Source organism: Terrabacter sp. RAF57 (genome assembly GCF_052113925.1).
GTDB lineage: Bacteria > Actinomycetota > Actinomycetes > Actinomycetales > Dermatophilaceae > Terrabacter.
In genome coordinates this window covers 283,979-340,757 of the sequence record NZ_JBFRDT010000002.1, presented here as the reverse complement: position 1 = coordinate 340,757, position 56,779 = coordinate 283,979, and the positions used below count along the sequence as shown (strand labels likewise).

General features: G+C 72.2%; 50 protein-coding genes (2 of these 50 cut by a window edge). 34 read left to right on the top strand and 16 right to left on the bottom strand.

All coding sequences use genetic code 11. The features are described from left to right. Together AB4Y83_RS03385 and AB4Y83_RS03380 are read left to right on the top strand one after the other, a co-directional pair. Positions 1-1,692: the 3' portion of an ABC transporter ATP-binding protein gene (locus AB4Y83_RS03385; protein ID WP_442275123.1), read on the top strand. It extends 123 nt beyond the left edge of the window; only the last 1,692 of its 1,815 coding nucleotides appear in the window; its start codon lies off the left edge, out of view; the stop codon is at positions 1,690-1,692. Continuing rightward, positions 1,689-3,518, top strand: coding sequence for an ABC transporter ATP-binding protein (locus AB4Y83_RS03380; protein ID WP_442296027.1), 1,830 nt, complete (start codon positions 1,689-1,691; stop codon positions 3,516-3,518). The genes AB4Y83_RS03385 and AB4Y83_RS03380 overlap by 4 nt, the downstream gene beginning before the upstream one ends. 75 nt (positions 3,519-3,593) lie before the next feature. On the opposite strand, the gene AB4Y83_RS03375 is transcribed toward AB4Y83_RS03380, so the two are convergent. Genes AB4Y83_RS03375 through AB4Y83_RS03360 form a run of 4 tightly spaced genes read right to left on the bottom strand, consistent with a single transcriptional unit; the run spans position 3,594 to position 7,416 of the window. Further along, positions 3,594-4,736: an Mrp/NBP35 family ATP-binding protein gene (locus tag AB4Y83_RS03375; RefSeq protein WP_442275121.1), complete on the bottom strand. Its 1,143-nt coding sequence runs from the start codon at positions 4,734-4,736 to the stop codon at positions 3,594-3,596. Positions 4,737-4,793: 57 nt separating this feature from the next. Beyond that, the gene (locus tag AB4Y83_RS03370; RefSeq protein ID WP_442275120.1) at positions 4,794-5,354 is read right to left on the bottom strand and encodes a DUF1003 domain-containing protein; all 561 of its coding nucleotides are present in this window, start codon (positions 5,352-5,354) and stop codon (positions 4,794-4,796) included. Further along, on the bottom strand, positions 5,351-6,658 hold the full coding sequence (locus AB4Y83_RS03365; protein ID WP_020143111.1) for a magnesium transporter MgtE N-terminal domain-containing protein: 1,308 nt from the start codon (positions 6,656-6,658) through the stop codon (positions 5,351-5,353). Before AB4Y83_RS03365 ends, AB4Y83_RS03370 begins: the two co-directional genes overlap by 4 nt. Before the next feature lie 17 nt (positions 6,659-6,675). Beyond that, positions 6,676-7,416, bottom strand: coding sequence for a hypothetical protein (locus AB4Y83_RS03360; protein ID WP_442275119.1), 741 nt, complete (start codon positions 7,414-7,416; stop codon positions 6,676-6,678). 89 nt (positions 7,417-7,505) lie between these two features. On the opposite strand from AB4Y83_RS03360, the gene AB4Y83_RS03355 reads away from it, so the two are divergent. From AB4Y83_RS03355 to AB4Y83_RS03345, 3 genes are all read left to right on the top strand, one after another. Continuing rightward, positions 7,506-8,579 carry an HpcH/HpaI aldolase/citrate lyase family protein gene (locus AB4Y83_RS03355; RefSeq protein WP_442275118.1) on the top strand — a complete coding sequence of 358 codons (1,074 nt, stop codon included), beginning with the start codon at positions 7,506-7,508 and terminating at the stop codon, positions 8,577-8,579. A 5-nt stretch (positions 8,580-8,584) separates the two neighbouring features. Beyond that, a complete protein-coding gene (locus AB4Y83_RS03350; RefSeq protein ID WP_442296026.1) occupies positions 8,585-9,466 on the top strand; it encodes an HpcH/HpaI aldolase/citrate lyase family protein in 882 nt (293 codons plus the stop codon). An 88-nt stretch (positions 9,467-9,554) separates the two neighbouring features. Next, a complete protein-coding gene (locus AB4Y83_RS03345) occupies positions 9,555-10,433 on the top strand; it encodes a GNAT family N-acetyltransferase (protein ID WP_442296025.1) in 879 nt (292 codons plus the stop codon). 9 nt (positions 10,434-10,442) lie between these two features. On the opposite strand, the gene AB4Y83_RS03340 is transcribed toward AB4Y83_RS03345, so the two are convergent. Further along, positions 10,443-11,228 carry an alpha/beta hydrolase-fold protein gene (locus AB4Y83_RS03340; RefSeq protein ID WP_442296024.1) on the bottom strand — a complete coding sequence of 262 codons (786 nt, stop codon included), beginning with the start codon at positions 11,226-11,228 and terminating at the stop codon, positions 10,443-10,445. A gap of 202 nt (positions 11,229-11,430) precedes the next feature. On the opposite strand from AB4Y83_RS03340, the gene AB4Y83_RS03335 reads away from it, so the two are divergent. The 3 genes from AB4Y83_RS03335 to AB4Y83_RS03325 all read left to right on the top strand — a co-directional run bounded on the left by AB4Y83_RS03335 (position 11,431) and on the right by AB4Y83_RS03325 (position 14,570). Continuing rightward, positions 11,431-12,333 (top strand): extensin family protein, encoded by a 903-nt coding sequence (locus AB4Y83_RS03335; RefSeq protein WP_442296023.1) that lies wholly within the window; start codon positions 11,431-11,433, stop codon positions 12,331-12,333. A 50-nt stretch (positions 12,334-12,383) separates the two neighbouring features. Further along, positions 12,384-13,793: a proline--tRNA ligase gene (gene proS / locus AB4Y83_RS03330; protein ID WP_442296022.1), complete on the top strand. Its 1,410-nt coding sequence runs from the start codon at positions 12,384-12,386 to the stop codon at positions 13,791-13,793. A 111-nt stretch (positions 13,794-13,904) separates the two neighbouring features. Beyond that, complete coding sequence (locus AB4Y83_RS03325; RefSeq protein WP_442296021.1) at positions 13,905-14,570, top strand: nitroreductase family protein; 666 nt, start codon at positions 13,905-13,907, stop codon at positions 14,568-14,570. A gap of 90 nt (positions 14,571-14,660) precedes the next feature. Here AB4Y83_RS03325 and AB4Y83_RS03320 read toward each other — a convergent pair whose 3' ends face one another. Next, positions 14,661-15,569 carry a serine protein kinase RIO gene (locus AB4Y83_RS03320; RefSeq protein WP_442296020.1) on the bottom strand — a complete coding sequence of 303 codons (909 nt, stop codon included), beginning with the start codon at positions 15,567-15,569 and terminating at the stop codon, positions 14,661-14,663. Between the two features lie 250 nt (positions 15,570-15,819). Between AB4Y83_RS03320 and AB4Y83_RS03315 the strand changes: the two genes are divergently transcribed. The 5 genes from AB4Y83_RS03315 to AB4Y83_RS03295 all read left to right on the top strand — a co-directional run bounded on the left by AB4Y83_RS03315 (position 15,820) and on the right by AB4Y83_RS03295 (position 23,318). Continuing rightward, positions 15,820-19,272, top strand: a complete 3,453-nt coding sequence (locus AB4Y83_RS03315; protein ID WP_442296019.1) for a DUF7379 domain-containing protein — start codon at positions 15,820-15,822, stop codon at positions 19,270-19,272. Between the two features lie 61 nt (positions 19,273-19,333). After that, positions 19,334-20,209 carry a caspase family protein gene (locus AB4Y83_RS03310; protein ID WP_442275109.1) on the top strand — a complete coding sequence of 292 codons (876 nt, stop codon included), beginning with the start codon at positions 19,334-19,336 and terminating at the stop codon, positions 20,207-20,209. A gap of 139 nt (positions 20,210-20,348) precedes the next feature. Continuing rightward, positions 20,349-21,548 carry an acyl-CoA dehydrogenase family protein gene (locus tag AB4Y83_RS03305; protein ID WP_442275108.1) on the top strand — a complete coding sequence of 400 codons (1,200 nt, stop codon included), beginning with the start codon at positions 20,349-20,351 and terminating at the stop codon, positions 21,546-21,548. Positions 21,549-21,588: 40 nt separating this feature from the next. Beyond that, a complete protein-coding gene (locus AB4Y83_RS03300; RefSeq protein ID WP_442296018.1) occupies positions 21,589-22,191 on the top strand; it encodes a general stress protein in 603 nt (200 codons plus the stop codon). A gap of 53 nt (positions 22,192-22,244) precedes the next feature. Continuing rightward, complete coding sequence (locus tag AB4Y83_RS03295) at positions 22,245-23,318, top strand: hypothetical protein (RefSeq protein ID WP_442296017.1); 1,074 nt, start codon at positions 22,245-22,247, stop codon at positions 23,316-23,318. Positions 23,319-23,417: 99 nt separating this feature from the next. Here AB4Y83_RS03295 and AB4Y83_RS03290 read toward each other — a convergent pair whose 3' ends face one another. Continuing rightward, the gene (locus AB4Y83_RS03290; RefSeq protein WP_442296016.1) at positions 23,418-24,962 is read right to left on the bottom strand and encodes an aminopeptidase P family protein; all 1,545 of its coding nucleotides are present in this window, start codon (positions 24,960-24,962) and stop codon (positions 23,418-23,420) included. A 135-nt stretch (positions 24,963-25,097) separates the two neighbouring features. Here AB4Y83_RS03290 and AB4Y83_RS03285 point away from each other — a divergent pair, with 135 nt between their 5' ends. Together AB4Y83_RS03285 and AB4Y83_RS03280 are read left to right on the top strand one after the other, a co-directional pair. Continuing rightward, positions 25,098-26,642 (top strand): threonine/serine ThrE exporter family protein, encoded by a 1,545-nt coding sequence (locus AB4Y83_RS03285; protein ID WP_442296015.1) that lies wholly within the window; start codon positions 25,098-25,100, stop codon positions 26,640-26,642. A gap of 29 nt (positions 26,643-26,671) precedes the next feature. Further along, entirely contained in the window at positions 26,672-27,301 is a 630-nt protein-coding gene (locus tag AB4Y83_RS03280) for a MaoC family dehydratase (RefSeq protein WP_442275380.1), read from the top strand. A 65-nt stretch (positions 27,302-27,366) separates the two neighbouring features. Here the strand turns inward: AB4Y83_RS03280 and AB4Y83_RS03275 are convergent, their stop codons facing one another. Both AB4Y83_RS03275 and AB4Y83_RS03270 read right to left on the bottom strand, forming a co-directional pair. Further along, positions 27,367-28,509, bottom strand: coding sequence for a hypothetical protein (locus AB4Y83_RS03275; RefSeq protein ID WP_442275103.1), 1,143 nt, complete (start codon positions 28,507-28,509; stop codon positions 27,367-27,369). Beyond that, positions 28,506-29,084 (bottom strand): SigE family RNA polymerase sigma factor, encoded by a 579-nt coding sequence (locus tag AB4Y83_RS03270; protein ID WP_442275102.1) that lies wholly within the window; start codon positions 29,082-29,084, stop codon positions 28,506-28,508. The genes AB4Y83_RS03275 and AB4Y83_RS03270 overlap by 4 nt, the downstream gene beginning before the upstream one ends. A gap of 139 nt (positions 29,085-29,223) precedes the next feature. On the opposite strand from AB4Y83_RS03270, the gene AB4Y83_RS03265 reads away from it, so the two are divergent. Together AB4Y83_RS03265 and AB4Y83_RS03260 are read left to right on the top strand one after the other, a co-directional pair. Next, positions 29,224-30,114: a PHP domain-containing protein gene (locus tag AB4Y83_RS03265; RefSeq protein WP_442296014.1), complete on the top strand. Its 891-nt coding sequence runs from the start codon at positions 29,224-29,226 to the stop codon at positions 30,112-30,114. Next, positions 30,111-30,725, top strand: a complete 615-nt coding sequence (locus AB4Y83_RS03260) for a MarC family protein (protein WP_442275100.1) — start codon at positions 30,111-30,113, stop codon at positions 30,723-30,725. The genes AB4Y83_RS03265 and AB4Y83_RS03260 overlap by 4 nt, the downstream gene beginning before the upstream one ends. Positions 30,726-30,745: 20 nt before the next feature. Here the strand turns inward: AB4Y83_RS03260 and AB4Y83_RS03255 are convergent, their stop codons facing one another. After that, positions 30,746-31,975, bottom strand: a complete 1,230-nt coding sequence (locus AB4Y83_RS03255) for an acetyl-CoA C-acyltransferase (RefSeq protein ID WP_442275099.1) — start codon at positions 31,973-31,975, stop codon at positions 30,746-30,748. A gap of 170 nt (positions 31,976-32,145) precedes the next feature. On the opposite strand from AB4Y83_RS03255, the gene AB4Y83_RS03250 reads away from it, so the two are divergent. From AB4Y83_RS03250 to AB4Y83_RS03205, 10 genes are all read left to right on the top strand, one after another. Continuing rightward, positions 32,146-33,396, top strand: a complete 1,251-nt coding sequence (locus tag AB4Y83_RS03250; RefSeq protein WP_442296013.1) for an acetyl-CoA acetyltransferase — start codon at positions 32,146-32,148, stop codon at positions 33,394-33,396. A 49-nt stretch (positions 33,397-33,445) separates the two neighbouring features. Then, positions 33,446-34,963 carry a carotenoid oxygenase family protein gene (locus AB4Y83_RS03245; RefSeq protein ID WP_442275097.1) on the top strand — a complete coding sequence of 506 codons (1,518 nt, stop codon included), beginning with the start codon at positions 33,446-33,448 and terminating at the stop codon, positions 34,961-34,963. Then, positions 34,947-35,951: a winged helix-turn-helix transcriptional regulator gene (locus AB4Y83_RS03240; RefSeq protein WP_442296012.1), complete on the top strand. Its 1,005-nt coding sequence runs from the start codon at positions 34,947-34,949 to the stop codon at positions 35,949-35,951. Before AB4Y83_RS03245 ends, AB4Y83_RS03240 begins: the two co-directional genes overlap by 17 nt. A gap of 125 nt (positions 35,952-36,076) precedes the next feature. Continuing rightward, positions 36,077-37,852, top strand: coding sequence for a class I adenylate-forming enzyme family protein (locus AB4Y83_RS03235; RefSeq protein ID WP_442296011.1), 1,776 nt, complete (start codon positions 36,077-36,079; stop codon positions 37,850-37,852). Beyond that, positions 37,849-38,787, top strand: coding sequence for an NAD(P)H-dependent flavin oxidoreductase (locus AB4Y83_RS03230; RefSeq protein WP_442296010.1), 939 nt, complete (start codon positions 37,849-37,851; stop codon positions 38,785-38,787). Before AB4Y83_RS03235 ends, AB4Y83_RS03230 begins: the two co-directional genes overlap by 4 nt. Before the next feature lie 55 nt (positions 38,788-38,842). Then, the gene (locus AB4Y83_RS03225; protein ID WP_442296009.1) at positions 38,843-39,727 is read left to right on the top strand and encodes a RecB family exonuclease; all 885 of its coding nucleotides are present in this window, start codon (positions 38,843-38,845) and stop codon (positions 39,725-39,727) included. Next, a complete protein-coding gene (locus AB4Y83_RS03220) occupies positions 39,720-39,914 on the top strand; it encodes a hypothetical protein (RefSeq protein WP_442275092.1) in 195 nt (64 codons plus the stop codon). Before AB4Y83_RS03225 ends, AB4Y83_RS03220 begins: the two co-directional genes overlap by 8 nt. Beyond that, positions 39,911-40,237 (top strand): FkbM family methyltransferase, encoded by a 327-nt coding sequence (locus AB4Y83_RS03215; RefSeq protein WP_442296008.1) that lies wholly within the window; start codon positions 39,911-39,913, stop codon positions 40,235-40,237. The genes AB4Y83_RS03220 and AB4Y83_RS03215 overlap by 4 nt, the downstream gene beginning before the upstream one ends. A 13-nt stretch (positions 40,238-40,250) precedes the next feature. Next, a complete protein-coding gene (locus AB4Y83_RS03210) occupies positions 40,251-41,045 on the top strand; it encodes a ParA family protein (protein WP_442296007.1) in 795 nt (264 codons plus the stop codon). Between the two features lie 103 nt (positions 41,046-41,148). Beyond that, positions 41,149-42,195, top strand: coding sequence for an NAD(P)-dependent alcohol dehydrogenase (locus tag AB4Y83_RS03205; RefSeq protein WP_442296006.1), 1,047 nt, complete (start codon positions 41,149-41,151; stop codon positions 42,193-42,195). A 108-nt stretch (positions 42,196-42,303) separates the two neighbouring features. Here AB4Y83_RS03205 and AB4Y83_RS03200 read toward each other — a convergent pair whose 3' ends face one another. Together AB4Y83_RS03200 and AB4Y83_RS03195 are read right to left on the bottom strand one after the other, a co-directional pair. Continuing rightward, entirely contained in the window at positions 42,304-42,876 is a 573-nt protein-coding gene (locus AB4Y83_RS03200; protein ID WP_442275088.1) for a pyridoxamine 5'-phosphate oxidase family protein, read from the bottom strand. Positions 42,877-43,081: 205 nt separating this feature from the next. Continuing rightward, the gene (locus AB4Y83_RS03195; protein ID WP_442275087.1) at positions 43,082-44,956 is read right to left on the bottom strand and encodes a DEAD/DEAH box helicase; all 1,875 of its coding nucleotides are present in this window, start codon (positions 44,954-44,956) and stop codon (positions 43,082-43,084) included. A gap of 250 nt (positions 44,957-45,206) precedes the next feature. Here AB4Y83_RS03195 and AB4Y83_RS03190 point away from each other — a divergent pair, with 250 nt between their 5' ends. Beyond that, entirely contained in the window at positions 45,207-45,935 is a 729-nt protein-coding gene (locus tag AB4Y83_RS03190; RefSeq protein WP_442296005.1) for a ferritin-like fold-containing protein, read from the top strand. A 138-nt stretch (positions 45,936-46,073) separates the two neighbouring features. On the opposite strand, the gene AB4Y83_RS03185 is transcribed toward AB4Y83_RS03190, so the two are convergent. The 4 genes from AB4Y83_RS03185 to AB4Y83_RS03170 all read right to left on the bottom strand — a co-directional run bounded on the left by AB4Y83_RS03185 (position 46,074) and on the right by AB4Y83_RS03170 (position 48,055). Continuing rightward, positions 46,074-46,337, bottom strand: a complete 264-nt coding sequence (locus AB4Y83_RS03185; RefSeq protein ID WP_056770758.1) for a GlsB/YeaQ/YmgE family stress response membrane protein — start codon at positions 46,335-46,337, stop codon at positions 46,074-46,076. A 191-nt stretch (positions 46,338-46,528) separates the two neighbouring features. Next, positions 46,529-46,801 (bottom strand): GlsB/YeaQ/YmgE family stress response membrane protein, encoded by a 273-nt coding sequence (locus tag AB4Y83_RS03180; RefSeq protein WP_056770754.1) that lies wholly within the window; start codon positions 46,799-46,801, stop codon positions 46,529-46,531. A gap of 283 nt (positions 46,802-47,084) precedes the next feature. Continuing rightward, a complete protein-coding gene (locus tag AB4Y83_RS03175) occupies positions 47,085-47,306 on the bottom strand; it encodes a DUF3107 domain-containing protein (protein ID WP_026864027.1) in 222 nt (73 codons plus the stop codon). Between the two features lie 56 nt (positions 47,307-47,362). Further along, positions 47,363-48,055 (bottom strand): TetR/AcrR family transcriptional regulator, encoded by a 693-nt coding sequence (locus AB4Y83_RS03170; RefSeq protein ID WP_442296004.1) that lies wholly within the window; start codon positions 48,053-48,055, stop codon positions 47,363-47,365. Positions 48,056-48,157: 102 nt separating this feature from the next. Between AB4Y83_RS03170 and moeB the strand changes: the two genes are divergently transcribed. The 6 genes from moeB to AB4Y83_RS03140 form a co-directional block, all read left to right on the top strand. Continuing rightward, the gene (moeB, locus tag AB4Y83_RS03165) at positions 48,158-49,336 is read left to right on the top strand and encodes a molybdopterin-synthase adenylyltransferase MoeB (protein ID WP_442296003.1); all 1,179 of its coding nucleotides are present in this window, start codon (positions 48,158-48,160) and stop codon (positions 49,334-49,336) included. Positions 49,337-49,346: 10 nt separating this feature from the next. Continuing rightward, positions 49,347-50,087 carry an MGMT family protein gene (locus AB4Y83_RS03160; RefSeq protein WP_442296002.1) on the top strand — a complete coding sequence of 247 codons (741 nt, stop codon included), beginning with the start codon at positions 49,347-49,349 and terminating at the stop codon, positions 50,085-50,087. 506 nt (positions 50,088-50,593) lie between these two features. Next, positions 50,594-51,022: a Fur family transcriptional regulator gene (locus tag AB4Y83_RS03155; protein ID WP_442275082.1), complete on the top strand. Its 429-nt coding sequence runs from the start codon at positions 50,594-50,596 to the stop codon at positions 51,020-51,022. Between the two features lie 72 nt (positions 51,023-51,094). Beyond that, entirely contained in the window at positions 51,095-53,278 is a 2,184-nt protein-coding gene (gene katG, locus AB4Y83_RS03150; protein WP_442296188.1) for a catalase/peroxidase HPI, read from the top strand. Between the two features lie 213 nt (positions 53,279-53,491). Continuing rightward, positions 53,492-56,728, top strand: coding sequence for an ATP-dependent helicase (locus AB4Y83_RS03145; RefSeq protein WP_442296001.1), 3,237 nt, complete (start codon positions 53,492-53,494; stop codon positions 56,726-56,728). Next, a protein-coding gene (locus AB4Y83_RS03140) for an ATP-dependent helicase (RefSeq protein ID WP_442296000.1) crosses the window boundary here: on the top strand, positions 56,725-56,779 show its beginning. It continues 3,446 nt past the right edge of the window; only the first 55 of its 3,501 coding nucleotides appear in the window; it begins with the start codon at positions 56,725-56,727; its stop codon lies off the right edge, out of view. The genes AB4Y83_RS03145 and AB4Y83_RS03140 overlap by 4 nt, the downstream gene beginning before the upstream one ends.

Here is a 56,779-nt window from a genome sequence, read left to right as displayed (position 1 = left end):
GGCCTCTCCATCGCGGTCCCCCTCGTGACACGGGCCGTCATCGACGGGCCGATCACCGAGCACGAGCTCGGGCCGGTCCTCCCGCTCGGCCTGCTCGCCCTGGCCCTCGGCGTGCTCGAGGCCGTCCTCATCTTCGTGCGCCGGTGGGTGCAGTCCAACGCCGTGCTGGGGCTCGAGACGCAGCTGCGCCGCGACCTCTACGAACGCCTCCAGGCCCTTCCGATGAGCTTCCACACCCGGTGGCAGTCGGGGCAGCTGCTCTCCCGCGCGACGACCGACCTCTCGGCCATCCGCCGGTTCAGCGGTTTCGGCCTGCTCTTCCTCGTCGTCAACGTCCTGCAGGTCACGGCCGTCACGATCGTGCTCCTGACGATGTACTGGCCGCTCGGGCTCGTCGTCGCGGCGACGGCGGTTCCCATCACCTGGCTCTCGATGCGCTTCGAGAAGGCTTATGTCGTGATGTCCCGGCGCGTCCAGGACCAGCAGGGCGACCTCGCGACCCAGGCGGAGGAGGGCGCGGTCGGCATTCGCGTCATCAAGTCGTTCGGACGCAGCGACCACATGGCCCGTCGCTACGACGAGGCGGCGCTCGAGCTGCGGGCGACGAGCCTCGACAAGGTCCGCCTCTCGGCGAAGTTCTGGACCTTCCTCGAGGTCATCCCCAACCTCGCCGTCGTCGTCGTGCTCCTGCTCGGCGCCATCGGCGTCGGCCAGGGTGACCTGACGCCCGGCGAGCTCGTCGCCTTCATCACCCTGATGCTCTCGCTCGTGTGGCCCGTGTCCTCCCTCGGCGTCATCCTCGCGATGGCGCAGGAGGCCATGACCGCGGCCGCGCGTGTGCTCGAGATCTTCGACACCGAGCCCGACATCGTCTCCGGCGCGCACGAGGTCGGTGCGCGCCGCGGCCACCTGCGCTTCGAGCACGTCGACTTCGCCTTCCCCGACGCGCCCGACCAGCCGGTGCTGCGCGACGTCAACCTCGACGTCGCTCCCGGCGAGACCCTCGCGCTCGTCGGCGCGACCGGCTCGGGCAAGACCGCCCTCACCGCGCTCGTCCCGCGCCTCTTCGATGTCACCGCTGGCCGCATCACCATCGACGGCGTCGACGTGCGCGACTTCGAGCTCGCCGCGTTGCGCAGTGTCGTCGCGACGGCCTTCGAGGAGCCGACGCTCTTCTCCATGAGCGCCCGCGAGAACGTCACCCTCGGACGCGCCGACGCCTCGGAGGACGACGTGCTCGCCGCCCTCGAGATCGCCCAGGCCGGCTTCGTCCTCGACCTCCCCTGGGGTCTCGACACCCGCATCGGCGAGCAGGGCCTGTCACTCTCAGGTGGTCAGCGCCAGCGCCTCGCCCTGGCCCGAGCCGTCCTCGCCCGTCCGGCCGTCCTCGTCCTCGACGACACCCTCTCGGCCCTCGACGTGCACACCGAGAAGCTCGTCGAGGAGGCCCTGTCGAGAGTCCTTTCGGAGACCACCGGCCTCGTCGTGGCGCACCGCGCCTCGACGGTGATGCTCGCCGACCGGGTCGCGCTCCTCGAGCACGGCACCATCACCCACGTCGGCACCCACCGCGAGCTGCTCGACGGCGTCCCGGCCTACCGCGAGCTGCTCGCGGCCGACGCCGTGGAGGAGGCGGAGGCCTCCGCGACGGGCGGCCGCGCCACCGACGCGACCCAGGAGGTGCCGGCGTGACGGCCTCGGCCCAGCAGTGGCGCGGCGTCGCCGCCGACGACATCGACGGCGACCTGACGGCCGAGACCTCGGCCCGGCTCGCCGGCCGCTCCAGGCGGCTGCTGCGCGACGTGCTCCGGCCGTGGCGCCAGGCGCTCTGGTGGCTCATGGTCGTCGTCGTCATCGAGAACGCCGCTCGGCTGTCCATCCCGTACCTCGTCAAGGTGGGCATCGACACCGGCATCCCGCCGATCCGGGAGTCGGGCGACCTCGGCCCGCTCCTGCTCGTCGTCGGGCTCGTCCTCGTCGCCACGCTGACGCAGGCAGTCTCGCGCAACCTCTTCCTCGTGCGCTCCGGCCTGATCGGCCAGGACATCCTGCTGTCGATCCGGCGACGCGTCTTCCGCCACTTCCAGCACCTGAGCCCGGCTTTCCACGACCGCTACACGTCCGGGCGCGTCATCTCCCGGCAGACCTCCGACGTCGACGCCATCTACGAGATGCTCGAGACCGGGTTCGACGGGCTCGTCACGGCCGCGCTGACCCTCGTGGGCACCTCCGTGCTGCTGCTCGTCCTCGACGTCAAGCTCGGCCTCGTGGCGCTCCTCTGTGGTCCCGCTCTCGCGCTGCTGACCAACTGGTTCCGCAAGGCGTCGGCCAAGAGCTACCGCGCCACCCGAGAGAAGGTCGCCCTCGTCATCGTCCACTTCGTGGAGTCGATGAACGGCATCCGGGCCGTGCAGGCCTTTCGCCGCGAGCCGCGCAACCAGGCGATCTTCGAGGACGTCAACGACCAGTACCGCCGGGCCAACCTCGTCGCGTTCCGGCTCGTGGCGTGGTTCATGCCGGGCATCCGGCTCATCGGCAGCGTCACGATCGCCGTCGTCCTCGTCTACGGCGGCTACCTCGCTTATCAGGGCGAGGTCACCGTCGGGGTGCTCGCGGCCTTCCTGCTCTACCTGCGGCAGTTCTTCGAGCCGATGATGGAGATCTCGCAGTTCTACAACACCTTCCAGTCGGCCTCGGCCGCGCTCGAGAAGCTCTCCGGCGTGCTCGAGGAGGTGCCCGACGTCCCCCTGCCGATCGACCCGATGCCTCTCGGGGCGCCCCGCGGTGAGGTCCGCTTCGACGACGTCCGCTTCGAGTACGTCGCGGGCACCGCGGTGCTACCCGGCCTCGACCTGACCGTGCCGGCCGGGCAGACGCTCGCGCTCGTCGGCACGACCGGTGCGGGCAAGACCACCATCGCCAAGCTCGCGACCCGCTTCTACGACCCGACCGCCGGGACGGTGAGCCTCGACGGGGTCGACCTGACCCGGCTGGCGTCCGACGACCTGCACCGCGCCGTCGTCATGGTGACGCAGGAGAACTACCTCTTCAGCGGCACCGTCGCCGACAACATCCGTTTCGGCCGGCCCGATGCCACCGACGACGAGGTCAAGGCGGCGGCCCGCTCGCTCGGCGCGCACGACTTCATCGTGGAGCTGCCGCAGGGGTATGCCACGCCAGTGTCCAACCGGGGTGGGCTGCTGAGCGCCGGTCAGCGTCAGCTCGTCGCCTTCGCGCGGGCCTTCCTCGCCGATCCGGCGGTGCTCATCCTCGACGAGGCGACGTCGTCGCTCGACGTGCCCTCCGAGCGGCTCGTGCAGCAGGCCCTCGGGACGATCCTCGCCGGGCGCACCGCCATCGTCATCGCGCACCGCCTCTCGACGGTCGAGATCGCCGACCGGGTGCTCGTGCTCGAGCACGGCCGCATCGTCGAGGACGGCGCGCCGAGCGATCTCGTCGCGGCCGGCGACGGCCGCTACTCGGACCTCCACCGAGCCTGGGTCGACTCGCTCGCCTGACCTCTCACCACCGAACGCGGCGTCCGGTGGTGAGGCGGTGGGCGGGAGAATGCGTCAGAGGGCCCTCCCGCTGGGTCAGCGGCCGGCTGGGGTGAGGCCGAGCGAACGGCCGGCGAGGCCGCGGGCGCGAGAGCCGAGGTTGCGGGCGATGCCGCGCAGAGCGACGGCAGCAGCGGTGTCGGGATCGCCGAGCACGACCGGCGTGCCGTTGTCGCCGCCCTCGCGCAGGCGCGTGTCGAGGGGGATCTGGCCGAGCAGCTCGACCGGGGCACCGATGCTCTTCGTCAGCGAGTCGGCGACCGCCTGCCCGCCGCCGGAGCCGAAGATCTCCTGGCGGGTGCCGTCCGGCAGCTCGAGCCAGCTCATGTTCTCGATGACGCCGACGACCCGCTGGTGGGTCTGCAGGGCGATCGAGCCGGCCCGCTCGGCCACCTCGGCGGCGGCCTGCTGCGGGGTCGTCACGACGAGGATCTCGGCGGTCGGGATGAGCTGTGCGACGGAGATCGCGATGTCGCCGGTGCCGGGCGGCAGGTCGAGCAGGAGGACGTCGAGGTCGCCCCAGAAGACGTCGCCGAGGAACTGCTGGAGCGCGCGGTGCAGCATCGGGCCACGCCACACGACGGGCTGGTTGCCGGGCACGAACATGCCGATCGAGATGACCTTCACGTCGTGGCTGATGGGCGGCAGGATCATGTCGTCGACCTGCGTGGGCCGCTGCTCGACGCCGAGCATGCGCGGCACCGAGAAGCCGTAGACGTCGGCGTCGACGACGCCCACCCGCAGGCCCTGCGCGGCCATCGCGGCGGCGAGGTTGACGGTCACCGACGACTTGCCGACACCGCCCTTGCCGGAGGCCACGGCATACACCCGCGTCAGGCTGTTGGGCTTGGCAAAGGGGATCTCCTTCTCCGGGGCGCCGCCACGCAGCTGCGAGCGCAGCTCGGCGCGCTGCTCGTCGCTCATGACGTCGAGCTCGACCTCGACCGAGGTCACGCCGTCGAGGGCGAGGAGCGCGTTGCTCGAGTCCTTGGTGAGCGTCTCCTTCATGGGGCAGCCGGAGACGGTCAGGAAGATCGCGAGGTCGACCTTGCCGGCGTCGTCGATCTCGACCGACTTGACCATGCCGAGCTCGGTGATCGGCTTGCGGATCTCGGGGTCGTTGACCTTCGACAGCGCCGTGAGCATGGCGTCACGGCTGGGCAGTGCGGCGACAGACATGTGTTCCATCGTATGCCGACGTGCCGGGCCTCCCGACCACGGCCGGGGTGCGCTCGCTCACGGTCGGTGCCGGTTGTCCTTGGGCTCGTCGTCGGCGCCGTGGACGATCCCGCGGTCCTCCATCTCCTCGAGCAGCGAACGCAGCTCGGAGCGCACGAAGTCACGCGTGGCCTGCTCACGCAGGGCGAGACGCAGGGAGGCCACCTCGCGGGTCAGGAACTCGGTGTCGGCGAGGTTGCGCTCGTCGCGGGCCCGGTCCTGCTCGAGGGCCACCCGGTCGCGGTCGGCCTGGCGGTTCTGCGCGAGGAGGATGAGCGGTGCGGCATACGACGCCTGGAGGCTCAGCATGAGCGTCAGGAAGATGAACGGGAACTCGTCGAAGACGAGCCCCGGGGGCGCGAGGACGTTCCAGGCGATCCAGGCGGCGACGAAGACCGTCATCCCGATGAGGAACTGGGCCGTGCCCATGAAGCGGGCGAACTGCTCGGACAGGACGCCGAAGGCCTCCTGGGTCAGGGTGATCCGGGGCAGGACCCGGGCACGCTTCTCCTGCGGCTGGTCGAGCTTGTCCCCGCGGACCGCCCGGGCGCCAGGACGACGCTCGGCGCGCTCGCTCACGGCTTCACCCCCAGCTCGTGCCGCTCCTCACGCCAGTCCTCCGGGAGGATGTGGTCGAGCACGTCGTCGACGGTGACCGCTCCGATGAGGCGTCCGTCGTCGTCGACGACGGGCAGCGAGACGAGGTTGTAGGTCGCGAGGGTGCGCGTCACGGTCTCGAGCGACGCGGTGGCCACGACGGGCTCGATCTCCTTGTCGATGATCGACCCGACGGCGCCGTGCGGCGGCTCGCGCAGCAGGCGCTGGATGTGGACGAGGCCGAGGTAGCGGCCGGTCGGGGCCTCGAGCGGCGGGCGGCAGACGTAGACCATCGACGCCAGCGCCGGGGCGAGCTCCTCGCGGCGCACCGTCGCGAGGGCCTCGGCGATGGTCGCCTCGGGTCCGAGGATGACGGGTTCGGTCGTCATCATGCCGCCGGCGGTCTTCTCGTCGTAGGCGAGCAGACGACGCAGGGGAGCGGCCTCGTCGGGCTCCATGAGCTGGAGCAGCTCCTCGGCCTGCTCGGGCGGCAGGTCGGCGAGCAGATCGGCCGCGTCGTCGGGCTCCATCGCCTCGAGGACGTCGGCCGCGCGTTCGTTGGCCAGGCCGGCGAGGATCTCGACCTGGTCGTCCTCCGGCAGCTCCTCGAGCACGTCGGCGAGGCGCTCGTCGTCGAGCGCGGCGGCCACCTCGGCCCGGCGCTTGGGGTTGAGGTCGTGGATGACCTCGGCGAGGTCGGCGACCTTGAGGTCGTCGTAGGTCTCGAGGAGGCGCTCGGCGCTCTGGGCGCCGGCCTGCTCGTGGAGGCCGACGACGTCGCGGATGTCGACGAGCATCGTCTTGCCCGAGCGGCGACGCGTGAGCCGGGACATCGCCTTCGAGGCCGACGAGACCCCCGCCGGCGCCTGCCGGACGAAGACCCGCGTGCCGATCCAGTCGCGACGCGGGCCCTGCTCGATGGCAAGGTCCTCGACGAGCGAGTCGGCGAAGCCGGCCTCGACGGCCTCGGCCGTCGTGACGCGGACGGTCCGGTCGAACAGCTCGGCGGCGACGAGGACCTCGTTGGTGCGCTGTTCGAAGCGGCGCATGTTGACCAGGCCGGTCGTGATGACGGCGCCGGCGTCGATCGACGTGACCCGGGTCATCGGCACGAAGACCCGGCGGCGACCGGGCACCTCGACGACGAGGCCGATGACGCGGGGCTCGGGTCGGTTGACCGAGAACATCACGACGACGTCGCGCACGCGCCCGACCTGGTCACCGAGCGGGTCGAAGACGCTCAGTCCGGTCAGGCGCGCGACGAAGACGCGGGTGCTCGCACTCATGGCCCAAGGCTATGGGGTCAGCGTCCGCGGCGACGGGTGCCACGTCGCTGGCGCTTCTTGCGCAGCTTCGCGCGCTCCTTCGCGGCGTTGCGCGCGGCCTTCGCCTCGTCCTTGGCCCGCTTGCGCTCGGCCTTCTCCTCGCCGCGCCCACCCCAGTGCCACGGGCGCCAGGACGTGGTCGTCGCGGCGGTGCGGGCCGGGGGCTCGCGGTGGTCGTGGGCGGCATATGCGCCGGGGGACTCGAGCGGGCTGTCGAAGGGCACGAGGGCGGTGACGGTGCACTCGGCCGCCCAGCGTGTCAGCGAGTCGTCGACCGAGTTGAGCCGCGACGCGCGGAGGAGCTCGGCCGCGCGCTGCCACTCGGGGGTGCCGGGCTCGAGGACGTGGACGTGTGCGCGGACCGTGAGCAGGCGGCCCCCGGTGTCCTTGCTGCGCAGGATGACCCTGACCTCCTTGGGCAGCCACGGGAGTGGCTGCTCGCCCGGTCCGCTCACGACGAGGGCCGCCCCGTCGTCCCACACGTGCCAGGCCGGCCACGTGCGGTCGTCGGCGACCTCGATCCAGAGCAGACCGGACTTCGCCATCGCCTCGCCGAGCAGGGCGGTCGCGGAGGCGGCGGACGCGGCGGACTGCGGGTCGGCCTGCGTGGGCGGCGCCGTGGGCGCGGAGGGCACCTGTTCGGTGCCCGTCCCCGTGCCCTTCTCGGGGCTCGTCCCTGCGCCCTGCTCGGTCACAGGCTCGGTCGCGCGCTCGGTCACACCGCCACCTTAGTGATCCCGCCCTCATCGGCGGTACGCGTGACTGTCGTCATAACGCGGGCCGTCCGCCCGTTGCTACGTTGACGCCCATGCGCAGCGCCAAGGACTTCTTCCGGCCGCTCGCGGTGGGGGCGCCGACGCCCCTGACGCAGGTGCCGGCCCGCCCGTCCCGGGTCATCCACTTCTTCGACCCGAGCAACCCGAAGATGGCCGCGAAGGTGCCGGATCTCGTCGGCACCGTCGACGTCCTCCTCGGCAACCTCGAGGACGCCGTCAAGGCCGACCGCAAGGAGGCGGCCCGGGCCGGCCTCGTCGAGATCGCGAAGGCCACCGACTTCGGCGAGAACACCCAGCTCTGGACGCGCATCAACGCGCTGGACAGCCCGTGGGCGCTCGACGACCTCACGACCCTCGTCACGGAGATCGGCGACAAGCTCGACGTCGTCATGGTGCCGAAGGTGCAGGGCGCCGAGGACATCCACTACGTCGACCGCCTCCTCGCCCAGCTCGAGGCGAAAGCGGGCCTGACCCGTCCGATCCTCGTGCACGCGATCCTCGAGACGGCGCGCGGCATGGTCAACGTCGAGGAGATCTGTGGCGCCTCGCCGCGCATGCAGGGCCTGTCGCTGGGACCGGCCGACCTCGCGGCCGACCGACGCATGAAGACGACCCGCGTCGGCGGCGGGCACCCCGGCTACCTCGTGCGCACCGACCCCGTCGACGGTGACATCACGGGAGCGCGCGCGACGGCGCAGCAGGACCTCTGGCACTACACGATCGCCCGCATGGTCGATGCGTGCGCGATGCACGGGATCTACCCGTACTACGGACCGTTCGGCGACATCCAGGACGTCGTCGCGTGCGAGGACCAGTTCCGCAACGCCTTCCTCCTCGGCTGCGTCGGCACGTGGTCGCTGCACCCGGTGCAGATCGAGATCGCCAAACGCGTCTTCAGCCCGTCGGCCGAGGACGTCGCGCACGCGCGACGCGTCGTCGCCGCGATGGGCGACGGCACGGGTGCCGTCATGCTCGACGGGAAGATGGAGGACGACGCCAGCCTCAAGCAGTGTCTCGTCATCGTCGAGCTCGCCGAGCGTCTCTCCCAGACCGACCCCGCGCTCGCCGAGCTGTATGCCGCCGAGCCCGCCCCGCAGGAAGGCTGACTGCCGTGCCCGTCGAGCCCGACGCATACCGCCCCCGACGCTCGGTGCTCTACATGCCGAGCTCCAACGAGCGCGCCCTGGAGAAGGCGAAGACCCTTCCCGTCGATGCCCTCATCCTCGACCTCGAGGACGCCGTCGCCCCCGATGCGAAGGAGACGGCGCGCGAGAAGGCATGCGCCGCAGTGCAGTCCGGAGACTACGGCCGGCGTGAGCTGACGATCCGGGTCAACGGCCTGGGGTCGCAGTGGCACGACGCCGACCTCGCGGCGGCGGCCGCGGCCGGACCGGACGCGATCGTCGTGCCCAAGGTCGGCTCGGCCGACGAGGTGCGCGGCCTCGTCGCCGCGATGGAGGCCGCCGGCGCTCCGGAGCACACGCGGCTCTGGGCGATGGTCGAGACGCCGGTGGCCGTGCTGCACGCCGAGGAGATCGCGCGCGCGTCCGACCGTCTTGCCTGTCTCGTGCTCGGCACGAACGACCTCTACAAGGAGCTCGGCGCGAGCTTCGCCCCGGGACGGATCGCGATCCAGACCTCGCTCCAGCTCGCGGTCCTCGCGGCGCGGGCTGCCGGGGTGGCTGTCGTCGACGGCGTCTACAACGACGTCAAGGACTCCGACGGCTTCCTCGCCGAGGCGCGCCAGGGCCGGGAGATGGGCTTCGACGGCAAGACGCTGATCCACCCGGGGCAGGTGGAGGCGTGCAACGACGTCTTCGCGCCGAGCGCCGAGCAGGTCGAGCAGGCGCGGGCCGTGATCGCCGCCTTCGAGACCGCGCAGGCCGAGGGCAAGGGCGTCGTCACCCTCGACGGGAGGCTCATCGAGAGCCTGCACGTCGACACCGCCCACAAGGTCCTCGCGACCGCCGAGGCCATCGCCGCGCTGTCCTGACCGACACCGTGGACACCGCTCGCCGCAGGGCACGGTGCCGTCGCAAAACGAGGTGTGCGCTCGCGCGTGGACGGTGTTGGATCGGGGCATGTCGATCGAGCTGAGCGCGCCGGGAGTCCAGGGCCTCGTCGAGGCCGTGCACGAGATGCGCGAGTGGCAGCAGGACGGGATGCCGGTCCAGCTGCACCCCGGCGACCTCGGCTGGAACTGGAGCTTCGGCGCCGACGCGACCGCGGCGGCCGTTCGCACGTGGAGCCGCGACGGGCGCCTCGTCGCAGTCGGGTTCCTCGACGACCCGCGCGTGCTCCGGATGGCGATCGCGCCGGAGGCCGGTGACGACGACGAGCTGGCGCAGCAGCTGCTCTCCGACGTGTCGCGCCCCGAGCGTGGCGTGCTCCCCGCCGGGGAGGGCTCGGTGGAGGCGCGTTTCGGTGATGCCTTCCGCGCCCGCCTCGCGGACGACGGATGGGCCGACGGCGAGCCGTGGACGCCGCTCGTCCGAGACCTGACCGAGCCCGTCGAGGACAGCGGACTGCGGGTGGAGGTCGTCGGCGCGGACCCGGAGCCGGAGCGGCTCCGTGACCGGGTGGCGGTCCAGCGCGCGTCGTTCGAGACCTCGACGTTCAGCGAGGAGCGGTGGCGGGAGATGGCGTCCGGGCCTGCCTACGTCGACGCGAGGTGCCTCGTCGCCTACGACGAGTCCGGAGCCGCGGTGGCAACCGCGACCGTGTGGTCGGCCGGACCGGGGCGACCCGGTCTCATCGAGCCGCTGGGGGCGCACCGCGACCACCGGGGCCGCGGCCACGGGCGCGCGATCACCCTCGCGAGCGCGGCCACCCTCCGGGAGCTGGGCGCCTCGAGCTGCCTGGTCTGCACCCCGAGCGCCAACGTCGGTGGTGTCGCCGCCTACGTCTCGGCCGGCTTCCGCCGCCTGCCGGACGCCCACGACCTGCACCGCGCTGCGTGAGCCGGGCCGTCAGGACCGGGCGGCCGCCCAGGTCATCTCGGCGCTGACGTTGCCGCTCCAGAAGCCGTCGTCGTGGCCTCCCGTGGTGAAGTGGGCCTCGGTGCCCGGAAGGCGCAGGGCGAGAACGCGGTTCGCGGCGATGAACGGGTCGGACATGCCGCAGTCGAGCCTCACGGGAATGCCCTGCAGCCGGTCCAGCCGGTTGAAGATCGAGTGCCGGTCGAAGTCGGCCCGCCCGTCGTAGGCGCGGGCGGGCGTCTCGCTGCCCTTCTGCCACAGTGCTGCGCTCGCGGCGACGACGCCGCTGACGCGAGAACGCCCGAGCTCGCTCGCGATGAGAAGCGCACCGAAGCCGCCCATCGACCACCCGAGCAGGACGACCGGCGAGGACGCCGGCAGCCCGGCAGCCTTCAGCGCCATCGGCACGAGCTCGTCACGGACCATCGCCCCGGTGTCGCTGCCGTCGCGGCGTGGGTGCCAGTAGCTGTTGCCCCCGTCGACGGAGACCAGCGCCATCCTGGAGGGCTCGACGGCATCGCCGAAACCGAGGTTGAACGCGTCGTCGGCGCCCCCTCCGAAACCGTGCAGCGCCACGACGAGCCCCCGGGGTCGGCCTGCGCGGGGCACGGCCATCCGCCAGCGTGGGGCCTCGACACCGAAGCGGTCCGACAGCACCCCGTCGCTGAGGGTCGGCCCGTCGGTGGCGGAGCAGCCGCCGACCCCGGTCGTCGCCGTCGCCAGACCGAGCGCTCCGAGCAGGACGACGCGTCGAGACGGCCCGGTGTCGGAGGACATGCGGGGAGCGTAGGACTCAGGCGGCCACRCGACGGGGCGACGCGCGCCGGGACGCACCCGGCTGACGACGAAATGCCCCGATCGAGCGAGGTCGGGGCGGCGTTCTGCTCCCGGGACGGCGCCCCCCGCTGGCTTCCTTGAGTCTGCCCATCGGCTTCGTTGCCCGGGGGACACCCTGACCGCCTCGCACGTTGGACCAGGCATGGGCCAGCAGATGCGGACGGGGGAGCAGGCAGCCCGGCGCCCCGAGCCGGACGCGCCGCGATCCGGTCAGAGCGGGCTGACCCGCCGCCGCCTGCTCACGCTCGGCGCGGTGGGTGCCGTCGCCGCCGGAGGGGCGTATGCCGTGTCGCGCGGTCCCGGCCTCGCGTCCCTCCCGCGGCTGGCGGGCCTGGGTGAGCCGACGCCGCCGGAGCTGCGCATCGACCCGCAGCCGGTCGACCGCTCGGCCCTGCAGGCGCGGCAGCGCATCGGGGCCGCGGCCCACGTCTACGAGGTGACGGCCCGTCCCGCCACGTACTACGTCACCGAGCCGTTCGGGGCGCGCCTCGACCGGTGGCTCGCCCTGCACCGGCGCCACGTCGGCCAGGTGCCCGACGAGGTGCGCTCCTACGGGGCCTGGGTCCGCGGCTCGGCGACGTCGTGGCACAGCTCGGGGGAGGCCATCGACATCGCGCGGCTGCGCGCCGACGGCCGCGACCTGACGAGCCTGCGCTACGACCTGTGGCGTGACGCACCGGCGCCCGAGCTGCGTCGTCGCCTCGCGCTCTACTGGCGCACGGCCGCCGGACTGCACCACGAGTTCGCCGACGTCCTGACCTACCTCTTCGACGCGGCGCACAGCAACCACATCCACGTCGACCTCGGCCGGTTCGGGCCGGAGCGTCCGCGCCTCATCCGTCGTTCCGACGCCCAGGTGCAGGCCGTCCAGGCGATGTGCCGGCACGTCTGGGGTCGCACCGACGTGGAGATCTCCGGCGACTTCGACGACGTGACCCGGGAGGCGACCACCCGCATCCTCGAGCAGACCGGCAGCCCGGCGGAGCTCGGCGACAGCCGAGAGGCCTGGCAGGCCTTCATGGTCGCCACGATGGAGCGGGCCTAGGCGGAATCGACGTGACGGCGCCCCCGGGGCCGATCATTAGGATCGGGGCCATGGCCAAGACCGTGCTCACACCCCAGTCCGAGGACTTCCCCCGGTGGTACCAGGACATCGTCGCCAAGGCGGAGCTCGCCGACAACGGTCCGGTGCGCGGCACCATGGTCATCCGACCGTACGGCTACGCGATCTGGGAGCGGATGCAGGCCGACATGGACCGGCGCATCAAGGAGGCCGGCGCACGCAACGCCTACTTCCCGCTCTTCATCCCGGAGTCCTACCTCAACCGCGAGGCCGAGCACGTCGAGGGCTTCAGCCCCGAGCTCGCGGTCGTGACCCACGCGGGCGGCAAGGAGCTCGAGGAGAAGGTCGTCGTGCGCCCGACCTCCGAGACGGTCATCGGCGAGTACATGGCGAAATGGACGCAGAGCTACCGCGACCTGCCGCTGCTGCTCAACCAGTGGGCCAACGTCGTGCGGTGGGAGCTGCGCCCGCGGATCTTCCTGCGCACGAGCGAGTTCCTCTGGCAGGAGGGCCACACGGCGCACGCCACCGAAGAGGACGCGCGCCTCTACGCGAAGCGGATCCACGAGGAGGTCTACGCGCCGTTCATGCGCGAGATGCTCGCCATGCCCGTCGTCCTCGGTCGCAAGACGAAGCGCGAGCGTTTCGCCGGTGCGACGAACACCCTTGCGCTGGAAGGGATGATGCGCGACGGCAAGGCCCTGCAGATGGGCACGAGCCACGAGCTCGGCCAGAACTTCGCCAAGGCCTTCGACATCACCTACCTGTCCGAGCAGGGCCGCCAGGAGACGTGCTGGACGACGTCGTGGGGCAGCTCGACCCGCATGCTCGGCGGCCTCATCATGGGCCACGGTGACGACCACGGTCTGCGTGTGCCGCCGAGGCTCGCTCCCGTCCAGGCGCTCGTCATGGTCGTCAAGGACGGCGAGGGCGTGGTCGAGGCAGCGCGTCAGGTCGTCGCCGACCTCCTCGCGCGCGGGGTGCGGGCCGAGCTCGACGCCCGTGTCGACACGCCGTTCGGACGTCGCGCCGTCGACGCCGAGCTCAAGGGCATCCCGCTGCGGGTCGAGGTCGGTCCCCGCGACCTCGCCGAGGGCTCCGTCACCGTCGCCCGACGCATCGCCGGTGGCAAGTCGTCGGTGCCGCTCGGCGGCGTCGTCGACACGGTGGCCGGCGCGCTCGACGAGGACCACGACGCGCTGTATGCCGCCGCGCTCGCCCACCGCGACACGAACACCGCCGCCGTGAGCACCATCGAGGAGGCCGCCGAGGCGGCCCGCGCCGGCTGGGCCACCATCCCGTGGTCGACCCTCGGTGAGGAGGGAGAGTCGCTGCTCGCGGAGTCGGCAGTGACGGTCCGGTGCCTGACGATGCCTGACGGCTCCGTGCCGACCTCGGAGTCCGACGCCGGCGTGCTCGCGGTCGTCGGCCGCGCCTACTGACGTGGCACGTCGCCGGTCCCTCGGCCACCGGCGTGGTGCCGCCCACACCCGGGCCGGGAAGACGCCGGGCTGCGGCATGGTTGACGAGTGCGTGAGGACGGCGATCGAGACGTGAGTGACGAGACGGTGGTCGGCGGACGGCATGCGCCCGCGGTTCAGATGGCGCCCACGGCGCAGCCGGAGACGCTGACGCCCCTGCTACGCGACCGCGAGAGCGTCATGGTCTACGACCGGTCGCACGTGCTCGGCCCCGACACCCTGCGCGCGATCCTCGAGGCCGCGCGGTGGTCGCCGTCGGCCGGCAACTCGCAGCCCTGGGGCTTCCTTGTCGGCCTGCGCGGCGACGACACGCACGCCGCCATGGTCGAGGTCCTCTCGTCAGCCAACCAGGTGTGGGCGCCGTCCGCCTCGTCGATCATCCTGACGCTGCACCAGGTCGCGACCGACGAGGACCACGAGCTCGCCTACAGCGACTACGCGATGTTCGACCTCGGGCAGGCGGTCGCCCACATCACCGTGCAGGCTCGCTCGATGGGCCTGCAGGTGCGTCAGTTCGGCGGCTTCGACCACGGTGCGGCGACGGAGCGGTTCGCCGTGCCGCCGCACTGGGCGGTCACGACGGGCATCGCGCTCGGACTGCCCGCCGGCCCGGACGACGACGGCGAGATGCCGGACTGGGTGCTGGCCCGGGCGCGGCTGCCGCGGTCCCGCCTGCCGCTCGAGGCCTTCGTCCACTCCGGGAAGTTCGGCCACCCGGCGGACTTCCTCACCGACTGACCGAGAGCGCCCGCACAGATGATGGAGGCCACCCCACGAACGGGTGGCCTCCATCTGGTCTGTGGCCCATCGGTGTGACGACGAGCGTCGCTACCACCGCGACGTCGCCGCCGCGATGAGGTCACCGAAGAGCAGGCCCTCGTCGACCGCATACCCACGACGGGTGAACCAGTCACACATGTTGTGGGTGTCGCGTTCGAGGAACTCCGGGCCGTGCGGGTTGCCGATGACGTCGACGACCTGCGGCCAGTCGATGAGGACGAGCCGCGCGTCGTCCCCCTCCCCCTCGAGCAGCACGTTGTACGGGGAGAGGTCACCGTGCGCCCAGCCGAGCTCGGCGAGCCGCAGCATCGCCTCACGCAGCTGCTCGAACAGCACCGGCAGCAGGTCCGGGTCCGGACGCACCTGCGCCAGCCGCGGCGCGGCCTGCCCGTCGGGGGTGCCGATGAACTCCATCAGCATCTCGTCGTCGGACATCTGCACCGGGTAGGGCACCGGCAGCCCCTCGTGCCAGAGGCGGACCAGCGTCTCGAACTCGGCGAACGCCCAGAGGCCGCTGATCAGCTCCTTGCCGAACGCGGTGCGGGTCCGGATGGCCCGCGTCTCGCGCGACTTCCGCACGCGCCGGCCCTCGAGGTAGCCGGAGTCGCGGTGGAACATGCGGTGCTTGCTCGACCGGTACCGCTTGCCGGCCATGAGCACGTCCCGGTCGGCGGAGCCGGGCACCCACCGTCGGACGAGGTGGACGTCGGCCTCCTTGCCGGTCTTGAGCACCCCGAGGTCGGCCTCGACGGCGCCGAGGTCGGTGATGACCCAGTCGGGGCGGGGCTTCGGGCCGTGGGTGGCTCCGTCCCAGCTCGACCACCGCTCACCTTCGGGAGGGCCGTCGGGGTCGGTGTCGACCGCGTACGGCTCGTCCTCGAGACCGAGGGTGCGCCGAGCGGTCAGTCTGGTGTCGACGACCGCGAGGTCGTCGTCGTGAAAAGCGTTGAATGACAAGAGAACTCCAAGGAAGAAGAGATGTGGGCAGGCATGCCCGGGGCCGTGATGGTCATGTCACCCTCCTTGGGGTCTGGCGTGCGGCCGTGTGCCACTGCGCTCGCGAAGAGACTGGCGCATCCAGCGGGTCCCGCGCAACGGAATTGATTCCGCGTGGCTTCGAGTGTTTGCCGCGATCTGTATCACCGAGCCCCCCGTTCACCTCTACCGTGGCAAGGAGCAGGGGAGACGTCTCGGAGGGAGCCCAGGTATGCCGTCCGCGTCCTTCGGCGGGGGAGCGGTGCGCGTGCGTGCGCCCCGCGGCTACGACGCGTCCGCCGCGACCGACCGCACCGACCGGGACCTGCCGTCAGGAGACCGGCGGGCGGCCGAGCGGGCCGCCCTCGTCGAGGCCCTGCGCACCGACGACTTCGTCGTCGTCGACCGGATCGACCTGACACCACAGCGATCTCGCGACCTCGGTGGTCCCGCGCCGGCCAACAGGGTGGGCACCGTGAAGCTCGACGTCGACGTGCCGGCCGGCAACGACGCCGTCATCCTGCTCGAGCGCGACGGGGTCTACTCGTGGCACCTGCCGGTCGATGCGGCCGAGCGCACGCGGTCGATCGACCCCGGCCCCCGCACCGTGTCCTTCGCCCTGTCGGTGCAGCCGGAGCGCCCGCGCCGTCCGCGACCGCGGTCACGGGGCCTCGACGGGCCGGGCGCAGAACCGGCTGACCGTGGGCTGCTCGGCGATCTCGCCCACGGCGTCCTCCAGGCGATCGTGCTGCGCTTCGCCGCACCCGTCATCGTCGGCAAGGTCGTCGAGCGACTCGAGTCGGGCGTGCGCACCGGGCTCGTCCACGTCACGGGGGGAGCGCTCGACGCGTGGAAGCCCGTCGGCTCGCTCGCGGAGGTGGGCCTCCCCACCGACCGCGCGGCACGGGTTCTGCTCCTCGTCCACGGCACGTTCTCGTCGACCACCAGTGCCTTCGGGGCTCTCGCCGTCACGCCCGGCGCGGAGGGCTTCGTCGACACCCTCGTGTCCGCGTACGACGCCGTCATCGGCTTCGACCACCGCACGCTCAGCGTCGACCCGGAGCGCAACGCCCGCGACCTGCTCGCCCTGCTCGCGCCCCACGACGGCGAGCTCGTCCTCGACGTCATCACGCACAGCCGCGGCGGGCTGGTCACGCGGTCGTTCGTCGAGTCGGTGCTGCCGGGTGCCGGACTGCGCGTGGCGGTCGACTCCATCGTCTTCGTGGCCTCCACCAACGGCGGCACCCACCTCGCCGACCCAGAGCGCTGGCACGACCTCGTCGACCTCTACACGAACCTCGTCATGGTGACCGCCGCCGGTCTCTCCCTCGTGCCCGGCGGGGCCCCCTTCGCGGCCGTCGTCAGCGGTGTCGTCCGTGGCCTCGGCGCGCTCGTGAAGTACCTCGTGTCGTATGCCGCCGGCGACGACGGCGTGCCCGGCCTCGCCGCCATGACGCCCGACGGGCCCTTCGTCACGACCCTCAACGAGGACCAGCCGGGCCAGCCCCGGCCCGGGACGAGCTGGTACGTCGTCTCGTCCGACTTCCACGTGTCGCTCCTCGACGACCACCACAACCCGCCCGAGTTCCCCCGCGAGCTCGCCGTCCGTCTCGCCGAGGGCTTCGTCGACAGGATCTTCAAGGGGCGCAACGACCTTGTCGTCGACACCGACTCGATGTCGGCGATCGGCCTGCCGACCGGCGGCTACGTGCGCGACACGTTCGCGCTCGGCACCAACGACGTCGTCTACCACGTCAACTACTTCTCGCAGCTCTCCGTCATCGGTGCGATCTCGCAGTGGCTGCCCCTCGGGCTCGGCGCGTCCGAGGAGGAGGCGCACCTGCCCGAGTGGATGACCGCGGGGCCGGTGCTCGGCGCCGACGGTGGTGGTGACGAGCGTGGACTCGAGATGGCCGAGGTGGAGGCGCCGACCACCGCCGCCCGGCCCCCGACGGCCGCCCGTCCGCCGTCCGCGACCAGGCCTCCCGGCACGACCGCACGCCCGCCTGCGAGACCCTCCACCGGCCCGCGGGCGGAGCCGCCGGCGCGGACGGGCGTCCGGAAGGCGACGTCGAAGAGGGCGACGGCGACGAAGGCGACGAAGGCGACGGCGAAGAAGGCGACGCGCCGCGACCGCGAGAAGCCCCCGAGCGCTGGACCGACGAGCCCTCTCGAGGGAACGACGGAGGCCGAGCTCGCGGCGGAGATGCCCTCCACGGTGTCCCCGGGTGCCGACGCCACGGTGCGGGTCCGGCTGGCACGGCAGACGCTGGCACCGACGGAGGGCACGGTCCACGTCTCGAGGACGGTCCACGTCGACGCGGAGCGCCCGATCAGCGTGCAGGTCTACGCCAAGGACAACGTGCAGGTCCTCGAGACCGACGCCAAGGTCTTCGGCCTGCCGAGCGGCGACTGGGCCAGCGAGCTGACCTTCCGGGTACGTGCCCTCGCGCCCGGGCCCGTCCGCGTCTCCGTCGTCCTGCGACAGGGCTGGGTGCCCGTCGCCTCGGTCACCCTGGAGTCGACCGCAGCCGCTGCGGGGCTGGTCGCCGCGACGCCCGTCACCGCCACGGTCCACACCGGCATCGACGCCCCAGAGCTCGACGGCCTGCCCTGCCTCGACATCGTCGAGAGTCGTCGCGTCACGGGCGAGCGCGTCTACAGCTATGCGCTCCGGCTCGTGCCGGGCGAGGCCGAGCGGGTCTTCGAGTCGGCACCGATCCTCGGGCGCGACGAGTTCGTGCGCGACCGGATCGCCGAGGTGGAGCGGGTCATCAAGGACCCCGACCTGACGCCGCGCCAGAGGATGTCGCAGCTGCAGAACACCGGCACCATGCTCTTCGACCAGTTCTTCCCCGAGGACATGCAGGCCTACCTCTGGGAGCACCGCGACCTCGTGCACGACCTCATCGTCTACACCGACGAGCCGTTCGTGCCGTGGGAGCTCGTCCACCTCAAGCCCGCTCGCGGCAAACGCGGCACCACGCCACGCTTCCTCGCGTCCGGCGGGCTCGTGCGCTGGCAGCTCGGCAGCTTCCCGCCCCGGGCTGTCCGCGTGCGGCGGGGCCACGCACGGTCGATCTGTCCCGTCTACGCCAACCCGATGTTCAAGAACGACGTCGGTGCCGCCGAGGCCGGCTACCTCAAGGACCGGTTCGGCGCCAAGGCCGTGACGGCGACCCCGAGCGGCGTCGAGCGTCTCCTGCGCGGCGGCGGCTTCGACCTGCTCCACTTCTCGGGCCACGGGGCGGCACGTTCCGACGACATCGCCGAGGCGAAGGTGCTGCTCAAGGGCCAGCGGCGCGGCACCACCGTGCGCGAGCAGTACCTCAGCTCGACCGACGTGTCCCAGAACCTCGACTGGACCGGACCCGACAGCGTCGGTCCCATCGTCGTCCTCAACGCCTGCCAGACCGGACGGTCCGGCGAGCTCTTCACGACGGTGGGCGGTTTCGCCAAGGCGTTCCTCGACGCCGGTGCCTCGGCCTTCGTGTCGTGCCTGTGGTCGGTCCAGGAGGAGCCGGCACGGGTTTTCGTCGAGACGCTCTACGAGGAGCTGCTCAAGGGCACCCAGATGTCCCGGGCGAGCGCGCTGGCCCGGGCGGCCGCGCGGGACGCGGACGACCCGACGTGGCTCGCCTACGTCGTGTACGCGAGACCTGACGCGGTCCTCGAGACACTGTGAAACGGCATACACCCCAGTCGAACCCGCTCAACCGAGGGGTTCCGAGAAGGAAGGAACGGCCATGGCAAGCAGGGCTCTGTGCGTGGGGATCAACGAGTTCGAGTCGCTGCCGCAGACGAGCTGGCTCAACGGCTGCGTCAACGACGCGAACGACATCGCCAAGGCGCTGCGGCCCCTCGGCTTCACGGCCCGCGCGACGACGGTGCTCACCGACGCCGGCGCGACGAAGAAGGCCGTCATGACGGCGCTGACGACGCTCGTCGACACCGCGAAGGCCGGTGACCACCTCATCTTCACCTTCTCCAGCCACGGCACGCAGGTGCCCAACGAGCCCGGTGGCGACGACGAGCCGGACGGTCTCGACGAGGCCTTCGCGTGCCACGACATCCGCCAGAAGGGCGACCAGTGGGACCGCGACACCGTCATCGTCGACGACGAGCTGCGCGACCTCTTCGCCCGCGTGCCCGCCGGCGTGCTGCTCGAGGTGCTGCTCGACACGTGCCACAGCGGCACCGGCCTCAAGGACCTCGACGAGATCCTCCAGGCCCAGCTCCTCGGCCGCAAACCGCGCTACCTTCCGCCACCCACCCCCCGCGGACTCGACCAGTCCCGGGCGATCCGCGCCGTCACGCCGGTGCGCACCGTCGACCGCAAGGCGCTCGTCGAGCTGACGAAGAGCCGCGCCACGGCCTCGAAGCCCGTCCTCTTCGCGGCGTGCAAGCCCAACCAGACGGCGTCGGACGCGACGTTCGACGGCCGCTCCAACGGGGCCTTCACCTACCTCTTCCTCAAGGCCATGAAGGCAGGCCCGACGGCGACCCGCACCGAGCTGCTCCGCACCGTGACGGCCGGGCTCAAGGACGGCGACTTCAGCCAGCGTTCGACGCTCGAGGGTCCGGTCAAGGCCAAGAAGGTCGCCTTCGGCCAGCTCTGGTAGCTGGTGGCTCCGACGAACTCCGGTGACCGAGGACACAGGTGTCGACACTCACACGCGGGCGCGCTGACCGCGTGCCCGGGGCGACGGCATACTCGGTCGCAGTTGTCCGAGAGCCCAGACGCAAGGTGGCGATCCGAGCATGTCCCGACTGCAGCAGACCGACGGCCTCACCGAGGAGCAGACCGAGCTGATCAAGCTCGTCCGTGAGTTCGTCGACGAGCAGATCATCCCCGTCGCCATGGAGCTCGAGCACCGGGACGAGTACCCCCAGGCCATCGTCGACGGAATGAAGGAGATGGGGATCTTCGGGTTGATGATCCCCGAGGAGTACGGCGGCCTGGGCGAGTCCCTGCTGACCTACGCCCTCTGCGTCGAGGAGATCGCGCGCGGCTGGATGAGTGTCAGCGGCATCATCAACACCCACTTCATCGTCGCGTACATGGTGCTCCAGCACGGGACCGAGGAGCAGAAGCAGCACTACCTGCCGAAGATGGCGACGGGCGAGATCCGGGGTGCGTTCTCGATGAGCGAGCCGGGCTGCGGTTCGGACGTGGCCGCCATCAAGACCAAGGCCGTCAAGGGCGACGACGGCGAGTGGTCGATCACCGGACAGAAGATGTGGCTGACCAACGGCGGCTCCGCCAACCTCGTCGCCGTCCTCGTCAAGACCGACACCGGCGCCGACTCCGTCTACAAGAACATGACGACCTTCCTCGTCGACAAGGAGTCGGGCTTCGGCGAGACCGCCCAGGGCGTCACGGTGCCCGGCAAGATCGACAAGATGGGCTACAAGGGCGTCGACACGACCGAGCTCATCTTCGACGGGCACCGCACGACCGACGCGCAGATCCTCGGAGGCGAGCCGGGCAAGGGCTTCTACCAGATGATGGACGGCGTCGAGGTCGGCCGTGTCAACGTCGCTGCCCGCGGATGTGGTGTCGCGAGAAGGGCTTTCGAGCTCGGCATCTCCTACGCCCAGCAGCGCGAGACCTTCGGCAAGAAGATCGTCGACCACCAGGCCGTGCTCTTCCGCCTCGCCGACATGGCCGTCAAGGTCGAGGCCGCGCACGAGATGATGGTCAAGGCCGCCCGCAAGAAGGACTCCGGCCAGCGCAACGACCTCGAGGCCGGCATGGCGAAGTACCTTGCGTCCGAGTACTGCTCGCAGGTCGTCGAGGACAGCTTCCGCATCCACGGCGGCTACGGCTACTCCAAGGAGTACGAGATCGAGCGCCTCTACCGCGAGGCGCCGATGCTGCTCATCGGCGAGGGCACGGCCGACATCCAGCGGATGATCATCGGCCGCCGCCTCGTCGAGGACTACAAGCTCAAGGCCTGAGGGCCCCTCTCCACCGGAGCGGGGATGCGAGGATGGACGCATGAGCCTGCAACCGAAGGGTCCGGGGGGACGCCAGGGATTCGCGACACTCTCCCTGGAGTACCCCATGTCGCTGGGTGTGTTCGAGCAGTACGTCGACGCGCAGAAGGCCGTCGACACGCTCTCCGACAACCAGTTCCCGGTCGAGAACTGCCTCATCGTCGGCACCGACCTCAAGCAGATGGAGCGGGTGACCGCGCGCCTCACGTGGGGACGTGTCGCTCTCGGCGGTCTGCTCTCCGGCGTGTGGCTCGGGCTCTTCGTGGGCCTGATCCTCTCGCTCTTCTCCCGCCCCTCGAACCCGTTGACCCTGCTGCTCTACACCGCCCTCTACGGCGCCGTGTTCGGCCTCATCTGGTCGCTCGTCGGCTACGCCTTCACCCGCGGTGCACGCGACTTCTCGTCGGTCAGCCAGGTCGTCGCGACGCGCTACGAGGTCTTCTGCGAGCACAAGTTCGCCCAGCAGGGTCGCCAGATCCTCGCCGACGCGGGCATCGGCGTCGGCGGCCGGGCGGGCATCGGCATCGCCCCGGTCACTCCGACCTCGCCGCCGACGCAGCCGTCGGGTCCGGACCAGCCGGGTCCACCGCCTCCCGCCGGCTGACGCAGCTGCAACGAAAGCGCTCGCCCAGGTGTCCTTCCCGATGACGGATCCCGATGAAGGAGCGCCCGATRCAGTCCCGAAGGCCTCGCCCGTATGCCGTCGGCCGCGTCCTCGCGACCGGCGTCGCCGCCGCGCTGGCGCTCGTCGCGTGCGGCACCACCACCGCGCCCCAGCCGGGGGAGACGTCGCTCGCCGGCGGCCCGGTGCGGCCCGTCACCAGCCAGCCCGTCGAGGCCGACGGGGGTCTGCGGTGCCCCGAGTCCATCGACACCGCGGCCCTCGACAAGCCCGTGCCCGTGCCGCAGAAGCCGCAGGGCGTGGACGCCACGGGTCGGCTCCTGCCCGACCGCGACCCGACCTCGCTCGTCATCTGCGGCTATCCGGCCGCGGACATCATGAAGCCGGTCTCGGCCCCGTTCCGCCTGGCCAAGCGCGCCGTCGCGAGCGACGCGCAACGGGCGGCACTGGTGGAGGCTCTGACGTGGTCGCCGCGCGACACCGGGGCCCAGCGGGTGTGCACGCTCATGGCCGGCAACGAGACGGCATACGTCGTCGGGGCCGCCTACGGTGACGCGATCGTGTGGGTCGGCGCGCTGGCCGACGCCAACGCCTGCTCGACGTCGACGAACGGCGACTTCCGGTCGGGTCCCGGCCCGGCGGTCGTGCTCGACCAGATGTTCGGCAGCCGCACCCCTCCCTCCGCCGGGGTCGCCGCGTGCAACCGGGCGTCGTGGGGACGCCTGGGCGACGACCGGAGCCTGGCCCCGGAGGGCAACCCGACGGCGACCGTGTGCCGTGACGCGGCGGACGGCACGGTGAAGGCGGCGCAGCTGGACGCCGCGAAGTCGGCCGAGGTCGCCGCGGCGCTGCGCGCCTTGCCGACGAAGCCGACAGGGCAGACGTGCCAGGGCCCGGACAACCCGAGCAACGGGCGATTCACGCTCCTGCTCACGTATGCCGTGGGGCCGCCCGTGCGCCTCTCCATCGACCCGGACTGCGCACCGGCCGTGCTCGGCTCGAACCTCGAGTCCGCCGACGCGTCCTCGCTCGTCGAGCTCGTCGAGCGGTGGAGCGCGAGGATCCCCGGTCCCGACCTGAACGGCTCGGTGTCGTCGACGTCGCCCTGACCCACCGAACGCGGCGTTCGGTCTCGAAAGCGGTGGCCGGGCCGCTGAGCTCGAGACCGAAGCCGCGTTCGGTCAGGTGGGGGAGGGTCGGTCAGGCGCTCAGGCCTCGGCGCCGTCCCAGATGCGGGCGATCCACTGCTCGACCTCGTCGGAGCTGCGCGGCATCGCGGCCGAGAGGTTCTCGCAGCCGTCCTCGGTGATGAGGATGTCGTCCTCGATGCGCACGCCGTTGCCGCGGAACTCGTCGGGGACGAGCTCGTCGTCGGCCTTGAAGTAGAGGCCCGGCTCGACGGTGAGGACCATGCCCGGCTTCAGCTCGGCGTCGGAGTACTCCTCGCGGGTCGCGAGGGCGCAGTCGTGCACGTCGATCCCGAGGTGGTGGCTCGTGCCGTGCACCATCCAGCGGCGGTGGTGCTGACCGTGGTCGGCGTCGAGCGTGCCCTCGACGTCGATGCCCTCGGGGAGCAGGCCCCACTCATGGAGGTGCTCGGCGATGACGCGGATGGCCGCTGCGTGGACGTCGCTGAACCTGTTGCCCGGCTTGCAGGCGGCGATGCCGGCCTCCTGGGCGGCGAACACGGCGTCGTAGATCTTGCGCTGCGCGTCGGTGAAGGTGCCGCTGACCGGCAGGGTGCGGGTGATGTCGGCGGTGAAGAGCGAGTCGACCTCGACGCCGGCGTCGAGGAGCAGCAGGTCGCCGTCCTTGATGTCGCCGGTGTTCTTGATCCAGTGCAGCGTGTTGGCGTGGTCGCCGCTGGCGCAGATCGAGTCGTAGCCGACACCGTTGCCGTGGTGGCGGGCGTGCAGGCCGAAGACGCCCTCGACCCAGCGCTCGCCGCGGCCGCGGCGGACCGCCTCGGGCAGGTCGGCGATGACGGCGTCGAAGCCCTTGTGGGTGCCGTCGACGGCGTCGCGCATCTGCTCGACCTCCCACTCGTCCTTGACGAAGCGGAGCGTCGAGAGGAACGCAGCGAGCTGCTCGTCGGCCTCGCGCTGGCGGTCGACGCGGGTCTCGGCCTCGGCGGACTCCTGCGTCTCGGCCGCGGCGGCGCGGGCCTTGTCGACGCGGGTCGCGACCTCCGCGTCGGCGTCGCGCACGACGCGGATCGCCACCTGGCCGGCGTCCTTGCCGACGGCCTCACCGAACTCGTCGATGTGGCGGGCCGTGACGCCGAGCTCGGACTCGATGTCGGCGAGAGTGGGGCGGGCCCCGACCCAGAACTCGCCGTAGCGCGAGTCGCCGAAGAACTCCTCGGTGTCGCGGTCGGCGAGCGGGCGGAAGTAGAGAACGGCCTCGTGCCCGTCGCCGGCCTCGCCGTCGGCGGAGGCGCGCGGCTCGAGCACGAGCACGGCGTCGGGCTCGCGGTCGCTGCCGAGGCCCGTCAGGTGGGCGAAGGCGCTGTGCGGACGGAAGACGTAGTCGCAGTCGTTGCTGCGCACCTTGAGGCCGCCGGCCGGGACGACGAGGCGCTCACCGGGGAAGGCGGCACTGACGGCGTCACGGCGACGGGCTGCGTGGTCGGCGACCTCGGCCCGGGGGGTCACCCCGGTGTCGCGCGGCGCCCAACCTGTCGCGACGAAGGCCCGGAACTCGTCGGTCGTCGGGCGCTTGCGGCTCGGAGAGGTCTTCTGCTCTTCACTCATCACCCCGCCATGGTGCCACGCGGCACGGGGACCGCCGAACCAGGTTTCCCCGCGCCCGCGTACCTCCCGTCCCGCTCCCGCCGGGCACCCCGGTGGGGTACCTGCGGGTCCGGGGCGGTGGCATACGGTCTGGGGGTGGCCCGCACCGACCGACCCGCCCGGCCGACCACCGCCCACCGGAGCCTGCCCTCGCTGAGGGCGAGCACCCGTCGGGCCATGAGACCGAGCGGGCCGCCGACCGACGAGATCCCCATCTGGACGACRCCGGACGGGGTCGACTCGGTGACCGCCCAGGCCGTCATCGACCTCGCCATGCGCGCCGGCGTCGCGATGATCGCCACCGGTGCGGCCGCCGCGGACGTCACGGCGACCGTGCTCACCCTGACCAAGGCGTACGGCCTCAGCTCGGTCCACGTCGACGTCACCTACACGTCGGTCACAGTCTCCTACCACCGCGGCCCGAACGCCGACCCGATCACCGTCATGCGCATCGTGCGGTTCCGCGTGCAGGACTACACGCGGCTCGAGCGCCTCCGCGGGCTCATCGTCGACCTGTCACAGGACCCGGTGCCCGTCGACGAGGCCCGGGTGCGCTTCGACTCGGTCATCACGGCCCCACACCCTTACCGCCGCTGGCTCGTCACCGTTGCCGGCGGCGCGCTCGCGGCGGGTGCCGCCGGCCTCGTGGGCGCTGGGCCGTTCATCATCCTGCTCAGCTTCCTCACCGCGACGGTCGTCGGCCGCGTCCTCAGCTGGTTGACCGGCGCGGGCGTCGCGGCCTTCTTCGCGCAGTGCGTCGGCGCGGCCATCCCGACCGCAGTGGCGACCCTCGTCGTCGCGGCCCAGTCGGCCGGGATGACCTTCGTCGGCGACGTGTCACCCTCGCTCGTCGTCGCGTCCGGCATCGTGCTGCTGCTCTCGGGACTGTCGGTCGTCGGCGCCGCCGAGGACGCCCTCGAGGGCTATTACGTCACGGCCGGCGCGCGGGCTTTCGAGGTGATCGTGCTCTCGCTCGGCATCGCGGTCGGCATCTCCGTCGTGCTCTCCCTCGGCAACCGGCTCGACTACCCGATCGCGATCAGCTCGCAGACCTTGCTCAGCGACGACGTCGTCGTGCAGGTCGTCTGCGCCGTCATCATCGCCGTCTCTTTCGCCGTCATGTCCTACGCCAGCGGCCGTGCGGTCGCCGTGGCCGGGGTCGCGGGCGGCCTCGGCTGGGCCGTCCTCGCGCTGGGGGAGCGGCTGCTGCAGCTCGGCGCTGTGAGCGCGTCGGCGACGGCCGCGCTCGTCATCGGCTTCGCAGCCCGGCTCGTCGCCCGGCACCTGACCATCTCTGCGCTCGCCGTCACGACGGCCGCGATCGTGCCGCTGCTGCCAGGGCGGATGGCCTACGAGGGCATCTCGCAGATCGTCACGAACCCCGACGGCAACGGGTTCGCGGTCGGCGTGCCGACGCTCCTGCTGTCCTTCGGGCTCGGCCTCGGGCTCGCCGCGGGCGTCTCGCTCGGCACGTACTTCGCGAGCCTGCTCGTCGCCAAGAGCCAGGGCGTGCGGCCGCGTCCCGCCGCCGGCGCGACCCTCCCCGCCGACCCCGACCCCGACGCGTCCGGCAGCACCGCGCCGGTGCTCTCCGAGACGAGCGACCTCGCTGCCACGAGCGACGCCGACGCGCAGGCGTGAGCAAGCACACGGCATACGACCATGGGYGTATGCCGCCCGCTCCGGCAGGCTGGGAGCCGCTCGTCCCAGCGGGGCCGGGTGACCACCTTCGACGAGGAGCGGGCATGCAGTTCGGACGCAGCTACGAGGAGTTCGAGGTCGGTGCGGTCTACCGGCACTGGCCCGGCAAGACGGTCACGGAGTACGACGACCACCTCTTCTGCCTGCTGACGATGAACCACCACCCGCTCCACCTCGACACCCACTACGCCGCGGGGTCGACGCAGTTCGGGCAGAACGTCGTCGTCGGCAACTACGTCTACTCGCTGCTCCTCGGCATGTCGGTGCCGGACGTGTCGGGCAAGGCCATCGCCAACCTCGAGATCGAGTCGCTGCGCCACGTCGCGCCGACCTTCCACGGCGACACGATCTACGGCGAGACGACCGTGCTCGACAAGTGGGAGTCGACCTCGAAGGACGACCGCGGCGTCGTCCACGTCGAGACGATCGGCTACAAGCAGGACGGCACCGTGGTGTGCATCTTCCGGCGCAAGGTCATGGTGCCCAAGGAGAACTACCTCGAGGCCCGCGGCGGCGAGCAGCCCGGCCGCCCCGTGCCGGTGCCCGACAAGAACTGGCCCGGCCGCGAGGCGGCTCCCGAGGCACGCGGCCAGTCCTGACCCACGGGGGTTGAGTGGAGATCTCCCGGCACCAGGTGCCGGAAGACCTCCACGGACGCGTGACATCAGGAGCTAGGGAACTCCCACGACGCGACCTTCTGCGTCTCGCCCCCGCCGGTCACCGTGACCGTGCCCTTGACCTCGGACTGGGTCGACCTCGCCACGAACGGGGTGCGTCCGCCGACCGGCTGGCCGTAGGCGACCGTGAAGGCGTCGGCCGGGTCGGTCGAGGTCAGGGCGATCGGTCCGGCAGTCACCCACCCGACGGCGAGGTCGTGCTCCGTGCCGGGCGCGGCAACCGAGTGCGGCTCGACCCCGACCTGCAGGCTGCCGGCGTCCTTCAGGGCGAGGGGGCCGCTGCGCCGACCGAAGCCGAAACGCTCGCCGTCGCGCCACAGCAGGACCGACGTCCGTGCGCTCACGGTGACCACGGCCGCGTCCACGCCTCCCGCCCGCCCGCTTCGCAGGGCGGCGCCGTCGGCGAGCCAGTCGACGGCGGGTGTCGCGGTGGTGGTCGGCCGGGTCCGGCTCCAGATGATCCCGATCACCTGCTCGGGGTCGGCGGAGCCCAGGTCGCTGCGGAAGACGGACCCGACAGCCTTCCTGCTCGTCGGGTCGCTGAGCGTGCCCCGGCTGCTCCCGGCTCCACCCGTCGCCAGGCCCGGCGCGGTCACGAGCTGGGCCATGGCGTAGCCGGTCTCGGGCCCCTCGGCTCCGGTGAGGGCGTAGCCGTAGACCACGCCCGGCTGGCCGGACTCGGACGGCATGAGGAAGCTCGCTCGACCGAGGGGCGTCGCCGGAACGGTGCGCACCACGGTGCGCTGGACCTCAGCACCGTCGGACAGCTCCCACCGCTCGACGACCTGACCGGCACCCGTTGGAGACACGTCCACCGTCACGCCGGCCCCGACCCGGGGCACACCGGCGTCGAAGGTCGTGCCGTCGAGGACCAGGGGGGCGTCGGTCACCACACCGTTCGTGGTCGTGGGGCCGGCCGGGAGGGCGCGGGGCTGGCCCGTGCCGAGCTGGACCGCGATGACGGCGATGCCGGCGACGGCAGCAGCGACGAGGCCCGTGGTCGCGACGCGGCGGCGGCGCACGACGCGCCGTCCCCGCGTCAGCACGGTCTCGGGATCGAAGGCCAGGCCCGTGACGTGAGCCGCGTCGGCCAGCGCCGCCCTGACGTCTGTGTCCGGTGCTGCATTCATCGGGCGCTCCTGCCTGCATCGGTGCGGTCATGGGTCTCGGTGGGCGGGGCTGCGTCAGGTGCCTCGGCGCTGTGCGTGGCGGCCAGGGCCGTGCGGAGGGAGGCGAGGCCGCGGGAGCCGGCGCTCTTGACGGCGCCGACCGAGATGCCGAGCACGTCGGCCGTGGCCTGCTCGGACAGGTCGGTGTAGTAGCGCAGGACGACGACGGTGCGCTGCTGCTCCGGGAGCGTGCGCAGCAGGCGCACGACGAGGTCGCGGTCGTCGCTCGTCCCGACCGCGTCGCGCCGGGTCCGCCCTCCGGGCGTCTCCGGCGGGGTGTCGGTCGTCAGCTCGCGTCGCGTCGCGCGCCACACGTCGGTGCGGTGGTTGACGAGGATCCGGCGGGCGTACGCCAGTGCCTCGCCCTCGCGCACCCGCGGCCAGGCGACGTACGTCTTGACGAGCGCTGCCTGGGTCAGCTCCTGGGCGGCGTGGTGCTCCCCCGTGAGCAGCCACGCCGTGCGCAGCAGGGCGGGCCCGGCCTGCTCCATGAAGGTCGTGAAGTCGGTGTCGCGTGCGGCACTGCGGCGGCTCACGTCGTTCCCCTGTCCGTGCTCGTCATGCCCTACCTACGGGCCGTGCCCCGCAAAGGTTGCCAGCAACGGTGACCGGACGCTCACCGGCACGGACGGGGCGTGGCCGAGGCGGCCCGCGGACGCCCCTACGCTTGGGGGCGTGACTCCGACCGGGACCGACAGTGCAGGGCACCCACGCCCGGTCATCGACCTGCACGCCCACTCGGCGGTCAGCGACGGCACGGAGACACCGACCGAGCTCGTCGCCGCTGCAGCCACGGCCGGCGTCGACGTCCTCGCCATCACCGACCACGACACGGTCGGCGGCTGGGCCGAGGCCGCCGACGCAGCGCGTGTCCACGGTGTGACGCTCGTGCGCGGCATCGAGATCTCGTGCGCCTGGCGCCACTCCTCGATCCACCTGCTCGGCTACCTCCCCGACGCCGACGACCGGCCGCTCCGGGACGAGCTCGCTCGTGCCCGAGACTCCCGCTCGACGCGTCTCGAACGGATGGTCGCGCTCATGGCGGCGGACGGCATACCCCTGGGCTACGACGAGGTGCTCGCGCAGGTCGGCCCCGGTGCCACCCCGGGACGCCCCCACATCGCCGACGCCCTCATCGCCAACGGCACGATCCGCCACCGCGACGAGGCGTTCCGCTCGTGGCTCGGCGACGACTCGCCCTACTATGTCGGCCACTACGCGCCCGACCCCGTCCGGGCCGTCGAGCTCGTGCGCGCAGCGGGCGGGGTGCCGGTCATCGCGCACCCCTTCACGCGGACCCGGTCGGGCGACCTCGACGACGCCCTCGTGGCGCGGATGCGCGAGGCCGGGCTCGTGGGGCTCGAGGCGCACCACCGCGACCACGGGCCCGAGGAGGTCGCCCGCGCGACGGCGCTCGCCGACCGGCTCGGGCTGCTCCTCACGGGCTCAAGCGACTACCACGGCGAGGGCAAGCGCAACCGCCTCGCCGAGAACACGACGACCCTCGAGGTGCTCGAGGCGATCGAGGCAGCCTCGAGCGGGGCCACGGAGGTCATCAGGCCGTGAGCGTCGTCGACACGACCGTCTTCCTCAGCACCTTCATCACCCTGGTCGTCATCCTCGACCCGCCCGGCGCAGTGCCGATCTTCCTCGCCCTGACCGGTTCGCTGACCAAGGTCCAGCGCCACGTCGCGGCCCGTCGTGCCTCGCTCGTCGCCGTCTTCGTCATCGGGATGTTCGCGCTCTTCGGCAAGAGCATCCTCGACTACCTCCACATCTCGATCGCCGCGCTCCAGGGGGCCGGCGGCCTGCTCCTGCTCCTCGTCGCGCTCGAGCTGCTGACCGGCAAGGAGTCCGACTCGCTCGCCGACGCAGGCGTCAACGTGGCCCTCGTGCCGCTCGGGACGCCGCTGCTCGCGGGTCCGGGCGCCATCGTCGCGACGATGCTCGCGGTGCAGGGCTCGGACACGACCGGGGCGTACGTCGCCGTCGGCTCCGCCCTCGTCGGGGCGATGCTCGTCGTCTACCTCGTGCTCCGCTTCGCCGGGCAGGTGCGCCGACTGCTGCGTGAGAGCGGCACGATGCTGCTCACCCGCATCGCCGGGCTGCTGCTGTCGGCGATCGCCGTGCAGATGGTCGCCGACTCGGTGCGGGCGTTCGTCAACGGCGAGGGCTGACGGCCGAAGCGCCGGGCCGCTCAGCCGTCGACGCGCTCGACGAGCACGGCCGTGCCGAGGCCTGCGGCACCGCTGACGGCCGCGACGCCCCAGCGCCCGCCGCGGCGCTCGAGCGCCTCGACGCACTGGCCGACGAGGATCGCGCCCGTCGCCCCGAAGGCGTGCCCCATCGCCATGGTGCCGCCGTCGGGGTTCATCCGGTCCGGCCCGGCGTCGAGGTCGCGGCGGAAGCGCAGGCACAGCGCAGAGAAGGCCTCGGCGAACTCGAAGACATCGACGTCCTTGGGAGACAGGCCGGCCCGCGCTAGCACCTGCTCGACGGCCGACTGCCCGGCCGTGAGCATGACGACGGGGTCGACGGCCGTCGAGGCGGCGGCGACGATGCGGGCCCGTGGCACGAGCCCCGCCGTCCGAGCCGCCCTCGCCGCACCGATGAGCAGCAGCGCTGCCGCGTCCGCGACGGCAGGGGAGGTGCCCACCGTGTGCAGGTGCTCGATCCGGTCGAGGGGGCGTATGCCGTGCGCCGCCGCGAGCGCGATGTCGTCCTGGCCGTCCGCCCCCAGCTGCGCGAAGGCGGGCGCCAGGGCCGCGAGGGACTCGGCGGTCGTGCCGGGCCGGACGAGCTCGTCGTGGTCGAGGCCGGGGCCGCGGTCGTCGGCCGGTACCGGGACGAGCGACCGGGCGAAGGCGCCCTCCACGCGGGCCCGCGTCGCCTTGGCCTGCGTCTCGAGGGCATACGCGTCGAGCTGCTCGCGGGTGAAGCCCTCGAGCGTCGCGTTGAGGTCTGCAGCGATGCCCATGTGGACCGAGCCGAGACGGCGCACGAGGGCGGGGTCGGCATACAGCGCGCCGCGGTCGGCGAACATCGGCACGCGCGACACGCTCTCGACGCCCCCGGCAACGGCGAGCGAGAGGTCGCCGGCGCGGACCCGGGCCGCAGTCTGGCCGACGGCGTCGATGCCGGACGCGCAGAAGCGGTTGAGCGTGACACCCGGCACGGAGGTGCCCCAGCCGGCGACGAGGGTGGCCGTGCGGGCGAGGTCGGCGCCCTGCTCGTCGACCTGGGTCGCGCAGCCGAGCGTCACGTCGTCGATGCGCTCCGGGTCGATCCCGGTGCGTTCGACGAGGGCCCGTTGGAGGTGCACGACGAGGTCGACGGCGGTGAGGCCGTGCAGCGACCCGCGCGCGGACCCGCGCCCGCGGGGGGTGCGGACGACATCGAGGACGTACGCATCGTCGCCGTCGTCCATGCGTCCTCCGTTCGGTCCTGCCGGAGCTCACGAGACCTGCCGCTCCTGGTCGGCGGCCCGGACCCGCAGCGGCCGCGTCGCACCCGGCGAGTCACTCTGCTAGTTGTAGTACCGTGCCCGGAGAAGGGCAAGGCTGGGCACCGACGGCGGCGTCGGGAGCGGAGGCGGACATGACGGGCGGCAGCTCGAGCACCTCCCCGACGGGGGTCTGGGTGCTCGGTGGCTCGCAGACGGACTTCGCGCGCCACCTGACCCGTGAGGGGCGAGACGTCTCCGACCTCGTGGGGGAGATCGTCGACCGCACCCTCGAGGCGAGCCGCGCCGGCGCGGCCGAGGTGGAGGTCATCCACGTCGGCAACGCCTTCGGCCAGCTCTTCACCGGTCAGGGCCACCTCGGGGCGATGCCCGCGACGGTCCGGCCCGACCTGTGGGGGGTTCCGGCCGCCCGGCACGAGGCCGCGTGCGCGTCGGGCGGGGTGGCGCTGCTCGCCGCCATGGCCGACCTCCGGGCAGGGCACTACGACTGCGCCCTCGTGCTCGGCGTCGAGCTCGAGAAGACCGTGCCCGGCGACGAGGCGGCCACGCACCTCGGCGCGGCCGCCTGGGTGGGCCACGACGGTGAGGGCGCTCGCTTCATGTGGCCCCACGTCTTCAGCGCCATCGCCGACGAGTACGACCGGCGGCACGGCCTCGACGACGCCCACCTGCGCGCCATCGCGGCTCTCAACCTCGCGAACGCCCGACGCAACCCCAACGCCCAGACCCGCGGCTGGGATGTCCCGGACCTCACCGGCCCCGACGCCTCCGACGACACGCGAAACCCCGTCGTCGAGGGCCGGATCCGCCGCTACGACTGCAGCCAGGTCACCGACGGCGCCGCGGGGGTGGTCCTCGTCTCCGACGCGTGGCTGCGCGACCACCCGGGGCGACGACCCGTCGCGCGCATCGAGGGATGGGGCCACCGCACCGTGGGCCTCGGGCTCCGGCAGAAGCTCGACCGTGACCGCGACGAGCTCTACGTCCTGCCGCACGTGCGCCGGGCTGTGACCGACGCGTTCGACCGGGCCCACGTCACCCTCGAGGACCTCGACGGGTTCGAGGTGCACGACTGCTTCACCCCGACCGAGTACCTCGCCATCGACCACATCGGGCTGACCGGTCCGGGGGAGTCGTGGAAGGCCGTCGAGGACGGCTCCATCGCGCTGGGTGGTCGCCTGCCCATCAACCCGAGCGGTGGGCTCATCGGCGGCGGCCACCCGGTGGGGGCCAGCGGCATCCGCATGCTCGTCGACGCGGCCAAGCAGGTCAGCGGGACTGCCGGCGACTACCAGGTCGAGGGTGCCCGCACCTTCGGCACGCTCAACTTCGGTGGCAGCACCGCCACCACCGTCAGCCTCGTCGTCGGTGCCGTCGCCGACTGAACGCGAACTCCCCGAACCACGGAAACCACTGAGAGCCAAGGAGACCCGGATGGATGTCGACATCGTCGGTCGGATGCTGTCGACCCTGCCCGCGGACGACGACCATCCCTACCGCACGGGCCCGTGGCAGCCGCAGACGACCGAGTGGAGGGCGGACGACCTCGACGTCGTCGAGGGTGAGGTGCCCACCGACCTCGACGGGGTCTACCTCCGCAACACGGAGAACCCCGTCCACCCCTCGCTCAAGCACTACCACCCGTTCGACGGCGACGGGATGGTCCACGTCGTCGGCTTCCGTGACGGAAAAGCCTTCTACCGCAACCGGTTCGTGCGCACTGACGGCTTCCTCGCCGAGCAGGAGGCAGGACAGTCGCTGTGGGCCGGGCTCGCCGAACCGCCCTACCTCTCGCTCCGCGAGGACGGCTGGGGCGCCCGGCGCCAGATGAAGGACGCGTCGTCGACCGACGTCATCGTCCACCGCGGCACGGCCCTCACGAGCTTCTACCAGTGCGGCGACCTCTACCGCGTCGACCCGATGTCGGCCGAGACCCTCGGCAAGGCGACGTGGAACGGCCGCTTCCCCTTCGACTGGGGCGTCTCGGCCCACCCGAAGGTCGACGACCGCACCGGCGAGCTCCTCTTCTTCAACTACAGCAAGGAGGCGCCGTACATGCACTACGGCGTCGTCGACGAGGCGGACGACCTCGTCCACTACGTCGACGTCCCGCTGCCCGGCCCGCGGCTGCCGCACGACATGGCCTTCACCGAGAACTACGTCGTGCTCAACGACTTCCCGCTCTTCTGGGAGCCGGAGGCCCTCGCCAAGGGCGCACACGTCGCGCGCTTCCACCGTGACATGCCGAGCCGCTTCGCCGTCATCCCGCGGCGCGGGAAGACGAGCGACATCCGGTGGTTCGAGGCCGACCCGACGTACGTCCTGCACTTCGTCAACGCGTACGAGGACGGCGACGAGATCGTCCTCGACGGCTTCTTCCAGGGCGACCCCGAGCCGCAGGACAACGGCATGGGCAACCGGTGGGAGCGGGCCTTCCGCTTCCTCGCCCTCGACCGCATGCAGGCACGCCTGCACCGCTGGCGGCTCAACCTCCGCACCGGCCTCGTCACCGAGTCGCCGCTCTCCGACAGCATCACCGAGTTCGGCATGATGAACGGCTCGTACGCCGGTGGGAAGTACCGGTATGCCTACGCCGCGACCGGCAAGCCCGCCTGGTTCCTCTTCGACGGCCTCGTCAAGCACGACCTCCACTCGGGCACGGAGGAGCGATACTCCTTCGGAGACAACGTCTTCGGCAGCGAGACCGCGATGGCGCCGCGCGTCGGGAGTGCCGGCGAGGACGACGGCTACCTCGTGACCCTGACGACCGACATGAACGACGACGCCTCCTACTGCGTCGTGTTCGACGCCGCCCGGGTCTCCGACGGGCCGGTCTGCAAGCTCAGGCTGCCCGAGCGGATCTCGAGTGGCACCCACTCGACCTGGGCCCCGGGTGCCGAGCTGCGACGGTGGAGCACGGCGGACACGGCAGCGGATGCGATCGGTCTCTGAGCCGGTGGTCGACGACGTCGACCCCGGCACCGTGCCCACCCGGCTCGATCCCGGGTCGACGAACGCCATCGGACGCATGCTCGGGCTGCTCGGCGACGAGTGGACCCTCCTCATCCTCCAGCGGGCGCTGCGCGGCACGACCCGCTACGGCCAGTTCCTCGACGAGGTCGCCATCTCCAACGCGGTCCTCACCTCCCGCCTCGCGACGATGGAGCGCGAGGGCCTGCTGCGCCGCGTCGTCTACCAGGAGCGCCCCGTCCGGGCCGAGTACGTCCTCACCCAGCGCGGCCGTGGGCTGTGGCCGGTCACCATCGCGATCTGGGACTGGGAGCGACGCTGGGTGCCGCGGCACGCCGCGACGCTCCCGGCGATGCGCCACGCGCTCTGCGGCCAGAACTTCGCACCGGTCCTGACATGCACGGGCTGCCGCGAGGTCGTGCGCTCCGGCGACGTCCACGCCGAGTGGGGGCCGAGCGGCTCGTGGGAGCGGTCCGTCCCGGAGTCGACGACGCGACGGCGCTCAGACCCCCGCGTGGACCGGTCCTCTGYGGGACTCTTTCCCGAGACGATGGCGATCTTCGGCAACCGCTGGTCCTCCGCCCTCATCGGCGCCTCCCTCCGGGGGCTGACGCGCTTCGGTGACTTCGAGGAGGCACTCGGCGCGCCGCCGAGCCTCGTCGCCGAGCGGCTCCGCGCCTTCTGTGACATCGGCGTGCTCGAGGCCAGGGGTCGCCGGAAGGGTGGTGCCGACGGCCGAGCCGAGTACCACCTCACCGACAAGGGCCACGCCTTCTACCCGGTCGTCGCCGTGGCCATCGACTGGGCGCAGCACTGGTATGCCGCCGAGGAGGGTCCCGCGCTCGTGCAGCAGCACGTGCCGTGCGGGTCTCCGCTCGCCGTCGCGCTCGCCTGTGACCAGTGCTCGGCCGACCTCCACGGCAGCGACATCGAGGTCGTGCCACGCGCGCACCGCCGGTCCGACCGCTAGAGGCGAGCAGCCACTCCCCAGACGAAGCACCCGCAGCCGCAACGCAGCTCAGGCACACGTACACGCACACGTACACGCACATCGCAGTGACCACCTCACGCCGAACCACGAAGGAGCGCCGAGCCATGGCGAACGCACGGGGACTGCACGCGCCGGAGAAGGTCGCCGACTACCGGGCCAGGGGCTGGTGGGGCGAGGACACCCTCGACGGGCTCTTCGCCGAGCGGGTGCGCGCCCGCGGGGACGCCCTTGCCGTCGTCGACCCCGCCAACCGCGAGGCGCTGCTCGGCTCGGCGCCGCGACGGCTGACGTGGCGCGAGCTCGACGACGAGGTCACGGCCCTCGCCGCGCGACTGCTGTCGCTCGGTCTCGTCCGAGGTGACGTGGTCGCGGTCCAGCTCGCCAACTCGGTCGAGCTCGTCGAGGTCTACCTCGCGGCCTGGCGCCTTGGCGTCGTCGTGTCGCCGTTGCCCGTGCAGCTGCGCGAGCGCGAGGTGGCCGCCATGTGTGCGAGGGCCGGCGTGACGGCATACCTCGGCAGTGCCCGGTTCGGTGACCGGGCCCTGGCCGCGGACGCGGCGACGGCGCTCGGTGGGGTGGAGTCGGTGCAAGCCGTCATCGCCTACGGCCCCGAGGAGGAGACGGCCGACGTGCCCATCGGCCTCCGCGTCTGGCACCCGGGGCCGGCCACGGACGCTGATCGCGAGGCGGTCGAGGCACGCGCCGCCGCCGACCCCAACGAGGCCAACGACGCCGTGACGATCTGCTGGACGTCGGGCACCGAGAGCGCGCCCAAGGGCGTCCCGCGCTGTCACATGGACTGGCTCGCCGTCGGCGTCGCGACCACCGAGGCACCGCAGGTGACGGTCGACGACGTGCTGCTCAACCCCTTCCCGATGATCAACATGGCCGGCATCAGCGGGATGTTCCTGCCGTGGCTGCTCACCGGCTGCGTCCTCGTGCAGCACCACCCCTTCGACCTGCCGACGTTCCTCGGCCAGGTCGCCGTCGAGCGCGCCACCTACACGTGCGCCCCTCCCGCGCTGCTGTGGATGCTGCTCGGCAACGAGGCGCTGATGGCGACTGTCGACGTCAGCAGCCTGACGCGCATCGGCTCCGGCTCGGCGCCGCTGCAGCCCGCGATGGTGCGCGGCTGGCAGGAGCGGCACGGCATCAGTGTCATCAACTTCTTCGGGTCCAACGAGGGGATCGGCCTGCTGTCGAGTCCTGTCGACTTCCCTGACCCCGACGACCGCGCGCAGTTCTTCCCGCGGTTCGGCGCGCCGGGGGTCACGTGGTCGACCCGGGCCGGGGAGTGGACCGACACCCGGCTCGTCGACATCGTCACGGGCGAGGACGTCACCGAGCCCGGCCACCCGGGTGAGCTGCACATCAGCGGGCCGAGCGTCTTCGCCGGATACCTCAACGGCGAGGAGCTGCAGAGCCCCTTCGACGACCGCGGCTACCTGCGCACCGGGGACCTCTTCGAGATCGCGGGGGACCACGGACAGTTCCTCCGCTACCTCGACCGGGCCCGCGACCAGGTGATCCGCGGCGGCATGAACATCGCCCCGGCCGAGCTCGAGGGACTCATCGCCGACCACCCGGCCGTCGCCGACGTCGCCGTCATCGGCGACCCGGACGAGCGGCTCGGCGAGCGTGTCGCGGCCGTCGTCGTGCTCCGCCCGGGCACGAGCCTGACGCTCGACGAGCTCGTCGGGTGGCTGCGGGAGCGGAGCATCGCCTCGTTCAAGCTGCCCGAGCGGCTCGAGGTGCGCGACGAGCTCCCCCGCAACCCCGTCGGCAAGGTGCTCAAGCGGCTCCTGCGGCAACCGGACGCGCCCGCGGTCCGCGACCTCCCCGACGCTGGCGGAGCCGGGACGCCGGGGGCGAGGGGGTGACGCCGCAGGAGCTGCTCGCGGCGCTGCGGCTCCCCGTCGTGGCGGCGCCGATGTTCCTCGTCTCGGGGCCCGAGCTCGTCGTCGCGGCGGCCCGGGCGGGCATCCTCGGCGCTTTCCCGACGCAGAACTGCCGCACGCCCGAGCAGCTCGACGAGTGGCTGGGAGCGATCGCCTCGGGCTCGGGTGACGCACCGTGGGCGGTCAACCTCGTCACGCACCGGAGCAACACGCGCCTGGCCGACGACCTCGCCCTCGTCGCGGCGCACCGACCGCCCGTCGTCATCACCGCCCTCGGCTCGCCGCGTCCGGTCATCGACACCGTCAAGGCCTACGGCGGGCTCGTCGTGGCCGACGTCATCGACCTCGTCCTCGCCCGCAAGGCGATCGCGGCGGGCGTCGACGGCCTCGCCTGCATCAGCGCCGGGGCCGGGGGACACACCGGGCACCTGTCGCCCTTCGCCTTCGTCTCCGCGGTGCGCGACCTCTTCGACGGTCTCGTCACCGTGGGCGGGGGCATCGCGGACGGTGCCGGCGTCGCGGGCGCTGTGGCCGCGGGTGCCGACCTCGTCTACATGGGCACCCGCTTCCTCGCGACGACGGAGAGCCGGGCCGCCGACGACTACAAGCAGATGGTCGTCGCGCACGGCCCCGACGACCTCGTCGTCAGCGACGGCATCACGGGAGCCGATGCGTCCTGGCTGCGGCCGAGCCTGCGGGCTCACGGGCTCGACCCCGACCACCTCGTGCACGACGGGGTCCGCAGCTACGACGCGGCCGAGTCACCGGCGAAGAAGTGGTCGCAGCTGTGGGCCGCCGGGCAGGGGCTCCAGAGCATCCGGTCGGTGCTCCCGGTCGCCGACGTCGTCGACGAGCTCGAGCGCGAGTTCCGGGCCGCCGCGGCACGCCTCGACCGCGTCGCCTCCCGCCCCCACTGACCGGGGCTGGGGATGTCGTCGGCTGGATGTCGCGGGCGGGTCGTAGGGTGTCGGCGTGACGACGGGACCGGCTGAGCAGACGACCTTTGCGGGCATGCCCACGCCGCTCTACTCCGGCTCGCCGTCGCGGCTGCTCGCGTGGCTCGACTGCCCGCGGCGCTACCGCATGCAGTACCTCGACCGACCACGCCCACAGGCCCGCCCGCAGCGCGCCCACACCTCGGTCGGCATCGCGACCCACAACGCACTCCGCGACTTCTGGGACCTCCCGGTGGGCCAGCGGACGCCGGCCGGCGTCGCCGAGCTCGTCCGCTCGTCGTGGATCGACGTGGGCTTCCGTGACCCCCAGCAGTCCGCCGGGTGGCGGCTGCGGGTCCGCGACGCCGTCACCGAGTACCTCCGGTCCAGCGACCGCGACAACCAGCCCGTCGGCATCGAGCGCAGCGTCTCGCTCAAGACCGACGAGGTCGCCATCACCGGCCGCATCGACCGGCTCGACGACCGCGCGGGCGAGCTCGTCGTCGTCGACTACAAGACGGGCCGCCAGGTCCCCACCGAGGACGACGCGCGCACCTCGCTGCCCCTCGCGTTGTATGCCGTCGCAGCCTCCCGGATGTTCCGCCGGCCGTGCCACAGGGTCGAGCTGCACCACGTGCCCTCCGGCACGATCGCCGCGCACGAGCACACGGACGAGTCCCTCGCGCGCAAGATCGCCGAGGCCGAGTCGATCGCCGCCGACCTGCGCCGGGCCGACGCCGAGTTCAGGGAGCTCGGCGTCGAGTCGACGAGGTTCGCGCCGCGCACCTCCGCGATCTGCTCGTGGTGCGACTTCCGCGCGCACTGCCCCGAGGGCCAGCAGATGGGCCCCGAGAAGTCCGACTGGGCCGGCCTCGAGGCCGCCGGCTACGAGACGACCCCACCGGAGCGCGACGATGCCTGAGCCCACCACTGAGCCCACCACCCGGTCCGCACCCGAGCGCGACCTGCGGCCGGCGTTCCTCGCGGCCACCGATCACGTCATCGCGATCCTGTCCCGGGACGGCGTCGCCGCCGCCCGGCACCAGCCGAGCGCGCTGCCCGAGTGGAGCGTCGGCGGCCTCGTGGCCCACCTCCCGGCAAGGCGATGATTCCCGTCGACATCGAGGTCGCCCGGTTCGACGGTCTCGCGATCACGGACGTGCCCGACCTCGTCAAGATCGACGTCGAAGGTGCGGAGTACCGCGTGCTCGCAGGGATGTTGCCGTCCATCGCGCTGTGGTCACCACTGCCGGTCATCCTCTGCGAGGTCGGTTGGGGTGCCGGGCACCCGGAGTGGCCCCAGGAGCTGGCAGCCTTCGACGCGCTGAAAGCGCTCGGCTACGGGACCACGCTGGTGAACGGCGACGAGGTGGACGTCCGCGACCTGCGGAGCACGACGGACGTCCTGTTCATCCCGGGCCCCCGCGCCTGACACACTGTCGGGCATGGGGACCCGCAGCCGTAGCAGCGACGTGAAGAGAGCACCGACCGTCGTGGCCCTGGCCAACCAGAAGGGCGGCGTCGCCAAGACGACGTCGGTCGCGAGCATCGGCGCCGCGCTCGCCGAGCTCGGGCAGCGCGTCCTCCTCGTCGACCTCGACCCGCAGGCCTGCCTCACCTTCTCGCTGGGCGTCGACCCCGACACCGTCGAGCGGTCGATCCACGACGTCCTCACCGGCTCCGCCGAGCTCGATGACGTCGTCGTCACGTGCGAGGAGGGCATCGACCTCGTGCCATCGGCGATCGACCTCGCGGGCGCCGAGGCCATGCTGCTGCCGCGACCCGGTCGCGAGTACGTCCTGCGCTCGGCCCTCGAAGGCGCCGACACGGCATACGACGTCGTGCTGCTCGACTGCTCGCCGAGCCTCGGGGTGCTGACGCTCAACGCGCTGACGGCCGCCGACGCCCTCATCATCCCGATGCCCTGCGAGATGCTCAGCCACCGCGGTGTCGGACAGCTGCTCGACACCGTCGCCGACGTGCAGAAGATCCTCAACCGCGACCTGGAGGTGTGGGGCATCCTGCCGACCCTCTTCGACGGTCGAAGCAACCACGCGCGCGAGGTGCTCGCCGACGTGGGGGAGCGCTACGACCTGCCCGTCCTCGAGCCACCGATCCCCAAGACCGTGCGCTTCGCGGAGGCACCCGCCGTCGGCCGCTCGATCCTCACGACGGCCCGCACGTCGAAGGGCGCGCAGGCCTACCGCGAGGTCGCCGCCTCGCTGCTCGCGAGGCTGTGAGCAAGGTCCCAGACGTTCGACCGGACCCGCCGACGGGGAATGAACCGTGGTGAGGGCGCGCTGCACCTGAGAGCGTCGCCACCCACCACGAAGGAGAATCCCCTTGATTTCCACCCCCGCACTGGTCGCACCGAGCGCCGGAGCCGCCTTCGAGGCCCGGACCGTCGAGCACCGCGACCTGCGAGACGACGACGTCCTCATCGACATCAAGTTCGCCGGCATCTGCCACAGCGACATCCACCAGGTCCGCGAGGAGTGGGGCAGCGCGATCTTCCCCATGGTCCCCGGCCACGAGATCGCCGGTGTCGTGTCCGCCGTCGGTGACGGTGTCACGAAGTACCAGGTCGGCGACCGCGTCGGTGTCGGCTGCATGGTCGACTCGTGCGGCGAGTGCGAGTTCTGCAAGGACGGCGAGGAGCAGTTCTGCTCCAAGGGCGCGGTCATGACCTACAACGGCAAGGGCTACGACGGCGAGCCGACCAAGGGTGGCTACGCCCAGCAGGTCGTCGTCTCCGAGCGCTTCGCCGTCCGCATCCCCGACGGCATCGAGCTCGACGTCGCCGCCCCGCTGCTCTGCGCCGGGATCACCGTGTGGTCCCCGCTGAAGCGCTGGGGCGCCGGCCCCGGCAAGAAGGTCGCCGTCATCGGGCTCGGCGGCCTGGGCCACATGGCCGTCAAGCTCGCCGCCGCCATGGGCGCCGAGGTCAGCGTGCTCAGCCGCACCGACGCCAAGAAGGGCGACGGCGAGGCGCTCGGCGCGACGCACTACTTCGCGACCGGCGACGAGGGTGTCCTCAAGGGCCTCAAGGGGACCTTCGACATCATCATCAACACGGTGAGCGCCGACCTGCCGATGCAGACCTACATCGGCCTGCTGCGCCCGCTCGGTGTCATCGCCAACGTCGGGCTGCCCACGGGCAACTACGACTTCGCGCCCGGTGCCGTCGTCGGCGGCAGCCGCGTCGTGGCCGGCTCGAACATCGGCGGAATCCCCGCGACCGCCGAGATGCTGGCCTTCTGCGCCGAGCACGGCATCGGCGCGTCGGTCGAGACGATCTCGGCCGACGAGGTCGACGCGGCCTACGACCGCGTCGTGGCCGGCGACGTGCGCTACCGCTTCGTCATCGACACCGCGACGATCAACGCCTGATCCAAACCGTCGCCCCACCGAGGGCGTATGCCGTACGGCCGGGTCCCGCGAGGGCCCGGCCGTCCGCGTTCCCGGCGTCACCTGCCCCTCGAGGGGTGGGTGGCGACGTCAGTCGGTTGCGGCTGATGGTGTGGCCGTCGGGTCGAGGGCGGGGAGGCCGTCGATGGAGGTCGCGTTCTTCGTCGCACGGTAGGTCGCCAGGCCCTCGTCACCCCGGTTGCCTGCCCACCGGGTCAGTAGGTCCCGGTCGCTCTCGTGGCTCATGAACGGCACGGCATAGCCGCACGAGTCCGAGACGCGTTCGACGTCGATGACGACGACTCCCCGTGCCCCGGGGTGGTCGGCGAAGAGCCCACGGTACGAGTCGAACTCGCTTTCACCGAGCGCCACGTAGCGACCGGTCCCGTGCAGCCGCACGATGTTCGGCGGCCCCTCGAACGCGCAGAACATGACGGTGACGCGACCGTTCTCGCGCAGGTGTGCCGCGGTCTCGGAGCCGCTGCCCGTGAGGTCGAGATAGGCGACCTCGTGCTCGCCGAGCACCGCGAAGGTGCCGTCGAGGCCCTTGGGGGAGAGGTTGACGTGCCCGTCGGAGGCGAGCGGCGCCGTCGCGACGAAGAAGAGGTGCTGCGCCTCGATGAAGGCGCGCAGGCGCTCGTCGATGCGATCGTGCAGCTTCATGGGTGGGCCTCCTCGGTGCCGGCGTCTCGCCCCAGCGTAGGAGCCCGTCACGGCGCCGACCCGGGCTGACCGCAGCGTGGACCCGACCGGGTGCGCGAGCAGCCCCCCGGGCTGTGCGACGGCCCGGGCGGACACCGTGTGGTGTCGACCCGGGCCTCTCACGTGCTGGAGGCGACGTCAGCCGATGTGGCTCGACGTCGCTGCGTCACTCGGCAGCGGCCGTCGCGGGCGCGGACTCGCCGCGACCCGCACCACCGCGGCCGGCACCGCCACGACGGCGACGGCGCGGCGGACGCGCCCCACCCTCGGCGGCGTCGGACGCATCGTCGGGGCCGTTGCCGGCAGCAGCCGACGACTCGGAGCCACCGGCCTCGCCTGCGGCACCGGCGGCTGCAGCGCCGGCGCCACGGGTGCGACGGCGGTTGCGGCTGCGGCGGGGGCGGTTCTCGCCGCCCTCGGCGGCCGGCGTCTCACCGGCGTCGGACGAGCCGGACGAGCCGGACGAGCCGTTCGCCTCGGCGTCGCCGCGGCCGCGGTCGGAGCGCGAGCGCCCACGGTCGCCGCCACGGTCACCGCGGTCACCGCGCTCACCCCGGTCACGGTCGCCGCGACCGGCTCCGGCGCCCGCGCCGGACTTGCCGTGGCGCTTGCCCGTCTCGCCGAGGTCCTCGATCTCCTCGGCACCGAGGCCCGCGAGCTTCTGCTGCGAGCGACGCAGGCGGCCCTTGGCGTCGGTGGGGATGTCGAGGTCGCTGTAGAGGTGGTCGGAGCTCGAGTAGGTCTCCTGCGGCTCGGGGATGCCGAGGTCGAGCGTCTTGTTGATGAGCGCCCAGCGGTGCAGGTCGTCCCAGTCGACGAAGGTCACCGCGACACCGGTGTTGCCGGCGCGGGCCGTGCGGCCGATGCGGTGCAGGTAGGTCTTCTCGTCCTCGGGGCACTGGTAGTTGATGACGTGCGTGACGTTCTCGACGTCGATGCCGCGGGCCGCGACGTCGGTGGCGACGAGGATGTCGACCTTGCCGTTGCGGAAGGCGCGCAGCGCCTGCTCGCGGGCACCCTGCCCGAGGTCACCGTGGATCGCGGCAGCCGCGAAGCCACGCTCGACGAGCTCGTCGGACACCTTGGCGGCGGTGCGCTTGGTCCGGCTGAAGATGATCGTCAGCCCACGGCCGTTGGCCTGGAGCATGCGCGAGAGCATCTCGACCTTGTCCATGGCGTGCGCACGGTAGACGAACTGCTCGACGGCCTTGACCGTGTGGGCGTTCTCGTTCTCGTCGCCCATCGCCCGGATGTGCGTCGGCTGGGACATGTAGCGACGGGCGAGGGCCACGATGGCGCCCGGCATCGTCGCGGAGAAGAGCATCGTCTGGCGCGAGGCCGGCGTCAGCGACATGAGGGTCTCGACGTCCGGCAGGAAGCCGAGGTCGAGCATCTCGTCGGCCTCGTCGAGCACGACGGTGCGCGCCTGCGACAGGTCGAGGTGACCCTGCTTGGCCAGGTCGATGAGGCGGCCGGGCGTGCCGACGACGACCTCGACGCCCTTCTTGAGGGCCTCGATCTGCGGCTCGTAGGCGCGGCCGCCGTAGACGGTGAGGACGCGGACGCCGCGCTTGCGGCCGGCCCGCTCGAGGTCGCTCGCGACCTGGACGGCGAGCTCGCGCGTCGGGGCGACGGCGAGGGCCTGCGGCTTGCCCGGACGGGCCTGCTCGTCGAAGCCGGCGTCGCCGGGGGCGAGGACGCGGTTGAGGATCGGCACGCCGAACCCGAGGGTCTTGCCGGTGCCGGTCTTGGCCTGGCCGATGATGTCGTGGCCACCGAGGGCGACCGGCAGCGTCATCGCCTGGATGGGGAAGGGGTGGACGATCCCGTGCTCGGCGAGCGAGGCGACGATGTCGGGGTGGACGTCGAAGTCGGCGAAGGTCAGCTCGGGGGCGACCGGCTCCTCGGCCGCGGGGGTGAGCGGCTCGGCCGACTCGGTGGGGGCCTCGGGAGCCGTGTCCGCGACCGTCTCGGCGACGGTGGGCTCGGGCGCGTCCGTGGCGACCCCCGCGTCGGCAGGGGTCTCGTGGGGCTGGGTCATGGGCATCTCTCGATCGGCACGAGCACCCCGACGGTGCGGGAGCTCAGTGGCGCGTGACGGGCCGATCGGAGACTGTCAGGGACGGTGGGTGGCTCTCGCACTGCTTGGACGCGGTGCGGGCTCCACCGGTGCGCGGGGACTCCGCGAGCACCATCTGGGCAAACCATCGGGCCGACCGGGCACCGAGTTGTCAAGCCCAGTCTACCGGCATGCGGGCAGAACGCCCGAACTCCGTCACTAGATTGGGCGCATGAGCGACGACGCGACGCAACGACCCCAGGTCGACACGGACCATGGGAGCCGCGAGGAGAGCACCGACGAGCCCGGCTACCTCGCCGCCGTCACGGACCTGCTCGGTGCGCTCGCGTACGGCGAGCTGCGTGCTTTCAGCCAGCTGGCCAAGGACGCCGAGCTCGCGCCAACGCTGCACCACAAGTCGGCGCTCGCCGTCCTCGCCGCCCACGAGCTGAAGAACTACTCGGTGCTCACCGAGCGCCTCCAGTCCCTCGGCGTCGAGCCGGAGTCGGCCATGGAGCCGTTCGTGGCGGCCGTCGACGCCTTCCACGAGCGCACGGCCGCCTCCGACTTCCTCGAGGGACTCGTCAAGGCCTATGTCGGCGAGGGCATCGCCCAGGACTTTTACCGCGAGATCTCGCGCTACGTCGACGAGGACACGCGCGCGCTCGTCGTCAGCGTCCTCGAGGACACCGGTCAGGCCGACTTCGCGGTCACCGTCGTCCGCGAGGCCATCGCCGCCGACCCGCGCCTCGCGGGCCGGCTCGCGCTCTGGGGCCGTCGCCTCGTCGGCGAGGCCATCACCCAGGCCCAGCGCGTGGGCGTCGAGCGTGACGCGCTGGCCAGCATCCTCGTCGGGGCCCCCGGGCGTGCCGGGGCCGACCTCGCCGAGCTCGGCCGCATGTTCGCCCGCCTCACCGACGAGCACTCCCGCCGGATGGAGCGCCTCGGCCTGTCCGCCTGAGAGGGCGTATGCCGCCCTCCCGGCCACCGACGGAGGCCGCGGTCCCTCGGACCGGGCGACACGGCATACGCCACGGGGTGGGCGGACATGCCGAAGGGCCCGACCGCGTGCGGTCGGGCCCTTCGGTCGTGCGGTCGGTCAGACCGACTTGTGGCTCATGCGGCCGTAGAGAACGATGATGATCGCCGCCACGATGGCGCCGAGGATCAGCGGGATCCACGCGATGCCCGAGTTGTTGGAGTAGCCGAGCTGGCGCACGACGAACGTCACGAGGACGTTGGCGACGATGCCGATGAGGATCGTCACGACGAGCGAGATGTTCTGCTTGCCGGGGAGGATCAGACGGCCGAGTGCACCGATGATGGCACCGACGATGATGGCCCCGATGATTGTTCCGATCATGTGACGCTCCTTCTGGCCGCCACAGGGCGACCGCTTGGTCCGCGAGGGGCGCGGACAACACATGCGACGAGATCAATGTCCCATCGCGTGGGGCTGGTGTGGTGGATGTGGCGCCTGCCAATTCCACGGGGATTCGCCCGCGAGGGGACGAAGGGGACGAGGGACCCGGGTCGGGAGCTCGTCCGAAAGCGTCAGCGCGTCTGGCGGTTGCCGGTGATCATGCCGTAGCCGACGATGAGCGCGGCTGCGACGACGACGCCGATGAGGCCGGAGATCCAGTCGATCCCCTTGGTGTCGTTGACACCGGTGGCCTTGTAGTAGATGAACGCGCCGATCAGGGAGCCGATGGCACCGAGGATGACGGTGAGCAGGACACTCATGTCCTGCTTCCCGGGGAGCACCAGCCGGGCGAGCGGTCCCACGATCGCACCCGCGACGAGGGCGGCAAGGATGGTTCCGATCATGTCTACGCTTCCTCCTTCGAGCCCGCAGGACGGGCGGCGACGACCCGGCGATCCCGGCTCGTTCCTCCACCTTGTACCCGCATGGTCGCTCCGGGCCACACCCCGACGGAGGACGTGTCGGGACGCCGTCTCGGCGGGCATGACGAAGGCCGCCGACCGTGGTGGTCGGCGGCCTTCGTCATGCCCGGACGGCCCGTCCTCGGGCGGTGGTCCTCCGGCGGGTCGCGGCGGTCGCCGTGGCCGGTACCGGGAATGTCGGCGGGGTCGTGCTCCTCGGACGCGTTCAATGAGCGCCGAAGCCGACCCCCGACTTGCGCTCGGCACCCGTCGTCACGTAGCCGATCGAGGCAGACGGGACCATGATGCGACCGCCCTTGTCGTCGGTCAGCTCGAGGGCCTCGGAGCCGAGCGACGCCTTGACGGCGGCGAAGATCTCGTCGCTGCTCTGGGTCGTCTCGAAGGTGATCTCGCGTGCCACGTTCTGCACGCCGATGCGGACCTCCACGTCAAACCTGCTTTCTCAGTTCTGGTGGACGCGGTCGACCGCGTCCTGTCGTCACCTTAACGAGCCGGCGTGCCGACCGATTCCCTGGCCGGGCCGCCGGGCCTGTCGCCCTCGTCGCCGCGGCCCTCGCCCCGTCCGACGACCGGGAACGCACCGAAGCCGCGGCGGATGAGCGCGGCGGTGAGGCGCACGGCCGTCTCCTTGGAGAGCGTCGCCTCGTGGGTCAGCCAGTGGCGGGCCGACGTCTGCGCCAGGCCGACGAAGGCCACGCCGACGAGGACGGCCTCCTCCTGGTCCATCGAGGTCTCGCTGCGGATGATCTCGGCCATCGCCTCGGCGCACGTGAGGTCGATCTGGTCGAGACGGCGGCGCACCTCGGGCTCGTTGGCGAGGTCGGACTCGAAGATGAGCCGGAACGCCGCGCCCTCCTGGCCGACGAAGTCGAAGTAGGCGCGCGTCATCGTGTTGATGCGGGCCTTGTTGTCCGACAGGGCCAGGGCGTCGCGAACGAGCTCCTCGAGCTCGCCGGTGTGCTGGTCGATGAGCGCGAGGTAGAGCTCGAGCTTGCCGGGGAAGTGCTGGTAGAGCACCGGCTTGGACACCCCGGCCCGCGCCGCGATGTCGTCCATCGCGGCAGCGTGGTAGCCGTTCTCGACGAAGACGCCGAGCGCGGCGTCGAGCAGCTGGGCGCGCCGCTCCGATCGGGGCAGCCGCTGGCCGCGGCCCGGCGGGGTGGTCTCGTCTGCCATGCGGATCCTCTTCGGGTGTGGGCGCGTTGCTCGTCGGTCCTCGGCGTCCGCCCCCGCAGACGACCGTGTCCGTCTCACCATACCGAGCAGTACGGTGAGGGCATGTCGACGGATCCGCTGGTCAAGACGGGTCGGGCGCTCAGCAAGGCCGAGACGACGAGGTACGCCCGCCACGTGCTGCTGCCCGACGTGGGCCGCGACGGGCAGGAGCGCCTGGCCGCCGCCCGGGTGCTCGTGATCGGTGCCGGTGGTCTCGGGTCGCCCGCGCTGCTCTACCTCGCCGCGGCGGGGATCGGCACGATCGGGGTCGTCGACGCCGACGTCGTGGACCTCACCAACCTCCACCGCCAGGTCATCCACTCGGACGCCGACATCGGTCGACTCAAGACCGAGTCCGCGGAGGCCGCCGTCCACCGCGTCAACCCGCACGTCCAGGTGGTCCGACACGACGTCGCGCTCGACTCGGGCAACGCCCTGGGGATCATCGGCGACTACGACCTCGTCGTCGACGGCACCGACAACTTCCCGACCCGCTACCTCGTCAACGACGCCTGCGTCATGCTCGGCAAGCCGCACGTGTGGGGCTCGATCCTCCGTTTCGACGGCCAGGTCTCGGTGTGGTGGGCCGGTCACGGGCCGTGCTACCGCTGCGTCTTCCCCGACCCACCGCCGCCCGGTTCGGTGCCGAGCTGCGCCGAGGGCGGCGTGCTCGGGGTCCTGTGCGCCGTCATCGGGTCGATCCAGTCGACCGAGGCGATCAAGCTCCTGCTCGGCATCGGCGAGCCGCTCGTCGGCCGGCTCGTGGTCCACGACGCGCTGCGCCAGACCTGGGACACCCTGACGGTCAGGGCCGACCCCGAGTGCCCGGTCTGCGGCGACGAGCCGACCGTCACCGAGCTCATCGACTACGTCGAGTTCTGCGGCGTGCCCGGTGCCGCCGCCCTCGACGAGGGCGACCTGCCGACGGTCACCGTCCACGACATGGTGGGCGAGCTCGCCGCCGACGAGCCGCCCCTGCTCGTCGACGTGCGCGGCGACGAGGAGCGGGCCATCGCCTCGATCCCCGGCGCCGTCGCGATCCACCTCGACCGCTTCCGGTCCGGGGAGGCGTTCGACGAGCTGCCCACGGACAGAAGGGTGCTCATCCACTGCAAGGTGGGTGGCCGATCGGCCGAGGCGACTCGGCTCGCGCTGCGCGCGGGGCTCACGGACGTCGCGAACGTCGAGGGCGGCATACTCGCCTACCTCCGGGAGATCGACCCGAGCCAACCCGAGTACTGAGAGGACGCCCGTGCCGCTGGAGGACCACGCCGAGCGCGTGCTCGACCTCGTCGCGACCATCCCCGAGGGGCGGGTGCTCGCCTACGGCGACATCGCCAAGCGCCTCGGCGGCATGGGTCCGCGCACGGTGGGCACCGTGATGAGCCGCTACGGGTCCGACCTGCCGTGGTGGCGGGTCATCCGCTCCGACGGTCGGCCGCCGCAGGGCCTCGAGGACGAGGCCCTCGAGCACTGGCGGGCCGAGGGGACGCCCATGGTGGGCGGGCTCGTCGAGGGTGGCCGCGCCGACATGGGCCGGGCACGCTGGGACTTCGGCGGAGCGCCGGCGGCGTCCGGTGCCACCAGGGGAGCGGGGCCGCGCGGCGGGCTGCACCACATCGAGATCTGGGTCGACGACATCACCGCCGCCACGCGCGAGTGGGGCTGGCTGCTCGGACGGCTCGGCTACCACCTCGGTGACGACTGGGGGCACGGCCAGGCGTGGGAGCTCGGCTCGCTCTACGTCGTCGTCGAGGCCGGCCCCGACGTCGTCGCCGGACGCCATGAGCGCACCCGCGCGGGCCTGAACCACCTTGCTTTCCATGGCGGTTCGCGCGCCGAGGTCGACGCGCTCGTCGACGCCTGCGGCGAGGGCGGCTGGACGCTGATGTTCGCCGACAGCCACCCGTATGCCGGTGGCGCGCAGCACTACGCCGCCTACCTCGAGAGCGGCGAGGGCTTCGAGGTCGAGGTCGTCGCGGCTGACACCTGACGCGGGATCCCGGACGCACGGTCCCGTCCGGACGTCGGGACCCCTGCCGGGACCTTCGGCCCTGCCGGTCCGGGCCGCGGCGCGTGAGGGTGGGAGAGCGGCCCGTGGCTGCGGGTCGCTCACGAGGGTGACGCCACGTCGTCAGCCAGGTCACCAGGGAGACGGTCCGATGGTCATGTCCACGTATGCCTCGGCGCCGGGCAGCGGGAGCGCCGCGGTGACGGGGTCGGACCCGTCGTGGGCCCGCCTCTACCGGATCGGTGGGGTCTGCGCCGGGTGTCTTCGTCGTCATGGTGACGGCCGGCATCGTCCTGGCCGTGGCGGCTCCGGCCGCGCCCACCGAGGGCGGCTGGGCCAGGCTCGCCCACATCGCCGCGCACCGATCGCTCTCTACGGGGTCCTGCTGCCGATCTGGATGGCCGCAGTGGCCTGGCACCTCTACCGGCTCGGTCGCCAGAGAGTGGTCAAGACTTGATTTGTTCCAGACAAGCCGGGAGACTCGGGGCATGACCGGAGCCGACGTCGAGGTGCAGCTGCGCGAGTCCGGGATGCGCGTCACGCGCCAGCGCGTCGCCGTCCTCTCGGTCCTGCACGACCACCCGCACACCGACACCGACACGGTCATCCGGCGCGTTCGCGAGGTCGCCGGCGACGTGTCCCACCAGGCCGTCTACGACGTCCTGCGCGCCCTCACGGACGCAGGACTCGTGCGCCGCATCCAGCCGACGGGCTCCGTCGCCCGCTACGAGGTGCGCGTCGGCGACAACCACCACCACGTCGTATGCCGCTCGTGCGGCTCCATCGCCGACGTCGACTGCGCCGTCGGCCACGCCCCCTGCCTCACGGCATCCGACCCCCACGGATTCGTGATCGACGAGGCCGAGGTGACGTACTGGGGCATCTGCCCCGAGTGCGCCGCCGAGGCCGCCTCCTGAAGTTGCCCACCCCAGAAAGAGAAGGACGTCCTCGTGTCTGAGCTCCACCAGCCCAACGCCGAAGTCGGCGAGATGAACGAGCCGGAGGCCAGCAAGTGCCCCGTGGCCCACGACCGGTCGACCCGCCCCGCGGGCACGAGCAACGAGGACTGGTGGCCCAACCGCCTCAACCTCAAGATCCTCGCCAAGAACCCCGCGGTCGCCAACCCGCTCGGTGAGGACTTCGACTACGCCGCGGCCTTCACCAGCCTCGACCTCGCCGCCGTCAAGGCCGACATCGCGGCCGTGCTCACCGACTCGCAGGACTGGTGGCCCGCCGACTTCGGCCACTACGGCCCGTTCATGATCCGCATGGCCTGGCACAGCGCCGGCACCTACCGCGTGCAGGACGGTCGCGGCGGCGCGGGTGCCGGGCAGCAGCGTTTCGCCCCGCTCAACTCCTGGCCCGACAACGGCAACCTCGACAAGGCCCGCCGCCTGCTGTGGCCGGTCAAGAAGAAGTACGGCCAGAAGCTCTCGTGGGCCGACCTCATCGTCCTCACCGGCAACGTCGCCCTCGAGTCGATGGGTTTCGAGACGTTCGGCTTCGGCGGCGGACGCGAGGACGTCTGGGAGCCGGACGCCGACGTCTACTGGGGCTCGGAGGCCGAGTGGCTCGGCGACGAGCGCTACACCGGCGACCGCGACCTCGAGAACCCGCTCGCCGCGGTCCAGATGGGGCTCATCTACGTCAACCCCGAGGGTCCCAACGGCAACCCGGACCCCCTGCAGTCCGCCCGCGACATCCGCGAGACGTTCGGCCGCATGGCGATGAACGACGAGGAGACCGTCGCCCTCATCGCCGGTGGTCACACCTTCGGCAAGACGCACGGCGCCGCCGACCCGCTGAAGTACGTCGGCACTGAGCCAGAGGGTGCCCCGCTCGAGGAGCAGGGCCTCGGCTGGAAGCAGTCCTACGGCACCGGCAAGCTCCAGGACGCCATCACGTCCGGCCTCGAGGTCACGTGGACGCCCACGCCGACGCAGTGGGACAACACGTTCTTCGACRTGCTCTTCGGTCACGAGTGGGAGCTGTCGCAGAGCCCCGCGGGTGCGGCCCAGTGGGTCGCCAAGGATGCCGAGGCGATCATCCCGGCCCCGAACGAGGGCGGCGCCAAGCGCCTGCCCACGATGCTGACGACCGACCTGGCCCTGCGCGTCGACCCGGCGTACGAGAAGATCTCGCGCCGCTTCCACGAGAACCCGGCCGAGTTCGCCGACGCCTTCGCGCGTGCCTGGTTCAAGCTGACCCACCGCGACATGGGCCCGGTCGAGCGCTACCTCGGCCCCGAGGTGCCGCAGGAGGAGCTGCTGTGGCAGGACCCGCTCCCCACCGCCGCCGGTGAGCCGATCGGTGCCGACGACATCGCGACGCTCAAGCAGGCCATCGCCGACTCCGACCTCACCGTCACCCAGCTCGTCAAGGCCGCGTGGGCGTCCGCGTCGACGTTCCGCAGCAGCGACAAGCGCGGTGGCGCCAACGGTGCCCGCGTGCGCCTCGAGCCACAGAGCGGCTGGGACGTCAACGACCCGGCCGAGCTCGCGACCGTCCTGCGCGCCCTCGAGGGCATCCAGGCCGACTTCAACGGCCGTGGCGGTGCCACCGTCTCGCTCGCCGACCTCATCGTCCTCGGCGGCAACGTCGCGGTCGAGCAGGCCGCTGCTGCAGGCGGCGTCACGGTCGAGGTGCCCTTCCGCGCCGGCCGCGTCGACGCCACGCAGGAGCAGACCGACGTCGAGTCGTTCGGCTACCTCGAGCCGCGGCACGACGGCTTCCGCAACTACGTCGGCAAGCCCGGTCGCGTGCCGGCCGAGTACCTCCTCGTCGACCGTGCCAACCTGCTCGGCCTCTCGGCCCCGCAGATGACGGTCCTCGTCGGCGGCCTGCGCGTCCTCGGCGCCAACACGGGTGGCTCGACGACCGGTGTCCTCACCGACCGCGTCGGCACGCTGACGAACGACTTCTTCGTCAACCTGCTCGAGCTCGGCACGACGTGGACCGCTGCGAACGAGGGCGGCGACACGTTCACCGCGACGAACGCCGCCGGCGAGCAGACGTGGACCGGCAGCCGCGTCGACCTGCTCTTCGGCTCCAACTCCGAGCTGCGCGCCYTCGCCGAGGTCTACGCGAGCGACGACGCCGCCGAGAAGTTCGTCCACGACTTCGTCGCTGCCTGGTCGCAGGTCATGGAGGCCGACCGCTTCGACGTCAGGTGACGGCCTGAAGCACCGCACGGGGCCCGGGATGGCGTATGCCGTCCCGGGCCCTTCGCGTGCCCGCTCGCGCCGCGGGCGGCTGGGTCGAGGTCGCGTCACCGAGGGCCCTGGGCCCCGCCGAGTCAGGAACGGGGCGCGTCCATCGGGACGGGGCGGACGGCATACGCCATCGGGTCGTGCGCGGGTGTCGGTCAGGCGTGATGGAATCCTCCGGTGGTCATCCTCCGTCGAGCTCCCGCCCTCGCCCCGGCGCAGGTGCGGCTCGACGAGCGGCAGCAGGCCGCGCTCGACTCCTCGGCCCGGGTGCTGCGGGTCCTCGGCGGGCCGGGCACCGGCACGTCGACCGTCGCGGTCGAGCTCGTCGTCGACGCCGTGCGCCGTCAGGGGCTGCGGGCCGACTCGTGCCTCGTGCTCACCTCGAGCCGCAGCGCGGCCGGCGCGCTGCGCCAGCAGGTCACGGCGCGGCTCGGCGGCACGTCCACCGAGTCGCTCGCCCGGACGTGGCAGGCCTTCGGCTTCGGGGTGCTCCGGGCCGAGGCGGCGCTGCGCGGCGACCCACCGCCCCGGCTGCTCAACGGCCCCGAGCAGGACGTCATCCTGCGCGACCTGCTCGCCGGGCACGCGTCGGGGGAGGTGCGCGGGCCGGCATGGCCTGAGCAGCTGCGCGAGGCGCTTACGACCCGCGGCTTCCGCAACGAGCTGCGCGACCTGCTCATGCGCTCGGTCGAGCTGGGGCAGGGCCCCGACGATCTCGCTCGTCTCGCCGACGAGCACGACCGGCCCGAGTGGGCTGCGGCGGCGCACGTGCTGCGCGAGTACGACCAGGTCACCTCGTTCAGCCGGCACGGCTCCTACGACCCCGCGTGGGTGCTCACCGCGGTGGCCGAGCTGCTCGACGACGACCCGTCGGCACTCGACCGGCTGCACGAGCGCATCCGCCTCGTCGTCGTCGACGATGCCCAGGAGCTGACGTCGGCAGCGGCGCGGCTGCTGCGCGTCGTCGCCGGTGCCGGTGGCCCTCGGGTGGTGCTCCTCGGCGATCCCGACGTCGCCGTCCAGACCTTCCGCGGCGCCGACCCGCGCTTCCTCGCCGACGGCTGGACCGACCTCGCGGGGAGCGGGCGCGACCCCCGCTTCGTCGGCGGGCTCTTCGACCTCATCGACGACGCCGGTGACGGTGCGAGCGAGACCGTCGTCCTCGACCGGACCTACCGGCTCGGCGCGGCCATGGTGGGGGTGGCCGACCGGGTCTCGCGGCGCATCGGGGCGCTCGGCGGCGGCGAGCAGCGCCGGATGTCGTCGGCGACCGGCGACCCGTCGCGGGGCACCGTCGAGGTGGCCCTGCTGCGGTCCGCCGCCCAGGAGACGGCTCACGTCGCGGCACTGCTGCGCCGGGCGCACCTCGTCGAGGGCGTGCCCTGGACCGACATGGCCGTCATCGTGCGCGGATCGGGCCGCGCCGACRCGATGCGTCGCCTGCTCGGGCAGGCCGGGGTGCCGGTCGAGGCCGGGAGCGCCGAGACGCCGGTGCGCGACGAGAGCGCGGTGCGCCCGCTGCTGCACCTGCTCGACGAGAGCATCGCCATCGCCCGCGCCGAGCACCGCGGCGAGAGCCACGTCATCGACCCCGTGCGGGCCGCCGACCTCGTGCTGTCGCCGGTCGGGGGGAGCGACACCGTCGGTCTGCGGCGGCTGCGGCGACTGCTCCGGCAGGACGAGCTCGCCTCCGGGGGTGGGCGATCGAGCGACGAGCTGCTCGCCGAGCTGCTCCAGTCACAGCCCCGCGCCCGGATGCTCGGGCCGACCGCCCGGCCCGCCGAACGCATCGCGACGGCGCTCGCCGCAGGCGCCGCGGCGGCGAGAGTCGCCGACGACGGCCGGTGGGCGCGCGGGGTCACGGCCGAGTCCGTGCTCTGGGCCATCTGGCAGGGCGCGGGGGTTGCCGACGGATGGCGGCGGCAGGCGCTCTCCGGAGGCACGTCGGGCGAGCGGGCCGACCGCGACCTCGACGCCGTGCTCGCGCTCTTCGACGCGGCGGGCGCCTTCGTCGACCGGCTGCCGACCGCCGGCCCCGACAAGTTCCTCGAGCACATCCAGGGCCAGGACGTCCCCGGCGACACCCTGCTCGTCGGCGGTCAGTCCGGCGGCCGGGTCGCGCTGCTGACGCCGCAGACCGCCGCCGGCCGGGAGTGGCGCATCGTCGTCGTCGCGGGCGTGCAGGAGGGCGTGTGGCCCGACCTGCGCCTGCGCGGCTCGGTCCTCGGGTCCGAGGACCTCGTCGACGTCGTCGCCCAGCGGCCGCTCGGCTTCCGCGCCGCCCAGGCCGCGGTGCGCTACGACGAGACGCGCCTCTTCCTCGTCGCCGTCACCCGCGCCACCGAGCGGCTGCTCGTCACCGCCGTCGGCAACGAGGACGAGCAGCCGTCGGTCTACCTCGACCTCGTCGACCCGCCTGCCACGACGCGTCTGGCCGACGAGGTGCGCCCGCACTCCGAGGTGGCGCGCACCATGGCCCTGCCGGGGCTCGTCGGAGAGCTGAGGCGCGAGGCCGTCAGCCCCGACCCCGGCGTCGCCGAGCCGGCCCTCAACCTGCTCGCAGCCGCGGCGCGCGAGGGCGTGCGCGGGGCCGACCCGACCTCGTGGTGGGCGCTCCGGTCGGTCACGAGCGAGCGTCCCGTGCGCCGACCCGACGAGCCCGTGTCCGTGTCGCCGTCGAAGGTCACCTACTTCGCCGAGTGCGGGCTGCGCTGGTTCCTCACGTCGGTCGGTGGCGAGGGCGTGTCCCTCGGCGCAGCCTCCGTCGGCACCTTCGTCCACGACATCGTCGCCGAGCTGCCCGACGCGCCGCTCGAGGAGCTGAAGCACGAGGTCGACGCACGGTGGGGACGCCTCGGGCTCAAGCCCGGCTGGGTCACCGACCGCACCCACCAGGAGGCGCACGACATGGTGACGCGGTTCGTGGCCTACCGGTCCGCCGCCGAGCGCGACTGGGAGCGCGTCGGGATCGAGTCCGACTTCCGGGTCGAGGTGGGGCGCGCCGTCGTGGCCGGGCGCGTCGACCGCATCGAGCGCGACGCCGAGGGCCGCCTGCGCATCGTCGACCTCAAGACCGGCAAGTCCAAGCCGACCAAGGCCGAGCTGGCCCAGCACGGCCAGCTCGGGGCCTACCAGGTGGCCGTCGAGGAAGGCGGGTTCCCCGCGCTCGGAGACCGCAGTGCCGGGGCGGCGCTCGCCTTCATCGGCAAGGGAGGGCTCTGCGGGCTCAAGCCGAGCGTGCTGCCACAGCCACCGCTCGCGAGCAGCGACGACCCGACGTGGGCACGGACGCTCGTGCAGGAGACCGCCGAGGGGATGGGGGCGGCCGAGTTCCGGGCTGCGCAGGGCAAGGCCTGCGAGACCTGCCCGGTGCGGTCGTCGTGCCCCGTCCAGCCCGAGGGAGACGCCCTGTGACGACGACCGAGGCGCGCCCCGCGACGACGGTGGCGCACAGTGCGTTCGACA

Excerpts from the sequence above, each read along its gene's own strand:
- AB4Y83_RS03195 (WP_442275087.1), bottom strand. The coding sequence starts at position 44,956 with ATGACCCAGCCCCACGAGACCCCTGCCGACGCGGGGGTCGCCACGGAC.
- AB4Y83_RS03245 (WP_442275097.1), top strand. The coding sequence starts at position 33,446 with ATGGATGTCGACATCGTCGGTCGGATGCTGTCGACCCTGCCCGCGGAC.
- AB4Y83_RS03335 (WP_442296023.1), top strand. The coding sequence starts at position 11,431 with ATGGGCCAGCAGATGCGGACGGGGGAGCAGGCAGCCCGGCGCCCCGAG.
- AB4Y83_RS03185 (WP_056770758.1), bottom strand. The coding sequence starts at position 46,337 with ATGATCGGAACAATCATCGGGGCCATCATCGTCGGTGCCATCATCGGT.
- AB4Y83_RS03310 (WP_442275109.1), top strand. The coding sequence starts at position 19,334 with ATGGCAAGCAGGGCTCTGTGCGTGGGGATCAACGAGTTCGAGTCGCTG.
- AB4Y83_RS03215 (WP_442296008.1), top strand. The coding sequence starts at position 39,911 with ATGATTCCCGTCGACATCGAGGTCGCCCGGTTCGACGGTCTCGCGATC.
- AB4Y83_RS03180 (WP_056770754.1), bottom strand. The coding sequence starts at position 46,801 with ATGATCGGAACCATCCTTGCCGCCCTCGTCGCGGGTGCGATCGTGGGA.
- AB4Y83_RS03200 (WP_442275088.1), bottom strand. The coding sequence starts at position 42,876 with ATGAAGCTGCACGATCGCATCGACGAGCGCCTGCGCGCCTTCATCGAG.
- AB4Y83_RS03250 (WP_442296013.1), top strand. The coding sequence starts at position 32,146 with ATGACGGGCGGCAGCTCGAGCACCTCCCCGACGGGGGTCTGGGTGCTC.
- AB4Y83_RS03235 (WP_442296011.1), top strand. The coding sequence starts at position 36,077 with ATGGCGAACGCACGGGGACTGCACGCGCCGGAGAAGGTCGCCGACTAC.
- AB4Y83_RS03280 (WP_442275380.1), top strand. The coding sequence starts at position 26,672 with ATGCCGCCCGCTCCGGCAGGCTGGGAGCCGCTCGTCCCAGCGGGGCCG.
- AB4Y83_RS03355 (WP_442275118.1), top strand. The coding sequence starts at position 7,506 with ATGCGCAGCGCCAAGGACTTCTTCCGGCCGCTCGCGGTGGGGGCGCCG.
- AB4Y83_RS03345 (WP_442296025.1), top strand. The coding sequence starts at position 9,555 with ATGTCGATCGAGCTGAGCGCGCCGGGAGTCCAGGGCCTCGTCGAGGCC.
- AB4Y83_RS03300 (WP_442296018.1), top strand. The coding sequence starts at position 21,589 with ATGAGCCTGCAACCGAAGGGTCCGGGGGGACGCCAGGGATTCGCGACA.
- AB4Y83_RS03275 (WP_442275103.1), bottom strand. The coding sequence starts at position 28,509 with ATGAATGCAGCACCGGACACAGACGTCAGGGCGGCGCTGGCCGACGCG.
- AB4Y83_RS03210 (WP_442296007.1), top strand. The coding sequence starts at position 40,251 with ATGGGGACCCGCAGCCGTAGCAGCGACGTGAAGAGAGCACCGACCGTC.
- AB4Y83_RS03220 (WP_442275092.1), top strand. The coding sequence starts at position 39,720 with ATGCCTGAGCCCACCACTGAGCCCACCACCCGGTCCGCACCCGAGCGC.
- AB4Y83_RS03305 (WP_442275108.1), top strand. The coding sequence starts at position 20,349 with ATGTCCCGACTGCAGCAGACCGACGGCCTCACCGAGGAGCAGACCGAG.
- AB4Y83_RS03255 (WP_442275099.1), bottom strand. The coding sequence starts at position 31,975 with ATGGACGACGGCGACGATGCGTACGTCCTCGATGTCGTCCGCACCCCC.
- moeB (WP_442296003.1), top strand. The coding sequence starts at position 48,158 with ATGTCGACGGATCCGCTGGTCAAGACGGGTCGGGCGCTCAGCAAGGCC.
- AB4Y83_RS03365 (WP_020143111.1), bottom strand. The coding sequence starts at position 6,658 with ATGAGTGCGAGCACCCGCGTCTTCGTCGCGCGCCTGACCGGACTGAGC.
- AB4Y83_RS03290 (WP_442296016.1), bottom strand. The coding sequence starts at position 24,962 with ATGAGTGAAGAGCAGAAGACCTCTCCGAGCCGCAAGCGCCCGACGACC.
- AB4Y83_RS03170 (WP_442296004.1), bottom strand. The coding sequence starts at position 48,055 with ATGGCAGACGAGACCACCCCGCCGGGCCGCGGCCAGCGGCTGCCCCGA.
- AB4Y83_RS03375 (WP_442275121.1), bottom strand. The coding sequence starts at position 4,736 with ATGTCTGTCGCCGCACTGCCCAGCCGTGACGCCATGCTCACGGCGCTG.
- AB4Y83_RS03155 (WP_442275082.1), top strand. The coding sequence starts at position 50,594 with ATGACCGGAGCCGACGTCGAGGTGCAGCTGCGCGAGTCCGGGATGCGC.
- proS (WP_442296022.1), top strand. The coding sequence starts at position 12,384 with ATGGCCAAGACCGTGCTCACACCCCAGTCCGAGGACTTCCCCCGGTGG.
- AB4Y83_RS03190 (WP_442296005.1), top strand. The coding sequence starts at position 45,207 with ATGAGCGACGACGCGACGCAACGACCCCAGGTCGACACGGACCATGGG.
- AB4Y83_RS03315 (WP_442296019.1), top strand. The coding sequence starts at position 15,820 with ATGCCGTCCGCGTCCTTCGGCGGGGGAGCGGTGCGCGTGCGTGCGCCC.
- AB4Y83_RS03340 (WP_442296024.1), bottom strand. The coding sequence starts at position 11,228 with ATGTCCTCCGACACCGGGCCGTCTCGACGCGTCGTCCTGCTCGGAGCG.